Origin of the sequence: Streptacidiphilus sp. EB103A (assembly GCF_041261405.1) — a bacterium.
Taxonomy (GTDB): Bacteria; Actinomycetota; Actinomycetes; order Streptomycetales; family Streptomycetaceae; genus Streptacidiphilus.
The window spans coordinates 341,173-386,242 of sequence record NZ_JBGCAQ010000006.1 but is presented as its reverse complement, the minus strand read 5'-3'; the positions used below and the strand labels follow the sequence as shown (position 1 = coordinate 386,242).

The window sequence follows — 45,070 nt, the reverse complement described above, 5'->3', positions numbered from 1 at the left end:
ACCAGAACCAGGCCCCCGGACCCATCCTGCGCACCTCCACCGACCTCATCCACGCCCTCCAGGACATCGACGCCGCCACCAAGCCCCACACCGACGCCTACACCGCCTACCAACAGGCCTACAGCCCCTGGGACGACGGCAACGCCACCACCCGCGTCGTCGACGCCCTCCTGGAAGACCAGGGCTAGGAACAGAAGGGCTAGGAACAGAACGTCAAGAGGCCGGTGGCCGGAACCCTTCGGGGTTCCGGCCACCGGCCTCTTCCAGTGAGCTGAGTCGCCGTCAGGCGTGCGCCGTGGCGCTCTCGTCCACGTCCGAACGGGCGGCCGACGGCCGCGGCGCGGGGGTGCGCTCGTCCAGCGGGATGAACGGGATGTCGGCCGTCTCCCCCAGGAACACCCGGCGGACCACCCGCTCGGCCGCCCTGCCGTCGTCGAACTGGCAGAACCGCTCCCGGAAGGCGGCCCGCAGCTTCGCGGACTGCTCGCCCTCCCAGGCCCCCGAGCGGAACGCCTCGATCAGGCCCTCGACATCGGTGGCGACCACCCCGGGGGTGTCCCCGGGGCGTCCGGAGACCAGGTCGAGGTAGACCCCGCGGGACTCCTTGTAGACCTCCCAGTCGGGGGCGTGCACCACGATCGGCCGGTCCAGGTTGGCGTAGTCGAACATCACCGAGGAGTAGTCGCCGAGCAGCGCGTCCGAGGCCAGTGCCAGCTTCTCGACCGAGGGGTAGGCGGAGACGTCCCGCAGCACGCCGCGGCGGGTCTGCAGCTGGAGCCGCTTGTTGGCGCCGTAGAAGTAGTGCGCGCGCACCAGCACCACGTACTCGTCGCCCAGACCGGCGCAGAAGGCCTCCAGGTCCAGCGGGGGCACGAAGCCCTTGCGGTAGTCCCGGTGCGTGGGCGCGTACAGGATCGCCTTCTGGCCGGGCTCGATGCCCAGTTCGGCGCGGATCCGGGCGACGTCCTCGGCGGTGGCGTGCTGGTAGACGTCGTTGCGCGGGTAGCCGCTCTCCAGGGTGGTGTAGCTGCTCGGGTAGACCCGTTCCCAGACCTGGGTGGAGTGCCGGTTGGAGCTGAGGCTGACGTCCCACTGGTCGATGCTCTGGAGCATCTCGTTGAAGTTCATCGTGGCCGCGGGGTAGTCGCGCTGGTCCAGGCCCATCTTCTTCAGCGGGGTGCCGTGGTGGGTCTGGATGTACGTCTGCTCGGGGCGCTTGACGATGTCTCCGGACCAGCTGGCGTTGGTGACCAGGAACTCGGCCCTGGCCATCAGCTCCCAGTAGGCACGGGAGCCGGCGACGACGGTCTTCACGCCCTTGGGGGCGAGCGCGACGGCGTCCTTGTTCAGCACCCAGACCCCGCGCATGCCCGGGGCCAGCTCCTTGGCCTTGCGGTAGATCGCCTCGGGGTTGCAGGCGATCTGGCGGTTCCAGTACGCCTGGTAGGCGACCAGTCCCTTCTCGACCGGGCGGCGGAGATTGGCCCGGTAGATCGCCTTGATCGCCTTGCGGGCGGTGTTGTGGCGGCGCAGGCGCAGCTGCTTGCGGCCCTTGACCAGGGTGGTGCCGGCCCGCTCCACGGTACGGAAGCGCAGGTAGGAGCCGGTCTCCAGGGCGGCGGCACGCAGTCCGTCGGCCTCGGCCGGGCGGGTCCAGCCGGCCGGGCGGACCGCCCTGAGCGCCTCGGCCGCGGCGGCCAGGAAGCGGCGGCGGGCGGCGTCGGGCGCCTCCAGGGAGCGCCGCATGGTGGCCAGCGCGACGAGGAACATCTCGTCGTACAGCGCCGAGGCCAGCGCCTTCTGCTCGTCCTCGGTACCGGCCGGCCGGCCCTCCGGTGTGGCGAACGACTCCAGCACCTGCCGGTAGCCCTGCACCGCGAGCAGGCCGTCGCTGATGAGGATCTCCATCCAGCGGCCGACGGTGCGGCGGCGCAGGCGCTGGGTGCAGATCGCGTCGAGCGCGCCGACGCTCCGCGCGGCCAACAGGGTCCGCTCGGCCAGCACCAGGGACGGCAGCGCCGTCGAAGGCGCGAAGGCAGCGGAGTGCTCGACGTAGAAGTCCCGGCGCACGGCCCGGTTCCAGGGCAGCGGGGAGACCCGGACCGCCTGGGGGGCGGCAGCCGTGGCAAACTCGCCGTCACCGATCAGTTCGAGGTCGGCCAGCAGTTCGGCGTCGAGGCTGGGGGTGATCCGCGACAGCCAGTCCCGGCGCTCGTGGTCGAACAGCAGCAGTTCGGGGGAGCCCAGTTCGGTGAGGCGGTCGTCCAGCGCCTCCAGGGCCCCGGGCATCAGCAGCACATCGCTGTCCAGCAGCAGCAGGTAGTCGCCCTCGGCCCGGGCCGCGCCCAGGTCGCGCTCGGCGGAGAGACCGTCGTCCGTCGAGGGGGTCCCCGGGTTCTCGATCCTGATCACCCGGGAATCTGTTTGCGCGTACTCGTCAATCATTGCCGCGGCATCGCCGCCGGGTGCGCTGCCCACCAGAATCAGCTCCAGGTCCTGGAAGACCTGGGTCAGTACGGAGTCGAGGACGTCACGCAGGTAGGTGGCGTCCTCGGTGTGGGGTACTACGATGCTGAAGCGGGGCATGATCATCCATCAGATCGTGGGCATGGAACCGGTCTCAAGAGCTTGGTAAGAGCCAGCGCAGCGCCGCGTACCCCTGCCGGCCCTTGATTCCACACCTGACGTTAATCGATCGTTGTTCTTCACGTCTATTTACGTCTGGTCGCACTCTTAACAACCGTGTTTCGAATCTTCACATCCCGTCATGATTCCGGTCAGACCGTGTTCACCCTTGCCGCGGGTCGAAGCCGAAGCGGCGCAGCGGCCTCCAGACCTCGTCCGACCCGAACCGGTACAGGCTGAACCCCGGGACGGTGAAGTCGGCACGGTAGCCCCGGAGGTCGGCGAGGGCCTTGTCCAGGGCCACGGACCCGACCCCGTGCGCCACCGTCACATGCGGGTGGTAGGGGAAGTTCAGCTCCCGCGCCAGCACACCGGAGCGGACCGAGGCCTCCACCTCCCGGCACTCCCGCACGCCGGCCTCGACCCGGACGAAGACCACCGGGGAGACCGGCCGGAAACTGCCGCTGCCGTGCAGCAGCACCCGGAACGGCCGGTGCCCGGCCGCGGCGGCGGCCAGGTGCTCCTCGACCGCTCCCAGCGAGTCGACGGCCACCTCGGTCGGCGGCAGCAGGGTGATGTGCGTGGGTATCGCCCGGGCCAGCGGGTCTCCGTAGTCGGCGCGGGCGTCCTGGATCTCGGTGGCCCAGGGCTCGGGGACGGCGATCGAGACGCCGATGACCGTCATCCCCGGCCCGGCGGCCGGAATCGGACTGGTGGTCATCTCAGCGCTTCGCCGGAAGGAAGCCGATCCGGTCGTACACCGCGGCCAGCGTCTCCGAAGCCACCGCGCGGGCCTTCTCGGCGCCGCGCGCCAGCACCTCGTCCAGAGTCGCCGGATCGTCCAGGTAAGCCCGGGTGCGCTCCTGGATCGGGGCGACCCACTCGCTGAACGCGTCGGCGAGCTCGGTCTTCAGCGCCCCGTACATTTTGCCGTCGAAGTGATCCACCAATTCGGGCACGGAGCGGCCGCTGATCGCGGAGTAGATGCCGAGCAGGTTGGAGACGCCCGGCTTCTCCTTCTCGTCGAAGGAGACCACGGTGCCGGTGTCGGTGACCGCGCTGCGGAACTTCTTGGCACTTACCTTCGGCTCGTCCAGCAGGTTGACCAGGCCCTTGGCCGAGGAGGCCGACTTGCTCATCTTGGCGGTCGGGTCCTGCAGGTCGAAGACCTTGGCGGTCTCCTTGAGGATGTACGGGCTGGGCACGGTGAAGGTCGGCTCCGGGCCGTAGCGGTGGTTGAAGCGCTCGGCCAGGTCCCGGGTCAGCTCGACGTGCTGCCGCTGGTCCTCGCCCACCGGCACCTGGTTGGCCTGGTACAGCAGGATGTCGGCGACCTGCAGGATCGGATAGGTGAACAGGCCGACCGTGGTGCGGTCGGCGCCGTGCCTGGCGGTCTTGTCCTTGAACTGGGTCATCCGGGCCGCCTCGCCGAAGCCGGCCATGCAGTTCATCACCCAGCCGAGCTGGGCGTGCTCGGGGACGTGCGACTGCACGAACAGGGTGCAGCGCTCCGGGTCGAGCCCCACCCCGAGCAGCTGTGCGACCGACGCCCTGGTGTTCTCCCGCAGCGTCGCCGGGTCCTGCTCCACCGTGATCGCGTGCAGGTCCACGACGGCGTAGAAGGCGTCGTGCGAATCCTGCAGGGCCACCCACTGGCGCACCGCGCCGAGGTAGTTGCCCAGGTGGAACGACCCGGAGGTGGGCTGGATGCCGGAGAGGACGCGGGGGCGATCAGTGACCATGCCGCCCATTCTCTCAGGAAGCCGTACCCACTCCGTGCCGAGGACCGTTGATCGGTTGACCGTCAAAGAGGCGCTGACCGTCAGAGAAGCGGAGCCGCAGCCGTGCCACCAGCCGACGTGACCATCATCACTCCTGTTCACAACACCGGCGGGTATCTGCGGCGCTGGTACGACTCGTTACTGGCGCAGTCCATCGGCACGGACCGCTTCGAGGTCGTCGCCGTGGACGACGGCTCCGACGACGACAGCGTCCGACGGCTGGAGGGGCTGGCGGCCGAGCACCCCGGGCTGCTCATCGTCCTCCGGCTCCCCGACCGCGGCGGCCCGGCCCGGGCCCGCAACCTCGCCCTGGAGCGGGCGGCCGGCCGCTACCTCTACTTCGTCGACTCCGACGACTACCTCGGCCCCGAGGCGCTGGAGCGGGCCGTCGGCTTCGCCGACCGGCACGGCTCCGACGTGGTGCTGGCCCGGATGGTCGGCGAGAACGGCCGCAAGGTCGCCCAGTGGCTCTACCGGGAGACGGTGGTGGACGAGCCGTTCCCCGGCCCGCTGCTGCCCTGGTCGCTCAATGTGACCAAGCTCTACCGGCGCGAGCTGCTGGAGCGCTACCGGCTGCGCTTCCGCGAGGACCTGCCGGTCTACAGCGACCAGCCCTTCGCCCTGAAGGCGTATGCCCGGGCCGGACGGATCTCGGTCTACGCCGACTACCCCTGCTACCACCTGACGCGCCGTGACGACGGCAGCAACATCACCCTCACCGCCGACCCCGAGGACCGGCTGCGCGCCATCGAGGCGATCATGGCCACCACCCTCGCCTACACCGAACCTGGTCCGGGACGGGCCGAGTTCTTCCGGCGGCACCTGCAGTGGGAGCTGCTGCCGCTGGTCGGCCCCGCCGTGCTGGGCCTGGACCCGGCGGTGCGGCGGCGGCTGCTGCGCGGAGCCGGGAGGCTGCTCGCGCAGCACTGCGGGGACTGGACCGCCGACGGCCTGGCGGGCAGTCAGCTGCGCCGGGCCCGGCTGCTCCAGGACGGCCTGGCCGACGACTACCTGGACCTGCTGCGGCACGAGGCGGAGCACGGCACTCCGCCTCCGCCGCTGCGGGTGACCTCCGTCGGCTGGCAGCCACCGGACCGTCCCGGGACCGGACCGTCGCTGACCCTGTCGGCGGTGGGCCGCGGATCGGTGCGGGCCCGCCTCGTGCCCCGGCCCCGGGCCGGGGACCTGAGCGGGGACCGGGCGGTCCCTCCGGTCGAGCGGGCCGCCGTCGGCGCGCCGGCCGGTTCGGCGCCCGAACACACCGTCAGCCTGCCGCTGGCCGCGCTGCTGCCGCGGCGTGGCACCGCGGCGGGCAGCTGGTCGGTGCTGCTGGACACCGAGTACGCGGGACCCCGGGACACCCTGGCCGTCCCCGCGCCGGCCGCGCCGCTGCCCTCGCAGCGGATGTGGCACCGGGGGCTGCCCTACCGGGCCAGCGCCCAGGCCGGACCGGACGGTGCGCTGACGCTGGTGCTGGCGCGGGACCGGATCAGCCTCCGGCGGGCCGCCGGGTGGCGCCTGCATCGGGCCCGGCGTCGGCTCCGGGCGGTACTGCCGACCCGGGAGCCGCGTTCCCGCCCGCTTGAGGAGCCCCGCCCGCCTGTGGAGCCCCGCCCACCTGTGGAGCCTGGGCCGCCGAGTCCGCCTGCGGCGCCGGTGCCGCAGCAGCAGCGACCGCCCGGGTGACCCTGACCCGGTCCACCCGGCGGCCGTCCAGCGCCACGACGGCGAGCCGGTAGCCCGCGCCGACCTCCACCTGTTCGTCCAGCTCCGGCAGATGCCCCAGCTCGGACACGACGAAGCCGGCCACCGTCTCGTACGGCCCCTCCGGCAGCTCGACCCCGGTCTCCTCGGTGAAGTCGGCGAGATTGAGCAGCCCGTCCACCTCGATGCTGCCGCCGGCCAGCCTGCGGGTGGTGCTGAGCTCCTGCGAGTCGTACTCGTCCCTGATCTCGCCGATGACCTCCTCCACCAGGTCCTCCAGCGAGACGATCCCGGCGGTGCCGCCGTACTCGTCCACCACGATGGCCAGGTGGTGACCCTCGTGCCGCATCTCCGACATGGACGGCAGCACGCTCTTGGTCGCCGGCAGCAGCTTCACCGGACGGGCCAGATCGCGCACCGTCTGCGCGCCGCCGGCCTCCTGGTAGAGGTCGCGGACGTGCACGAACCCCACCACCGCGTCGTAGGAGCCGTCCACCACCGGGTAGCGGGAGTGCGGATAGCGGTTGATCTCCTGCCGCACCTCGTCCAGTCGGCGCGAGGCGTCCAGGAAGGTCACCTCGGTACGCGGCACCATCACCTCGCGCAGCTGCCGCTCCCCCGCCGCGAAGACCTCGCCGATCAGCCGTCGCTCGTCGCTGCTCAGCTCGGTGTTGGAGGCGACCAGCCCGCGGAGCTCCTCCGAGCTCATGGCGTTGCGCCCGGCGCCTGGGTCGCCGCCGAGCAGTCGCACCATCAGATTGGTCGAGCGGGACAGCAGCCAGATCACCGGACGCAGCACCACCGAGATGAAGTCCACCAGCGGCGCCGCGAGCAGGGCGATGGACTCGGCCCGCTGCAGCCCGATCCGCTTGGGCGTCAGCTCGCCGAGCACCAGCGACACATAGGAGATCAGCAGGGTCAGCACCACCAGCGACACGGCGTTCGCGACTCCGTCGCTGAGCCCCATCCCGGTGAACAGCGGCGCCACCTTGACGGCGAGCGTGTCCGCACCGAAGGCCGCCGACAGAAACCCCATGCAGGTCACCCCGACCTGCACCGCGGCCAGGAACCGGTTCGGGTCCCCAGCCAGATGCGCCGCCCGCGCCCCACGCTTCGTGCCCTGCTCGGCCAGGGCCTGGATCTGCCCCTCCCGGAGGGAGATCAGCGAGATCTCGGCGACATTGAAGATTCCACCGATGACGATGAAGACCAGGACCAGCCCGGCATCCTGCAGCGTTGCGCTCACGCGCTGCAGTTTATGCGGCGGGCGGAAGGCTCTACGCCGTGCATGGTTCTCGCGCAGTTCCCCGCGCCCCTGGGTGCTGCATGGTGAAGGTCTGCTGCAAGCTCAGCCATGCACAACATAGGGGCGCGGGGAACTGCGCGAACAACCATCTACGAACGTAGAACACTCAACCCCGGGGCCGGATACGCCTGCATCAGTTCAGCGACCTCGGCCCGCACCTTGGTGACGACCTCCTCGTCCCCCGTCACCACCCGATCGATCCACTCCGCCACCTGCGCCATCGCGTCCACCCCGATCCCGCGCGAGGTCAGGGACGGAGTCCCGATGCGGATGCCCGACGGGTCGAACGGCTTCCTGGTGTCATAGGGCACGCTGTTGTAGTTGACGACGATCCCGGCCCGGTCCAGCGCCTTGGCCGCCACCTTGCCGGGCACCCCCTTGCTGCTCAGATCGATCAGCAGCAGGTGGTTGTCGGTCCCGCCGGAGACCAGGTCGAAACCCCTCGCGGCGAGCTCCTCCCCCAGCGCCCGGGCGTTGCTGACGACCTGTCGGGCGTATGCCCGGAACTCCTCGCCGGAGGCCTCCCGCAGGGCGACCGCGATGGCCGCCGTGGTCTGGTTGTGCGGCCCGCCCTGCAGCCCGGGGAAGACCGCCCGGTCCAGCGCCCGCGCATGCTCCTCCGTGGACATCAGCATCGCGCCCCGCGGCCCGCGCAGCGTCTTGTGGGTGGTGGTGGAGATGACGTCCGCGTACCCGACCGGCGAGGGGTGCGCACCGCCCGCGACCAGCCCGGCGATGTGCGCGATGTCCGCGACCAGCACCGCGCCGACCTCGCGGGCGATCTCCGCGAACGCGGGGAAGTCGATGGTGCGCGGCACCGCCGTGCCCCCGCAGAAGATCACCTTCGGCCGCTCATTGAGCGCCAGCTCCCGCACCTGGTCCAGGTCGGTCCGCCCGGTCTCGCGATGCACGCCGTACTGCACGCCGCGGAACCAGGAGCCGGTGGCGGACACGCCCCAGCCGTGGGTGAGGTGACCGCCCATCGGCAGGGCCATGCCGAGCACAGTGTCGCCGGGCTTGAGGAAGGCCAGGTAGACGGCGAGGTTGGCGGGCGAGCCGGAGTACGGCTGGACGTTGGCGTGCTCGACGCCGAACAGCGCCTTGGCCCGCTCGATCGCCAGCGTCTCGATCTGGTCGATGTTCTGCTGGCCCTCGTAGTACCGCTTGCCCGGGTAGCCCTCGGAGTACTTGTTCTGCAGCACCGTGCCGGAGGCTTCCAGCACCGCGGCGGAGACGTAGTTCTCACTGGGGATCAGTCGCAGCGTGTCGGCCTGCAGCCGCTCCTCGGCGGCGACCAGGGCGGCGATCTCGGGGTCTGTGCTCTGCAACGCACTCATACGGCGTCCTCCGGGTCGTCCATCGAATGGTGACCCGGATGCCCAGGCGTACGGCACTCCGGTGGCGGCGCTCCGTCGCTCCCTCGTGGTTGCTTCCACGTTCGCCAGTCGCGACAGCCCCCACCCTAACGGGTGGGGGCTGTCGGTTGCGAAGGAGTTGCGACTAGATCAGCCCGAGCCCCGCCACCGCGTCCCGCTCCTCGATGAGCTCGGCGACCGAGGCATCGATCCGGGCCCGCGAGAAGTCGTTGATGTCCAGGCCCTGGACGATCTCGAACGTGCCGTCCTTCGCGGTGACCGGGAAGGAGGAGATGATGCCCGCGGGCACGCCGTAGGAGCCGTCGGAGACCACACCGGCGGAGGTCCAGTCGCCCTCGGCGGTGCCGTTGGTCCAGGTGAAGACATGGTCGATGGCGGCGTTCGCGGCCGAGGCGGCCGAGGAGGCGCCGCGGGCGTCGATGATGGCGGCGCCACGCTTGGCCACGGTCGGGATGAAGAAGTCCGACAGCCAGGCGTCGTCCGAGATGGCCTTGGCGGCGTTCTCGCCGTTGACCTCGGCGTGGAAGACGTCGGGGTACTGGGTGGCGGAGTGGTTGCCCCAGATCGTCAGCTTCTTGATCTCGGAGACCGAGACGCCGAGCTTCTTGGAGAGCTGGGCCACCGCGCGGTTGTGGTCCAGGCGGGTCATCGCGGTGAAGCGGTCCGCCGGTACGTCCGGGGCGTTGCGCTGGGCGATCAGCGCGTTGGTGTTGGCCGGGTTGCCGACGACCAGGACGCGGATGTCGTCCGCGGCGTTGTCGTTGATGGCCTTGCCCTGCGGGCCGAAGATGCCGCCGTTGGCGGAGAGCAGGTCACCGCGCTCCATGCCGGCGGTGCGCGGGCGGGCGCCCACGAGCAGACCGACGTTGGCGCCCTCGAAGCCCTTGTTCGGGTCGTCGAAGATGTCGATGCCGGCGAGCAGCGGGAAGGCGCAGTCGTCGAGCTCCATCGCGGTGCCCTCGGCGGCCTTGACGCCCTGCGGGATCTCCAGCAGACGCAGCTTCACCGGCACGTCGGGGCCGAGGAGGTGGCCGGAGGCGATGCGGAACAGCAGCGCGTAGCCGATCTGTCCGGCCGCGCCGGTGACGGTGACGTTGACGGGAGTGCTGGTCATGGTTGACGTCTCCTGCTGGTGCCTTTTGGGTGGTCAGGAGCTTCTTTCGAACGTCGGAGCACCTGATCGGTCTCTTGACTTCAAGAGACCGCTTGACAGGCTATCTCAGGAGGGGGACTCCTGGTGACGCCCCGGCGGACCTCCTGGGGCGTCCTTCGTCACGTTTGCCACTCGCCTATGCCGATCCAGCATAATTCCAGATCAAATCAGTATTTTGGGCTGGATTTCTCGATGCTGTCGGGCGCTGGTTCGATCGGGTACAAAGAGGCGTAATGGGCACGTCAGTTCGAGAGCGAAGCCACCCGCAATACCACGGATATGCGGCCCGTGGATCCTGCACGCCGGAATCTGCCGACTTCCGACATTTCCACTGAATCCGGCGCGATGCCGTGGCACGCTGGTTGTCTTGTAAGCAGATGGGGAAGTTTTGAGGGGGGCGCTTTATGTTCATGGCCGAGAGCAATGCGTTGCCGGGCTGGCGCGGCGGCGACGGAAACGCCGCCTATCTCGACAAGACCCTGCTGTTCCAGCCGATCGAGATGGACCTCAACGAGAGCGTGCCCATCAAGTTCCTGTGGCTCCTTCTGCTCCGGAGCTTCCTGGTGTCGTTCCTGCTGTCCCTGGTGGGTTTCCTGTTCGGAATGTTGCTCCTCATCACCGCGAGCCCGACCGCCGGCTCCGCCTGGATGGTCTTCTGCAGCCTCGTCTCCACGGCCGTCTTCTGGGTTGTCCTGCTCTTCTCCCGCACGCCCGAGGACATCGCCGAGTGGCGAGTGCTCCTGGCTGAGCGGTACGGCCGCCGTGACCACGCGTACCTCGGTATCCGTCAGGTGCTGAGCACGCGCGGTTTTCCGGTGGGGGTCGAGGAGAAGGATGGTCGGCTGATCCTCAGGGAGAGCAGCTACGTCGTCTACATCTCTGTCTTCACCTACGGCAGCAGCCTGTACCTCGGCTGGATGATGTGGCGCTCGCGTCGGGGCTACCAGCTCATCGGCCAGTACCTCCGCGACATGATTCAGGGTCTGCAAGGCCGTAACACGATCGAGTTGCAGATCCTGCGGAGCGAGCGCGCCCGTGCCCTGCGCGAGGCCGCGCACATCGCCTGCAGGGAGGGACTGGCCGTGGCGCTCTCCGACAGCGACGGTGGCTGGCCCGATCCGCAGGTGGAGCCACAACCCTCGTACGGCGGTGGGATTCCGGGACCCACCCCTGCAACGTACGAGTCGTACGGGTACGGGCCGGTGGGCGCCCCACCGGTCCCCGTCATGCCGCCGACACCGCCCTATGGAACTCAGGACGGGCAGGGCCAGCCGCGTTGATCACCGCCCAGGACGGATTCATCGATCTGTCGTGGGCGGGGGCGGCGTGGTGCGTCACCGGGGTCCGGCTGGAGCCGGACCCCACCATCGCCCACAATGCCTCGGCCCTCGGCCTGCCGGAGGAGGAGCGCCGCCGTCGCGCCGTCGCACGAGAGCGCGCCTGGCTCGCTGACGCGTGGGCCCCGGACGGCCGCTGCTGGGAACTGCGCTACGGCCCCAGCGGGCGGGGCGACGGTCGCCTCGACTGCGTCCTGCTGGCCCGTGCCTACGGACTCACGCCGGAGGCCGCCCGCACCGCGGCGTACCGGTTGCGCGAGCACCTCGACCGCCTGCCTTCCTCGGTCCGCGCCATCCCGCTCGGCACGCCACGGCTCACCTCCTGGCTGCGGCCCTTCGAGCCGTCCGAGTCGGCCCAGCCGACCGAGATCCGTCCCCGGGTGCATTGGAGCAAGCTCGCCCGCGCGGATGCGGCCTTCCCGTACGGTCTGTACGTGGATGCGCTGACCGCCGAGCCCATCGCCTGGGAGCCGCTGTGGACCGAACTCACCCGGATCGACGGGATGTTCACTCTCGGGATCAGGCTCGAACCGATGCCTTGGCGCCATCAGGACGCGGCGATGCTGGACCGGCTGCTCACCGAGTACTCGGCGCTGGAGCGGCCCGGCCGGTTCAACCCCGCCATCGGCCGACAGGAGGAGGCCCTGCCGTTCGCCCGGCAGGCAGTCGCCGGCTACACCCGACTCCGGCACGTGGCATCGACCGAATACGCGTATCGGCTCCGCACCACCCTGGCCTGCGCGGACCGGGCCACCGATCAGTCCGCTGCCCAGGCTGCGCACCTGCTGGCCGCGACGTTCGGCGGACCCGGCCAGGACGGGTCGCGTGCGGTCGCACGGCCCGTCCAGGACCACGGGGAACGCCGGGCCGCCTGGCATGCGTTCACCCATCTGCACGACGTGTGGCTGCCCCGGACCCGCGAGCAGGAATTCCCCTACGCCTTCGGTGAGTTCGAGCGGATGCTGGCGGACCGGGTCGGCGTCTTCGAAGCCTCGGCCGTCTTCCGGCTGCCCACAGAGACCAGTGGCCACCTGCCGCTGTTCTCCGTCGGCGCGCCCGCCGGAGCCACTGCGACGCCCACCACCCTGCCGCCCTGGACCGCCTCCGAACCCGGACTGCCGCCGCCACCCCCGGGATTCACCGACGGAAGGACCCCGTGACCCACCTCACCCTCACCTTCGACGGATCGAAGGAAGAAGCCGGCGAACTGCACCGGTCCCTCGCCACCTGGCTGAGCATGGACAAACGGCTGGGGCGTGCCACCCGACTGGTCGAGGAGCCACCGCCGCCCGGCGCACTCGGCGGTCTTGCCACCGCCGTCGAGCTGGTCACCGCGAGCACTCCCGTGCTCAGCGCCGCCGTCGGCGCACTCGGCTACTGGCTCGGTCAGCGCATGACCGGCCACCCCATCAGCTTCACCGTCACCCGCGCGGACGGCAGTTCGCGAAGCTTCAGCGCCGACCGCCGCGACCGGGACCTCGTCCTCGCCGAACTCGAACGGTTCGCCCGGCAGGAGCGCGCGGCCCAGCCCGGCGGCCCTGGTGCCACCGCACCGTGACACCTCCCCCAGCCGTTCCGCCCGAGCCGGGCAACGCGCTGGCCGTACTCGTCGGCACGGCCAGCCAGGTGCGTCCCGATGAGCTTCCGGCCGTGCCGCAAGCCGCACAGAGCGTGCGCGCCCTGGCGGACGCGCTCATCGGGCCCCACGGCTGCTTCGACCACCCCGCCGGCGTACGTACGATCATCGACCCTCCCGACGCGAACGCGGTCCTGGAAGCCATCGTTCGCACCAGAGCCGATGCGCCTGCGGACCGTGCACCCGATGTACTGCTCTTCTACTTCGCCGGACACGGATTCGCCGTCGACGACGAGCGGCAACTGCGCCTGGCCCTCCCCGCGACACTGTCCACCCGTCGCGGCGACGGACCGTCGCTGCCCATCGGCGAGGTCTTCGCAGCGATGACCAGGACCGGCGCACGACGGCCCGTCGCGATACTCGACTGCTGCTTTTCCGGACTGGCCCTGCACGCCCCGCAAGCCGCTCGCATCCATCTGCTGACCGCAGCCGGAGAGGGGTACCAAGCAGGCTTCCTGACCGGCCGCCCGGACCTGCCGACCGCTTTCACCGGTGCCCTGGTGGCTCTCCTGCGCCATGGCGTGCCCGACGCGGGACCGCATCTCGATCTCGGCACCCTCTACCGGCAGCTCGCCGTCACCATGCCCGCTGCCGACCCGCCGCGCCCGGAACCCGCCCAACGCGCCGTCGACGACAGCGCCGACTTGGCCCTCGCGGTGAACCCCGCAGACGGCACCACCCGCAGCCGCACGGGACTGCGCCGGCGTCACAGCTTCGCGCTGAACGCCCGGACGGCGGCCCGTCGGGCAGCCGACTTCGACGACCGCAACCGGGCCGTGCGGCATCTGGGCCTGGCCGTCCACGAGATGCGCGCCGTAGCCGCCGATGCGACCAGGGCCCTGGGGCCCAGCGACCCGGAAACCCTCTACTACCAGGAGCTGGCGGCGGTGCTCCTCGGCGAGTCCGGTGGCGTGGATGAGGCACGGACCCTGCTCGGCCGGCTAGCCGCCCAACTCGAGGGTCGCCCGGCCCACGCCGAGCGACTCGCGTCAGTACAGGCAAGCCTGACCCGCTGGGACCCGGCACGGAACTGACGGAACGCGCCGCGCGGGAGCCCTGCCGGATGCCCCACGCCACCACTCAGCGACTTCGCCAACGGAATCAGCCCTGCGCTCGGCCGAAGAAACGCGCGATGTCGTTGACGAACGGCAGTGTGATCACCGGATTGGGTTCCGAGGCCAGTGCCAGCACCACGATCGCCACGCCGAGCACCCCCATGACCAGCACATCGGTGAACCGGCTGCGCACCGCCAGCATCCCCACCTCGGGGAGCGCGATCCGCAGCGCACAGCCGACCAGCAGTGCGACGCCGATCGTGATCACGCCCGGACGGAAGGCGTTGAACGAGGTCACCGCCAGTCCCACGGCGACCAGGGTGAGCACGACCACTATCGGCCACTGCCGGACCGGGACCGGGTGGCTGCGGTCGGCCGCGGCGGCGGAACCCTCGGGCGGGAAGGTCCCGGTGGTGGGGTCGGCGCGGCGCCGGGAGCGCGGCGAGACCGCCGCCGCGGCCGCCGACACAACCTCTGCGGCCTGGTCGGCCGTCGACTCGGACGACTCCGGCGACCCCGACGGCTTCGACGAGTGCTTGGGCCCCGACGGGCGGCCCGGCCCGGACTCAGCCCTCGGCACGCTCGGCCGCCTCGACCACATTGCTCAGCAGCATCGCCCGGGTCATCGGTCCGACCCCGCCCGGGTTGGGTGACAGCCAACCGGCCACCTCCGCCACGCCGGGGTGGACGTCGCCGAGCAGCTTGCCGTTCTCGTCGCGACTGACGCCGACGTCCAGCACGGCCGCGCCGGGGCGCACGTCCTCGGGCTTGACCAGGTGCGTCACGCCGGCGGCGGCGACGATGATGTCGGCGCTGCGCAGGTGCGCGGACAGGTCGCGGGTGCCGGTGTGGGTGAGGGTGACGGTCGCGTTCTCGCTGCGGCGGGTGAGCAGCAGCCCGATCGAGCGGCCCACGGTGATCCCGCGGCCGACCACCACCACATGCGCGCCGTTGGTCTCCACCTTGTGCCGGTGCAGCAGCTCGACGATGCCGTTCGGAGTGCACGGCAGCGGCGCGTCGATGCCCAGGACCAGCCGGCCCAGGCTCATCGGGTGCAGGCCGTCGGCGTCCTTGGCCGGGTCCATCAGCTCCAGCACGCGCTTCTCGTCCAGGCCCCTGGGCAGCGGCAGCTGGACGATGTAGCCGGTGCAGGCCGGATTGGCGTTGAGCTCGCGGACGACCTCCTCGACGTCGCTCTGGGTGGCGTCGGCGGGCAGTTCGCGCTGGATGCTGGCGATGCCGACCTCGGCGCAGTCCCGGTGCTTGCCGCGGACGTAGGAGTGGCTTCCGGGATCGTCGCCGACCAGGACGGTGCCGAGGCCGGGCTGGACGCCCCTGGCCTTCAGGGCTTCGATCCGTACGGCGAGCTCGGACTTGATCGCGGCGGCGGTGGCCTTGCCATCGAGAATCTGGGCGGTCATGGGCCCATTCTCGCGGATCGGGACGGCAGGTCGTTACCGAGGTGGTTTCAAGGTCCGCACCTGGCGGCGTGCGGGCATCCGGTTGCAGATCCGCCCCAAGTACGCACAGGCGTGCGAAGTAGCTGGACAGGATCGCACCAGATTGGAACGATGGGACTAGCAATTTGATACGCCCCAACGGCCTGTCACGAATGACAGGGACGTCTGGAAGCGGTCGGAACTCGGGGGAGACAGTGCGCGGTCATCAGCAGTCGCCAGTGACGTCCCGCCAGTGGACCCAGGCGACTCACACCAGCCGGCGAGGCCCTGCCCAGGCAACCACGGCTCCGGCTTGTACGGGGAGCACCGACCGCACTGTCATGCCCATCCGATAATCGCGCCGCGTTCTCACCGGTACGGCCCATGCCTGCGGTGTCCCGGAGCGTGCACTCGTTCACCTTTCCTGCCCGGAGGCAAACCGTGTCCTATCCTCCCGATCCCAACAACCCCTATGGCCAGCCGCAACAGCCCCCGCAGCAGGCGGGCTACGGCTACCCGCAGCAGGCTCCGCAGGGCGTCCCGCAGCAGCCCGGCTACGGCTACCCACAGGGCCAGCCCCAGCAGCAGCCCCAGTACGGCTACCCGCAGCAGCCCCCGGTCCCGCCGCAGGGCGAGTACGGCTACCAGCAGCCGGGCTACCCGCCGCAGCAGCCCGGCTACGACCCCAACGCCTACGGGTACCAGCCGCAGCCGGTTCCGGGCGTGGCCCAGGGCGCCTCGGGTTATGTGACCATCCCCACCGGGACCTTCCAGATCGCCTCCTACGGCGCGCGCTTCGGCGCCCGGCTGCTGGACAGCATCTTCGTCGGCATCCTGTACGCCATCTTCGCGTTCGGCATTCTCGGCGCCTTGTCCGCCACCACCTCGTCCAGTGACCCGGGCACCGCGGTGGGCGCCGCCTTCGGCGCGATGATTCTCGACTGGTTCATCTTCGCGGTGCTGTTCCTGGGCTGGGACACCGCCTTCGTGGCCTGGAAGGGCGCGACCCCCGGCAAGATGATCCTCGGCCTCCTGGTCGTCGACGAGCGCACCGGCGTCAAGCCGAGCTTCGGCGGCGCGCTGACCCGCTGGGGCTTCCCCGTCGGGCTCAACTTTCTGACCTGCGGCATCGGGCTGATCCTGATCTACATCTCGCCGTTCTTCGACAACACCGGCAAGCTCCGCGGCTGGCACGACAAGGCCGCCAACACCGTGGTGATCAAGCCCTGACAGCACGCGGAGGCCCGCTGTCCCGTTCGCGGGGACAGCGGGCCTCCGTGCGTTCGGCGACTCGATCAGTGGAAGAAGTGCCGGGTGCCCGTCAGGTACATCGTCACCCCGGCGGCCTTGGCCGCCTCGATCACCTGGTCGTCACGGATCGACCCGCCCGGCTGGACGACCGCCTTGACCCCCGCGGCGAGCAGGATCTCCAGCCCGTCGGGGAACGGGAAGAAGGCGTCCGACGCGGCGTAGGACCCGGCCGCGCGCTCACCGGCCCGCTCGACCGCGAGCCTGGCCGAGTCCACCCGGTTGACCTGGCCCATGCCGACGCCGACCGAGGCGCCGTCCGAAGCCAGCAGGATCGCATTGGACTTGACGGCCCGACAGGCGCGCCAGGCGAAGGACAGCTCGGCGAGCTCCTCCGGGGAGAGCGCGTCGCCGGCGGCCAGGGTCCAGGTCGACGGGTCGTCACCGGCGGCGTCGATCCGGTCGGCCTGCTGCAGCAGCACCCCGCCGGTGACCGCGCGGGTCTCGATCGCGGCCGCCGCCGGAGTGCCCCGCAGTACCCGGATGTTCTTCTTCTGCGCCAGCACCTCGACCGCGCCGTCCGCGTAGGAGGGGGCGAAGACGACCTCGGTGAAGATCGGCGCGATCTGCTCCGCCAGCTCCACGGTGACCTCGCGGTTCACCGCGATGACGCCGCCGTAGGCCGAGACCGGGTCGCAGGCGTGCGCCTTGCGGTGCGCCTCGGCCACGTCCGCGCCGACCGCGATGCCGCAGGGGTTGGCGTGCTTGATGATCGCGACGCAGGGCCGGTCCTGGTCGTAGGCGGCACGGACGGCGGCATCGGTGTCGGCGTAGTTGTTGTACGACATCTCCTTGCCGTGCAGCTGCTCCGCCGCGGCGAGGCCGCTCCCGCTGCCGTCCACGTAGAGCGCGGCGGCCTGGTGCGGGTTCTCCCCGTAGCGCAGCACGTTCTCGCGGTCCCAGGTGGCGCCGAGGAAGGCCGGGAACGCCTCCTCGTCGGCGGGGGCGTACTCAGAGGCGAACCAGGAGGCGACGGCCACGTCGTAGGCGGCGGTGTGGGCGAAGGCCTCACCGGCCAGCCGCTTGCGGGTGGCCAGGTCGAAGCCGCCGGCCGAGGCCGCGGCGAGGACGTCGGCGTAGCGGGCCGGGGAGGTGACCACCGCGACCGAGGGGTGGTTCTTGGCGGCGGCGCGGACCATGCTGGGGCCGCCGATGTCGATCTGCTCGACGCACTCGTCCGGGCTCGCGCCGGAGGCGACGGTGGCCTTGAACGGGTAGAGGTTGACCACCACCAGGTCGAACGGCGCGACGCCCAGCTCGTCCAGCTGCTCGCGGTGCGAGGCCAGCCGCAGGTCGGCCAGGATTCCGGCGTGGACGCGCGGGTGCAGCGTCTTGACCCGGCCGTCCAGGCACTCGGGGAAGCCGGTCAGCTCCTCGACCGGGGTGACCGGGACGCCGGCCGCAGCGATCCGCGCGGCGGTGGAACCGGTGGACACCAGCTCGACACCGGCGGCGTGCAGGCCCTGTGCCAGCTCCTCCAGCCCGGTCTTGTCGTAGACGCTGACGAGGGCGCGGCGGAGCGGCCGTTGGTTTTCCGAGGTGGGCGCGGGCTGAGTGCTGCCGGAGCTCATTGCTGGTCCTTCGGTGTGTGGTGGTCCGTCAGAGGAGGTTCAGGAGAGTGGGGGCGGAGCGGGGAGGGGCAGGACGCGGCGCCCGTCGACACGGTGGCCCTCGCGGGCCAGCCGGCCCACGGCCTCGACCAGCAGTCCGCGCTCGACGGCCTTGATGCGCTCGTGCAGTGCCTCGCCGCCGTCCTCGTGGTCGGCGTCGGTCACCTCGACCACGCCCTGGGCGATGATCGGCCCGGTGTCCACGCCCTCATCGACGAGGTGGACGGTGCAGCCGGTCACCTTGACGCCGTAGGCGAGGGCGTCCCGCACCCCGTGCGCGCCGGGGAACGAGGGGAGCAGGGCGGGGTGGGTGTTGACGATGCGGCCCTCGAAGCGGCGCATGAAGCCGCCGCCGAGGATCTTCATGAAGCCCGCGGAGACCACCAGGTCGGGCGTGTACTCCGCGGTGGCCGCGGTCAGCGCCGCGTCCCAGTCGGTGCGCTCCGGGAAGTCCTTCACCCGGAGCACGAAGGTGGGGAGGCCGGCCGCCTCGGCCCGCTGGAGACCGGCGATGCCGTCCCGGTCCGCGCCGACGGCGGTGATCACAGCTCCGTACGCCGGGTCGGCGCAGGCGTCGATCAGGGCCTGCAGGTTGGTCCCGGAACCGGACACCAGGACGACGAGGCGGGCGGGGGCGGCGGGAGCGGGGTAGTCAGAGGCTTGGGCGTCGACGTACGTCAAAGCACGGTCCTCACGTCACGGCACGGCCGTCCCTGAGGCGTACTCGGCCGAACGGCACACTGCGCATCCAGGGCAAACCGGGCTATCCGGATAGAAGGTGCGGCGCGAAGCGCCACGTTGGAAGGGTGGTGGTGGGCAGGGGGTCCCCCCGGCCGGAGGCTGGGGGAGGGTGGGCACGGGGTGTCATCTTGTGACCGGCATCCGTGTCCGCCGAAGGGGCCGACGACGGCGCCGAGGGCCGACCAGGAACCCACAGGGGTCGCCGGTCGTCAGCAACGATACCGGGCCCTGACAGCGGCCTCGCACTCGTGGTCGACGATCATGGGGTGGGGACGCGCCAGAGCGGGGTACGTAGTGAGAGGGTGTCCTCACAAGAGGGACAGCGGGAAAGCAGCCCACAGGCAGGAGTACGGCGAAGACCATGGTCCAGAAATCGGACAGCGGCACACCCCCCGAGGGGCCCCGCGACCCCTTCGCCCCGCCGTCCAAGGACGCGCCGGACCGCCCCTGGCAGCCCCGTCGGCAGCAGCCCCCGCAGGACTCGCAGCATTCGGGTCATCCCCACCATGACCACGACGAGCGCGGCTGGGCGACCGAAACGCCGCCTGAGGAGCAGGGCGAGCAGCCCGAGGACGCCCCGCAGGACGGTCGGCCGCCGCGTCCCGTGGTGCCGCCGCCGCACCCCTGGAGCCCCGGCTACCAGGGCCAGCGGCCGCCGCGCCTGCCGTACAGCCCGGCCCCGCAGGCCCCCCGCTTCGACCCCAGCGACCCGGTCCAGCGACGGGCCCGCTACGCGCTGCTCAGCGGTATGTGGGGGATCTTCTTCCTGATCCTCGGCGTTCCCTACATCACCCTGCTGCTGGCGTCGCTGGCGCTGTACTGGGCGATCAGCGCGCTGCGCGGGACGGCCAAGACACCGACCTCGGCCCTGGACGGGACCGCGACCGCGACCGGTTCGGTCCCCGGTCCACCCCCGGCCCCAGCCCCGCCGGCACCCCCCGCGCCGGGCGCCCCGCCGGCACCGCCCGGGTACGGACTGCCCGCCTACCACCCCGGGTACGTCTCCCCGTACCAGACCCGGCCGCAGGTCCCCGCCGCGATGGGCGGTCTGATCGCCGCCATCGTGGGGCTGGCGATGGTCGCCGCCGTCTTCGGGGTGCAGCTGTACTACAAGAGCTTCTACGACTGCCAGAACAACGCCCTCACCAAGGCTGCCTACGCCAGCTGCGCCACCACGGTGACGCCGAAGCCTCCGCAGTGGCTGGTGCAGATCGGCGGCTGAGCAGCAGCCGTACCAGCAGCGCGCCGGGCACGCCGGCGGCCGCCCAGCACAGCGCGGCCAGGCCGGTCCACCAGGGGGAGGGCCCGACGGCCGCGAGCGCCCGGGTGCCGAGCGACCCGCCGGAGGCCGCCGCGCACAGCGCCGCCAGCGCTGCGGTGCCGATCGCCGCACCGAGGGCGACCCCGGCGGTCGCCATGGCGCGCCACCCGAGCCGCTCCGCCGCCCGGCCCACGCAGCCGGACACGACGGCGCCGACCACCACGGGGACGGTGAGTACCAGCAGCGTCACCAGCCCTCCCCCGGCCGTCGGTAGGGCTGTGAGCAGGGGAAATGCCGGGGGAGCCGACGGCACCGCGTCCGTGAGCGGGGCCAGCCGGCCGCCCAGCGCGAACCCGGGGCCCAGGGCGTAGGCGGCGGCCCAGACCGCGCCGTTCGGCAGCAGTGCGACGCAGAGCAGCAGCAGGGCCAACCGTCCGGCCAGATCGGGCGCGGTCTGGGCGGCGAGGGTGCCGGCGGCGCCGAAGTGCAGCAGCATGGAGGCTGCCAGCAGGGCCGCACCGCCGCCCAGCAGCGCCGCACCGCCGCCGAGGGCGGCCCGCAGGGCGACGGCCGGGCCGCCGGGCGCATGGAGCAGCCTCACGGCGCTCCAGCGGCTCGGGAGGGTGGCCCAGGTGGGCACACGGACCCAAGCCGGCAGCTGGGCCCGCGTGGGGAGGCGTAGCCAGGCCCCCGCACCGCGGTGGACGCCCAGGGCGGCGACGGGCAGGGCCAGCAGCGCCGTGCGGCCGAAGGCGTCGAGCGGGTCGGCCGCACGGAGGCCGCCGGGCGTGTCCGCCGCAGCCGCGACCACGATGACCAGGGTCACCAGGAGATAGCCGGCCACCACGCCCAGCAGCGCCGAACCGGGGTGGCCGGACTCGCGCTCCCCGGGCTCGTCCCCGGGCTCGTCCTCGATGCCCCCGAAGTCGTCGAAGCCGTCGAACTCGTCCCACTCGTCATCGACCGCGGCGACATCCGTCCGAGGTCCGCCCGTCCGCGCCGCGAACCGGTGGAGCGGCAGCAGCACCAGCGCCGTGACCAGAAGCGGGGGCACGGCCAGCGGCGCCCCGTCGGGGCGCAGCAGCTCGGCGCCCTGCGCGAGCAGCCACACACACGCGGCCAGATGCAGCGCCCCGCCCGGGCCGACCTGGACGTACGGGGTGACCACCCACAGCAGGAACAACGGGACCGCCAGCCCGGCGAAGCCCAGCCCAGCCGCTGCGGCACCCGCCAGGAGCCCGGCCCTGGCCGCCGCAGGGTTCGTCCCCGCGCCGATCTGCCGCACCGCGGCCGGGCGCAACCGCTCCATCAAGAAGGCCATGCCCCACCATGCTCCGGGCGCCACCCGTTTTGACCAACGACATGGCAGATATCGATGTTTCGCCGAAGAATTCCTATATGTCTCTAATCGGCTCTGCTGATGAACGGCGCTCGGCCGAATCCTTCGAGGCGCTCCACCGCGACAGCTACCAGCGGCTGACCCGGCAGACCTATCTGCTCGTCGGCCACCGGCACCGTGCGGCCCACTGCGTTCGGAGGGCCTTCCAGCTCGCCTGGAGCGCATGGGACGCGGTGTCCGCCGACCCCTCGCCCGAGGGGTGGATCCGCGCGGCCGCCTTCGACCTCGCTCTGTCCCCCTGGCACCGCAACCCGCTGCGCCATCCGGAGCACAGCGCCCGGCTGACCGAGGACGACCGCCGGCTGCTGACCGCGCTGCTGCACCTGCCCCGGGCCCAGCGCAGGGCCGTCGTGCTGCACGACGCCCTCGGGCTCGACTGGCAGCAGACCGCCGCCGAGATCGAGTCCAGCACCCCCGCCGCCTACGGCAGGGTGGTCCGGGCCAGGCTCGGACTGGCCCGAATGGCTCCCGAGGCCGCCGGCACGGACGGACGGCGGCGCGGCTTCGGCCGCGAGCTGGGCGTACTGCTGCGCGGCGCCGCCGTCCGCGGCTGCCCGCTGCCGCAGCTGCCCTCGCCCGGCCTGGTACGGCAGCGCTCCCGGCTGCACGAGCGCGGGGTGACCGCGGCAGCCGGGGTGCTGGCCCTGGGCATGGCCGGGGCGCTGGTCGCCGGCGCGGTGGTCGGAACGCCCTGGCATCCGCCGACGGTGCCGTTCGTCGCCTACCACCCGGCTAACCGGGTGGCGGCGGACTCGGTGCGGGCAGCGGATCCGGTGGCAGCGCAGAACCCGGTACCGGTCTCGGAGACGCTGCCGCTGCCGGCCACCGTCGCACTGCCGAATCTGGCGCTGTTCACCGCGCGCACGGCGCCGACCGGCCACCTCCCGGTGCGGCTGTTCTCCGCCCCGAGCTCGCGGCGCCGGACCTCGGTCCGTCCGATCTCCGCGGGCCTGCTGCTCCCGCCGGTGCCGACCGGCGCCATCGAGCCGGCACGCTCCAGGACGCACTCCGCTGCGCACCGCTCGATGCACCGTCCATCGCTGCCCGACGCGCTGTGCCGGCTGTTCGCACTGCCCTGCCACCGGCACCACTGACGGCCCGTCATTCGGACAGCAGAGCGCCCCGCACCGGATGATCCGGTACGGGGCGCTCCAGGCCGTCTACTTACTGATGAGCTCGCGGGCCAGGCGGGCGGTCTCGGACGGCGTCTTGCCGACCTTGACCCCGGCGGCCTCAAGGGCCTCCTTCTTCGCCTGCGCCGTGCCGGAGGAGCCCGAGACGATGGCGCCGGCGTGGCCCATGGTCTTGCCCTCGGGCGCGGTGAAGCCGGCCACGTAGCCGACGACCGGCTTGGTGATGTGCTCGGCGATGTAGGCCGCGGCACGCTCCTCGGCGTCGCCGCCGATCTCGCCGATCATCACGATCAGGTCGGTGTCGTCGTCGTCCTGGAAGGCCTGCAGCGCGTCGATGTGCGTGGTCCCGATGATCGGGTCGCCACCGATGCCGACGGCGGAGGAGAAGCCGATGTCCCGCAGCTCGTACATCATCTGGTAGGTCAGGGTGCCCGACTTGGACACCAGACCGATCCGGCCCGGCTTGGTGATGTCGCCGGGGATGATGCCCGCGTTGGACTGGCCGGGGGTGATCAGGCCGGGGCAGTTCGGGCCGATGATCCGGGTCTTGTTGCCCTTCTCGCCGGCGTAGGCCCAGAAGGACGCGGAGTCGTGCACCGCGATGCCCTCGGTGATCACGACGGCCAGCGGGATCTCGGCGTCGATGGCCTCGACCACGGCGGCCTTGGCGAAGGCCGGCGGCACGAAGATGACCGAGACGTCGGCGCCGGTCTTCTCGATCGCCTCGGCGACCGAGCCGAACACCGGAACCTCGGTGCCGTCGAAGTCGACGCTGGTGCCGGCCTTGCGCGGGTTGACACCGCCGACGATGTTGGTGCCGTCGGCGAGCATGAGGCGGGTGTGCTTCATGCCGGTGGCACCGGTCATCCCCTGGACGATGACCTTGCTTTCCTTGGTGAGGAAGATAGCCATGGTTGTGGAGTCCTCGTCCCTTACTTCGCAGCCAGCTCGGCGGCCTTGTCGGCCGCGTCGTCCATGGTGTCCACACGCTGCACCAGCGGGTGGTTGGCGTCAGACAGGATCTTGCGACCCAGCTCCGCGTTGTTGCCGTCCAGACGGACGACCAGGGGCTTGGTGACGGCCTCGCCGCTGGCGGCGAGCAGCTCCAGCGCCTGGACGATGCCGTTGGCGACCTCGTCGCAGGCGGTGATGCCACCGAAGACGTTGACGAACACGGACTTGACGTCCGGGTCGCCCAGAATGATGCCCAGGCCGTTCGCCATCACCTGGGCGGACGCGCCGCCGCCGATGTCGAGGAAGTTGGCGGGCTTGACGTTGCCGTACTTCTCACCCGCGTAGGCGACGACGTCCAGGGTGCTCATGACGAGACCCGCGCCGTTGCCGATGATGCCGACCTCGCCGTCGAGCTTGACGTAGTTGAGGTTCTTGGCCTTGGCCGCGGCCTCGAGGGGGTTGGCCGCGGCGTGGTCGACCAGCGCCTCGTGCTCGGGCTGGCGGAAGTCGGCGTTCTCGTCCAGGGAGACCTTGCCGTCAAGCGCGACGATCTTGCCGTCACCCGTCTTGACCAGCGGGTTGACCTCGACCAGCAGGGCGTCCTCGGCGATGAAGACCTTCCACAGGCTCTTCAGCACCTCGACGATCTGGTCGGCGACGTCGGCCGGGAACTTGGCCGCCTCGACGATCTCGCGGGCCTTGGCGTCGGTGACGCCCTCGTTGGCGTCGACCGCGATCTTGGCGAGCGCGTCGGGGTTCTCGACGGCCACGACCTCGATCTCCACGCCGCCCTCGACCGAGGCCATCGCCAGGAAGGTGCGGTTGGTGCGGTCGAGCAGGAACGAGACGTAGTACTCGTCCTTGATGTCGGCGGTCTGGGCGAGCATCACCTTGTGGACCGTGTGGCCCTTGATGTCCATGCCCAGGATCGCCTCGGCCTTGGCGACCGCGTCAGCCGGGTCGGAGGCCAGCTTCACGCCGCCGGCCTTTCCGCGGCCACCGACCTTGACCTGTGCCTTGACGACCGCGCGGCCGCCCCAACCCTCAGCGATCGCTCGCGCCTCTTCGGCGTTCTCGATGACTGCACCGCCCAGCACCGGTACACCGTGCTTGGCGAAGATGTCCCTCGCCTGGTATTCGAACAGGTCCACGCGCGTCCGTCCTTGTGATCGCGACTTCGGATGTGGTCGGTCACGGGAGGGCCGGCCACTCCTATCTTCCCAGCGTGCCGCCCGAAAGGTCGCCGCTGTGGCCGTCGCGGCGGTCGGTACGCGGAATCCCGGAGGGTTCTCGCGGCCGATGCCATTGCTACGGGGAGCACACGGCCTGGCGTCAGACGGGCAGGCATGTCCGTCTCGCAGGTTATCGCCGTCCGAGGTGCACAAATCGCCGCCGACCGGACTGTGACCGGTGATAACCGTCACAACGGGGGCGCACGACCCCACCACGCTCCCGCACACAGCACTCCTCCGGGGCGAATCCGTCGAAGTTCATTGCTTTTGCCTCCCGACTCCAGGAACGTGTTCTGGTAACGGTGCACGCACAGACCGTAGCGACGACCGTCCAAGAAGCGGATGCTCGATGCACAGCGCACGTCACCGCGTCCAGAACCCGGACGCGCCGCACGACGGGGCGACCGCCCCACTCGCCTCCCCTGCCCCCACCGCCCTCGCCGTCGAGATCCCCCAGCTCGGTACGGCTCGCAACACCTGGGAGATGGACCGCCAGGCGGCGGCCACCCTGCCCGGGACGCCTTCCTCGGTGGCCATGGCCCGCCGCTTCGTGCGGATCACCGCCGCGATGTGGCAGCTCCCCCTCGAGACCCTGACCGATGCCGAGCTCTGCATGTCCGAGCTGGTGTGCAACGCGGTCACCCACACCGGCAGCAGCCGGGTCCACTGCAGGCTCTGGAGCGCCCGGGGGGTGCTCTTCCTGGAGGTGGACGACGAGGACCACAGCGACCTCCCGGAGCTCGGTCCGGCCGACGCGGACGACGAGCACGGGCGCGGGATGCTGCTGATCGACAGTTTCGCCACGGCCTGGGGCGCGGTCCCGCGGCCCGGGACGGCGGGCAAGACCGTCTGGGCGGCGTTGGCCCTTTCGGGGGACTGAGGACTTCTCTTCCAGTCCTCTCTAGTCCTCGGGTACCGGCAGCGGGAGTTTCTGGATGGCGGCCGCCATCACGTCCGGGAAGAGATCCGGGGTGCAGGCGAACGCCGGGGCTCCGAGGGCGGCCAGCGCGGCGGCGTGCGAGCGGTCGTAGGCCGGAGCGCCGTCGTCGGAGAGCGCCAGCAGTGCGATGAACTGCACGCCGGAGGCCTTCATGGCGGCCACCCGCTTGAGCATCTCGTCCCGGATGCCGCCCTCGTAGAGATCGCTGATGAGCACCACGATGGTGTCGGCCGGACGGGTGATCTTCGACTGGCAGTAAGCCAGGGCCCGGTTGATGTCGGTGCCGCCGCCGAGCTGGACCCCGAAGAGCACGTCCACCGGGTCGGAGAGCTGCTCGGTGAGGTCGACCACCGAGGTGTCGAACACCACCAGCCGGGTGCTCAGCGAGGGCATCGACGCGAGGACCGCGCCGAAGACCGAGGAGTGGACCACCGAGGCGGCCATCGACCCGGACTGGTCGATGCAGAGGACGACCTCCTTCTTCACCGCGTTCCGGGCCCGGGCGTAGCCGATCAGCCGTTCGGGGACGACGGTGCCGTGGTCGCGTTCCTGAGTGGGCTCGATGTAGTTCTTGAGGTTGGCGCGGATGGTGCGGTCCCAGTCGATGTCCCGGTGCCGGGGCCGCTTCACCCGTGCGCTGCGGTCCAGGGCGCCGCCGAGCACCGATCGGGTACGGGTGGCGATCCGGCGCTCCAACTGCTCGACGACCTTGCGGACCACCGCGCGGGCGGTCTCCCGGGTGGTCTCCGGCAGCGCGCGGCCCAGCGAGATCAGCGTGCCCACCAGGTGGACGTCGGGCTCCACCGCCTCCAGCATCTCGGGCTCCATCAGCAGCTGGGCCAGGCCGAGGCGTTCGATGGCGTCCTGCTGCATCAGCTGCACCACGCTGGTGGGGAAGTACTCGCGGATGTCGCCGAGCCAGCGGGCCACCTGCGGGGCGGAGCCGCCGAGGCCCGCGGCGCGGTCGCCTGCGGCGTGGCCGTAGAGGGCGGAGAGGGCGCGGTCCATGGCGGCGTCACGCCCTGCCAGGCGAGCAGTTGAGGCGGCGTCGGCGTCGGTGCCCAGGGCCAGGCGCCACCTTCTGAGGCGTTCATCCGTGGTCATGATCGGACCTCCGTGAGTGCACGGTTGGCAGCGCAGTTCCCCGCGCCCCCAGGTGGTGCGTGGCTGGGGCCGAGGAGAAGTGCGGCTGTTGTGCGGGCTTGGGTGGCTCGTTCCAGGTCCAGTTCCTGGGCGAAGCCGGGGCGGTCGTTTGGCTGGGGGTCGGCGGTGCCGGTGCGGATGCGGTCGGCGATGGTGCGGCGGACGCCGGGTTCGAAGCCGGAGAAGGTGCGGCGGAGCAGGGGGAGGACGTCCGGGAAGGCGGCATCGGGGACCGAGGTGAGCCAGTCGTCGACCAGGCCGAGCAGGCGGGTGTCGTGGACCAGCAGCATCCCGCCGCCGGCCAGGAAGCCTTCGATCCAGCCTGCGGCCTCGGCCGGGGGCGTGGCGGGGCTGAGGGTGAGCCGCATCTGCCGGGCGGCCTCGGCGGCGTCCCACTGGTTGTCGTCCAGCAGCAGCCGGGCCGCCCGGCCGCGCAGCAGGCCGGCGATGGTGTCGCGTTCGGCGAGCGTGCGCAGCGTCGCCGACCAGCGCTGCTGCAGTTCCTCGGCGTCGGTCAGCAGGGCCACCGCCGCGTGGGTCGAGCCGAGGTGGCCCGCCATCGCCCCCGCGCCCTCGGCGTCCAGGCTGTTGCAGGCGGGGGGCAGGCCGATGCAGATCCGCACCGCGAGACCCTCGGCCAGCTCGCGCAGCGCGGCGGCGTCGGTGCCGCGGACGTCGCCGTAGCGCAGCGAGCGGACCAGGGCGGGCAGCGCCTCGGCGAGATGGGCCACGTCGGCGTCCAGGGCGGCCCGGTCGGCCAGCGCCTGCAGCACGGTCGGCAGCGCCTCCGGGAGGTCGGCCAGCAGGCACGCCTCGGCGAGTGCGGTGACCTCGCCCAGCGCTCCGGAGTGGGCGGCCAGGTCGCGGGCCCGGGCGGTGGCCGCGGACTCGACGGTGGTGCCCCAGATCCCCGCCTCGGCGACCTTGATGGCGAGTTCGGGCTCCCAGACCAGCCGCCAGCTCTCCCGGAACGTCCCGGTCGTGCCGGTGCGGGAGACCGCGGCACGGCCCCAGGGGATGTCGAGCAGGGTGAGCCGATGCAGCAGCCGGCTGCGGGCCGCGTCGGTGTCCTTGCGCAGATCGAGGTCGAGCTCGCGTTCGCCCGGTTCGGCCTTCAGCCGCAGGCTTCGCTGAAGCCGGGTCAGATCGCGCTGCAGTGGCACGGTCGGCGCCTCGTCGGGCACCTGGCCCATCCGGTCGCCGACGACCATCCGGTCCTGCACCAGCGCCAGCGGGACGTCCGATCCCTCGCACATCACCGCCCGTACCGCGTCGGTGCTCTCGACCAACCCGGGCAACGGGCGGCCGCGCATGGCGGCGAGGGTCTCGGCGAGCCGGACCGCCTCGATGACATGGGCGGAGGAGACGGAGTGGTCCTCGGCCCGCAGCAGCGCGGCGACCTTGGTCATCCAGCGGACCGTGCCGCGGTCGGTGGACTCGAAGAGGTGCTGGTACCAGCCGGGCGAGGCGATGCCGGCGCCGTAACCGGTGTGCTGGGAGAGCCTGCGGTGGGTCCAGGGCACCCAGGTCAGCTCGACCTTGGCCTTGGGCAGTCCCTTCAGCAGGGCGTCGTCGGCCGCGACCGGCGGTCTCGCCGCCAGCGCGGGAACGTGCCAGGCGCCGCAGACGACGGCGACGCGCCGGTGCCCGGCCCGCTGCGCGGCTCTGATCTGCCGTCGCATGAAGGCCTCCCGCCGGGCCTCGTGGCAGCCGGCCGGCTCCGAACCCGGGGGCCGCAGTTCGGCCATGGCCTCGGCGATGGTGCGGAACGGACCCAGCGCGTCCCCGTCGTCCTGCCGTCGGTGCTCGACCGCGTCGTCCCACCACTGCTCGGGGTCGTCATGCCCGGCCGCTCGGGCCAGTTCGCCGATCGGGTCGATCCCGGGGCCGTCCGACTCCTCCTCCTCGCGGTTCCGGACGAAGCTGTGCGCGGCGGGCAGGTCGATGAACCGCACCGGTACGCCGCGGTCCAGGGCGTGGCGCAGGGCGACCCATTCCGGCGAGAAGGCGGCGAAGGGCCAGAACGCTGCCTGGGCCGGGTTGTCCACCACATGCGCGAGCAGGGCCACCGGCGGGGCCATGTCCTGGTGCGCCGCCAGCGCCAGCAGGGCGTCCGCCTCGGGCGGCCCCTCGATCAGCACAGTGTCGGGCGCGTACTGCGCCAGCGCCGCCGCGACCGCGCGGGCCGACCCGGGTCCGTGGTGGCGTACGCCCAGCAGGGCCACGTCCTCGATCCGATGCTGCGTCACTCTGTCGCACCCCTTCTGCTGTCCCGATGATCGACGTCAGCGCTGTGCGGCCTCGCGGCAGCTGCGGTAGAAGTCCTTCCAGTCGTCGCGCTCGCGCACCACGCTCTCCAGGTACTCCTGCCAGACCAGGCGGTCCGCGGCCGGATCCCTGACGACGGCGCCGAGCAGCCCCGAGGCGACGTCGGCCGGCCGCAGCACGCCGTCGCCGAAATGCGCGGCGAGGGCGAGCCCGCTGGTGACGACCGAGATGGCCTCGGCCGTGGAGAGGCTGCCGGAAGGGGACTTGACCTTGGTACGGCCGTCGGCGGTGACGCCGTCCCGCAGCTCCCGGAAGACGGTGACCACCCGTCGGATCTCGGCCGACCCGCTCGGCACGGCGGGGAGGTCCAGCGAGCGGCCCAGCTCGCCGACCCGCCGGGAGACGATGTCCACCTCCTCCTCCAACGAGGCGGGCAGCGGCAGCACCACGGTGTTGAAACGACGGCGCAGCGCGCTGGAGAGCTCGTTGACGCCCCGGTCGCGGTCGTTGGCCGTGGCGATGAGGTTGAAGCCGCGGACCGCCTGCACCTCCTCCCCCAGTTCGGGTATCGGCAGGGTCTTCTCGGAGAGGATGGTGATCAGGCTGTCCTGCACGTCGGCGGGTATCCGGGTGAGCTCCTCGACCCGCGCGGTGCGGCCCTCGGCCATGGCCCGCATCACCGGGCTGGGCACCAGCGCGCCCCGGCTCGGCCCCTCGGCCAGCAGCCGCGCGTAGTTCCAGCCGTAGCGGATGGCCTCCTCGGGCGTGCCCGCGGTGCCCTGCACCAACAAGGTGGAGTCGCCGCTGACGGCGGCCGCCAGATGTTCGGACACCCAGGTCTTGGCTGTGCCCGGCACGCCCAGCAGCAGCAGCGCGCGATCGGTGGCGAGCGTGGTGACGGCCACCTCCACGATCCGGCGCGGGCCGACGTACTTGGGGGTGACGACCGTGCCGTCCGGCAGCGTGCCGCCGAGCAGGTAGGTGGCCACCGCCCAGGGCGACAGCTGCCAGCGCGCGGGGCGCGGCCGGTCGTCGGCCGCGGCGAGAGCGGCGAGTTCGGCGGCGTACACGGTCTCGGCGTGCGGGCGCAGGACCTCCTCGGCGGGGGTCTGGGCCGGTGTCTGTTCGGGAATCTCGGCAGCGGGCACAGCGGATACGGACATGCGGACTCCGTAGTGTCGTTGAGAAGGTGGGCCAAGCGCGGAAGCAGCGGGACGCCGGCTGCGGAACCCACTCTGCACCCACCCACTGACAATCCGGCATTGTCAGACCCTCCCTCTACCGTCGTCGTCATGGAGGATCGGTGGACACCCGAGTACGTTCTCTCGCTCGCCCCTGACGCAACGTCATACAAGGCCGCGGGCAAGCTCACCGCGCCCGCGCCCTGGTCGGCGGAGGGCTCGGACAGCACTGCTCTCCGGGCGGCGGTCTGGGGCGAGTGCAAGGGCAGCGGAAGCACTCCCTACCGGACGGTGGTGGACCTCTCCGGACCTGCCTTCCACTGCAGTTGCCCCAGCCGCAAGTTCCCCTGCAAACACGCCCTCGCGCTGCTGCTGCGCTGGTCGCAGGGGGCCGCCGGGCAGGTGGCGGACGCCTCGGAGGTACCGGGGTGGGCCGAGGCCTGGCTGACGGCCCGACAGCTGAAGTCGGAGAAGCAGCAGCAGGAGCGGGAGTCACCGGACGAGCCGGACGACACCGCCCGGGCCGCCGCCGAACGGCGGCTGGCCCGCCGTGCGGCGCGGGTCGCCGCGGGCGCGTCCGAGCTGGAGGCGAGGCTGGCCGACCGGATCCGCTCCGGTCTGGCCGACGCCCCCGGCCAGGGCTATGCCGCCTGGGGCGATGTCGCGGCCCGGATGGTCGACGCTCAGGCACCGGGACTCGCCTCCCGGGCAAGGGAACTGGGCGCGGTCCCGGGGTCGGGCGCCGGCTGGCCGGCCCGGCTGCTGGAGGAGTACGGGCTGCTGCACCTGCTCGCGGCCGGCTACCGGCAGGTGGACCTGCTGCCGGCGCCGCTGGCGGCCACGGTCCGCTCCCGGGTGGGTTTCACCGTGGACGCCGCCGAGCTGCTGCGCGGCCCGCTGCTGCGGGACCGGTGGCTGGTCCTCGGCAGCCGGGACAGCACCGACGACCGGCTGACCACCCGTCGGATCTGGCTGCGCGGTCTCAGCACCGGCCGGGACGCGCTGCTGCTCGCCTTCGGACGCCCCGGATCGGCCCCGGACCTCGCCCTCCCCACCGGCCTGCCGCTCGACGCCGAGCTGGCCTTCCATCCCGGCGCACGCCCGCTGCGCGCCACCCTGGGCACCCGCTACGCGGTTCCCGAGCCGCCGGGTACGAGTACGGCGACCGAGGTTCCGGAGGGACTGGACCTGACCGCGGCGCTGGACGCCTACGGCCGAGCGCTGAGCGACGACCCCTGGCTGGAGTCCTGGCCCGTGGTGCTGCGCCAGGTCGTCCCCGCGCCGACCGCCCTCGGCTGGGAGCTGGCCGAGCCGGCCAGCGAGCAGTCCATACCCGTGGACCGGCGCTCGGTCCCCGACTCCGGCCTGTGGCGCCTGCTGGCCGTGTCCGGGGGCCGTCCGCTGACGCTCTTCGGCGAGTGCGGCCACCGGGGCTTCACCCCGGTCACCGCCTGGTACCGGGACGGCGGGTCGATCCGTACCCTCGCAGTCGCCCAGTTCGGAGGCCGGCCATGACCACATCCACCGAGGTGACGAGCTGGTCCGAGCTGGTCACCACCGCCCTGCTCGGAACCGACCGCCGCCCGCTCCCGGGCACGGCGGACGCCGACCCGGCCACCGCGCTGCTCGACCAGGCCGCGCTGGACACCGTGGGCCGCCGCGCGGGCCTGCTCCCCGGACGGGCGGCACCAGCGACGTCACCCGCCCCGGCGGACCCCAGGCCCGCGCTGCCCGAGGCCGCGTCGCAGCGCCTGGTGATGCTGCTGCCCGCGCCCGGGAGCAGCAGCGGCTCGGGCAGCCTCGCCAATGTCAACGAACTCCTGCCGCAGTACCTCGCCGCCGCCAACAGCCACGGCTACCGGGTCCCCGCCGCCCTGGTGCCGCCGCTGCTGGACGCCGCCCGCGCCCGCAGCGAACTGCGCGGCGACGCGGTGGAGCTCGCCGGTCCGCTGGGCCGCTGGCTCGCCGACCGCAACCCGGACTGGCGGTATCTGCTGCGCACTCCGGTCCGCGGCGACGGAGACGGCGAGGACGACGGCCAACGGCTGTGGCAGGAGGGGCTGTTCGCCGAGCGGGTGACCCATCTCACCCGGCTCCGCCGCCGCGACCCCGCCGCGGCCCGAGAGCTGCTGACCGGCAGCTGGGCCACCGAGCGGGCCGAGGACCGGCTGCTGTTCCTGGACGCCCTCCAGGAGAACCTCTCCGCCGACGACGAGCCCTTCCTGGAGTCCGCGCTCAGCGACCGCTCCAAGAACGTCCGGCTGACCGCAGCCGAACTGCTCTCCACCCTCCCCGGCTCCGCGCTGGGTCGTCGGATGGCCGAACGCGCCCGCGCCGCGGTGCGGCTCACCGCCGACGGGGCTCGCATCACCGTGCACGCGCCGACCGGCTGCGACGCCGCCATGCAGCGGGACGGGATACCCGCGACCTCCCCCACCGGACGCTCCGAACGGGCGTTCTGGCTGGGCGAGATCGTCGCGGCGACGCCACTGGGCATCTGGTGCGAGGACGTGGGCGCCCCGGCGGAGGTGCTCGCGCTGCCCGTCTCCGAGGAGTGGGCCACGGACCTGCACGACGCCTGGGCGCGGGCGGCGGTCCGCCAGAACGACGCCGCCTGGGCCCGCGCCCTGCTGACCGGCATCGGCCCGGGGCCCGGCACGGCGGCCAAGCTCCTGGCGGTACTGCCGCCGGAGGAACGGGCGCGCTGGACGGCGGACTTCCTGGCCGGGTCGCCGGGGTTGGGCGACGTGTTCCAACTCCTGGTCGCCTGTCCGGCCCCCTGGCCGCAACCGCTGGCCGACGCCGTGATCCAGGCCCTGACCCGGGTCGCCGCCGGCGGGGGCTACCCCTGGAGCCACAGCGGGGTGCTCGGCGTCGCCGAGCGAGCGCTGCCGCCCGAGGCGGCGGACCGGCTCGACGCCCTGGCGGCCGACGCGGACTCGGCCTGGTCCGAGATGTTCACCCGCCTCGCCGCAACCCTCCGCCTACGCGCCACCATGCTCTCCGAGCTCAGCCCATAAGGGGCGCGGGGAACTGCGCTGCCAGCCCACTACGGAGGTGCCTGGTTGGCAGCGCGCGTAGTTGACCCAGCAGAGCCCCGCGCCCCTAGGTTCGTGCATGGCTAAGCAGCTGCTGTTGACCGGAGGTTCGCGGTTACCCACGCCACGATCTCTGTGGTGGTGGCGCCAGGGGTGAAGATTCCGTTGATGCCGAGCTCCGCGAGGAGGGGGATGTCGTCGTCGGGGATGATGCCGCCGACGAAGACGGTGATGTCCTCCGCCTCCCGCTCCTTCAGCAGCGCGACCACGCGTCCGCAGAGGGTCATGTGCGCACCGGACAGGATCGACAGGCCGATGCCGTCGGCGTCCTCCTGGATCGCGGTGTCGACGATCTGTTCGGGCGTCTGGTGCAGGCCGGTGTAGACCACCTCCATGCCCGCGTCGCGCAGCGCGCGGGCGATCACCTTCGCGCCCCGGTCGTGGCCGTCCAGGCCCGGCTTGGCCACCACCACGCGGAGAGGTCCGGACACGCCCATCGTTGCCTCCTTGAGTTCGCTGCTGCTGCCTGCCATCGCATGTTAACGATCGTTCCCATCCGATGGGCGAACGCTACCCCCCGCACCACCCGGGTGCCGTTTCGCCGGCATGGGCGAGGGGAGAATCCCTGAGAACAGACGTTCACTGCGTATTGGGCCCGGAGCCGACCTGCCGACACCCCACCGTGTCATCCGCGTCACCCTCCGAAGGACCGCGACGGGGAGGCGGAGGCCATGGGCATCCCGTTCTGCCGTGCCTTGACGATCGCACGAGCCGCAGGCCAGGAGGCCTCCGCGCTGGCCGGCCATGTGCTGCTCTACCCCAGCGGGATGTCCCCCGAGCGCTGGCCGTTGCCCGCCCCCGACTGCGACCACAGCGCCGACGCCGCCCCGCACACCCCGGTCCTGCTGCTGCACGGGCTGTTCGACAACCGCGCCGTGTTCAGCCGGATGCGCCGCTCACTGAACTCCCACGGCTGGGAGCATGTGCACGCACTCAACTACAACCCGGTCACCGTCGACCTGCGCGAGGCCGCCGAGCTCTTCGGCAGGCATGTGCTGCACACTCGCGAGGTCTACGGCGGCGAACGGGTGGCCGTGATCGGCCACAGCCTCGGCGGCCTGATCGCGCGCTACTACGTGCAGCGCCTCGGCGGGGACGAGCATGTGCACACCGCGGTGACCCTGGCCACCCCGCACGAGGGCACCCTCAGCGCCCGCCTGATCCACCCGCTGCCGATATCCCGTCAGCTGCTGCCCGGCAGCAGCGTGTTCCGGGAGCTGAGCGCCCCCGCCCCTGGCTGCACCACCCGGTTCGTGGTGTTCCGCGGCGAGCACGACCCGCTGATCCTCCCCCAGCGCAGCGCCGCGCTCCGGCATCCGGACCTGTGGGCGGAGAACGTCCTGGTCCTGGGCTCCGGCCATGTCACCCTGCCGGTCCACCGAACCGTCATCACCCAGGTGCGGGAGGTGCTGACGGGGCCACAGCTGGGCACGATGGATGGACCGATACAACTCACTGCCTGACAATTCCCCCCATAAGTGGATTCCTTTCCCTGGAGATTGTGGCCGTCCCGTTACGCGGGATACAGTCACGCTCACTTTCCTTCGGCTCGTGGATTGGGACTCCCAGTGGTGGACGACGACGCTCCGCATCGTGCTGGGGGGCGCGCGTGACCGCCGACACCGGTTGGTACGACCACACGCAACTGCAGGAGCCGTACTACCCTCAGGCACCGCAACAGCAGTACTACTACGAGCAGCAGCAACCGCCGCAGTACTACTACACCCCCGCTCATGAGCCGTATCCACAGCAGTACTCCCAGCAGCACTACACCCAGCCGTACGAGCAGCAGTACGCACAGCCGTACGAGTACCAGCCGTACCAGGCGACCGCCACCATGACCGGTGTCCTCGACGAGCTGACCCCCCAGGACCTGGAGTACCTCCAGTACCAGGACCATGCGGTCGCCGAAGAGCCCTTCCGGTACCAGGAAGAGCCGGCGGACCTGCTGGCGGAGCCCGAGGACTACGACGAGCCCGAGGAGCCCGACGCCACCGCGTCGGAGGCGCGGCCCGGCGGCCGGGCGGCGGCACGCGCGGCGCAGAAGCGCACCACACGGCGCCGTTCCGCCGTCCTGACCATCGCCGTCCCCACCGTGGCCGTTCTCGGCATCGCCGGGGCCGCGGCGGCCACCCTCGCACCGCGCAGCGGCGCCGGGAGCCACTCCGCCGCCACCGCCAGCGACGCCAACTCGACGCTGACCGCGGCCGACGAGAAGGCCCAGGCGCTCGCCTCGCAGGAGGCCAAGGCCTCGGCCGAGCAGGCCAGCCGGGACCAGGCCCGGCAGGCGCTCGCGCTCCGCACCGCGGCGGCCAAGAAGAAGGCCGCCGAGACTCCGACGGTCGTGCTGCCGATCACCCAGCACGTGGGGCTCAGCGCCCTCTTCGGGCAGGCCGGCACGCACTGGATGTCCCTGCACACCGGCATCGACTTCCCGGTCAGCACCGGGACCGACGTGCACGCGGTGACCGGCGGCACCGTCTCCACCAAGTGGAACTCGTACTACGGCAACATGCTGATACTGACGGCGCCCGACGGCACCCAGACCTGGTACTGCCACCTCAGCGCCTACAAGGTGCGCAGCGGAACGGTGAAGGCCGGCGACGTCATCGCCTACTCGGGCGACACCGGCAACTCCACCGGACCGCACCTGCACTTCGAGGTGCATCCCAACGGCGGCGCGGCCATAGACCCGCTGCCCTGGCTGCTGGCCCACGGCCTCGACCCGCGCTGACGCCGCCGACAGCCCGTCCCGAGGATCAGAGCTTCTCCACCGGGGCGTAGCGCAACAGCAGCTGCTTGGTCCCCTCCGCTCCGAAGTCGATCGTCGCCTTGGCGTCGTCCGCCGGACCGCCCACGGCCACGACCGTGCCGAGGCCGAAGCGGTCGTGCGTCACCCGGTCGCCGACGGCCAGTGACAACGCCGCCCGCTCCTTGATCCGCCCCGCGCCGCGCCCCCAACCCGCGGGCGCCGATGACTTCTTGCCGCCGCCACCGCCACCGCCGCTGCCCCCGAAGGAGCCGCGCGCGGACGGAGCCGCCGCCGAGGACCGCTTCTCGTCCACCAGCGTCGTCGGGATCTCCTCCAGGAAGCGCGACGCCGGGTTGTACGAGGGCTGCCCCCAGGCACTGCGCAGCACCGCCCGTGACAGATACAGCCGTTCCCGCGCCCTGGTCAGCCCCACATAGGCCAGTCGGCGCTCCTCCTCCAGCTCCTTCGCCTGGCCGAAGGTCCGCATGTGCGGGAAGATCCCGTCCTCCATCCCGGTCAGGAACACCACCGGGAACTCCAGCCCCTTGGCCGTGTGCAGCGTCATCAGCGTGATGACGCCCTTGCTCTCACCGTCATCGTCATCCGGGCTTCCTCCTGATGTCCCGGACTGCTGCGCATCCGGGATCTGATCCGAGTCGGCCACCAGCGCCACCCGCTCCAGGAACGCGGCGAGACCGGTCGCGACCGGCTCCGCGTCGGGGTCAGCAGGCTCCGCCGCGGCCTCCTCCTGCTCGAACTCCAGGGCCACGGCCGCGAGTTCCTGCAGGTTCTCCACCCGGGTCTCGTCCTGGGGATCGGTCGACGCCTGGAGCTCCGCCAGGTAGCCGGTCTCCGCCAGGATGGCCTCCAGCACCGTCGCCGGTCCTGCTCCCGACTCTACGACCGAGCGCAGCTTCGCCAGCAGTTCATTGAACTTCTTCACCGCATTGAGCGAGCGCGCGGCCATCCCGTACGCCTCGTCGGCCCGCAGCAGCGCCTGTGCGAAGGAGATCCGCTCGCGCGAGGCCAGCGCCTCGACCATCGCCTCGGCCCGGTCCCCGATCCCGCGCTTGGGGACGTTGAGGATCCGCCGCAGCGGCACCGTGTCCTCGGGGTTGGCGAGCACCCGCAGATAGGCCAGCACGTCCCTGACCTCCTTGCGCTCGTAGAAGCGCACCCCGCCGACCACCTTGTAGGGCAGTCCGACCCGGATGAACACCTCCTCGAACACCCGGGACTGGGCGTTGGTGCGGTAGAACACCGCGACATCGCCCGGACGGGCCGCGCCGGAGTCGGTCAGCCGGTCGACCTCGTCGGCGACGAACTGCGCCTCGCCGTGCTCGTCGTCGGCGACATAGGCGGTGATCAGCTCGCCGTCGGCGCCGGCCGTCCACAGGTTCTTGGCACGGCGGTTGGTGTTGCGCTCGATCACCGCGTTGGCGGCGCTGAGGATGGTCTGGGTGGAGCGGTAGTTCTGCTCCAGCAGGATGGTGGTGGCGCTGGGGTAGTCCTCCTCGAAGTCGAGGATGTTGCGGATGGTCGCGCCGCGGAAGGCGTAGATCGACTGGTCCGCGTCACCGACCACGCACAGCTCGGCCGGGGGCACCGTGGCCAGCCCGGCCGCCGCCGGATTGACGAACTCGCCGTCCACCGTCTTCTTCGGCGCCGATCCGGCCGCACCCCCGGACAGCTCCCTGACCAGCATGTACTGGGCGTGGTTGGTGTCCTGGTACTCGTCCACCAGGATGTGCCGGAAGCGGCGGCGGTAGTACTCGGCGACGTCGGGGAACGCCTGGAGCAGGTGCACCGTGGTCATGATGATGTCGTCGAAGTCCAGAGCGTTGGCCTCGCGCAGCCGCGCCTGGTAGAGCCGGTACGCCTCCGCGAGCTTGCGCTCCATCGGGTTGGCGGCCTGACCGGCGTAGGTCTCCTCGTCGACGAGCTCGTTCTTGAGGTTGGAGACCTTCGCGGTGAACGCCTTCGGCGGGAACTGCTTGGGGTCCAGGTCGAGGTCCCGGCAGACCAGCGCCATCAGCCGCTGCGAGTCGGCGGAGTCGTAGATCGAGAAGCTGGAGGTGAAGCCCAGCTTCTTGCTCTCCCGGCGCAGGATCCGGACGCAGGCGCTGTGGAAGGTCGACACCCACATCGCCTTGGCCCGCGGCCCGACCAGGGCCTCGACCCGCTCGCGCATCTCGCCGGCGGCCTTGTTGGTGAAGGTGATCGCCAGGATCTCGCCCGGCTGCACCCCGCGCGCACCCAGCAGATAGGCGATCCGGTGGGTCAGCACCCGGGTCTTGCCGGACCCGGCGCCGGCCACGATGAGCAGCGGCGACCCCGCGTGCACCACGGCCTCGCGCTGCTGCGGGTTCATCCCGTCGAGCAGTACGGCCGGGTCGGTGACCGGACGCGGGGCGCCGTCGCGGTAGTACCCGTCGCGCTGCGGCGGGGGCGCGTCGAAACTGCCCGCGAACAGGTCGGCGGGCAGGTCCTCCTCGTAGGGGAGGTCGTCGTGCTCATGGTCCGCCGGCGGCTCCGCGGCGGAACCCTCCAGGCCCGGGAGGGGAATGTCATCAAAGAGGCTGCTCATCACCGACGAGTCTAGGCCGCCGCACCGACACTCCAGGCCGGTATGGGCGGACCGCCCTGCGGCAGGCACGGTCAGATGATCCGATTGATCGGCTTTCTGCACACCTATGAGCGGAACCAGTTCCCAAACCGTCGGAAAACTTCCCAACGGAACGATCAGTTCCGTATAACTTCGGCCAGCCTCGAACTCCACCCCTCGCCACCGGCTCCCGCCGGACTAGCGTCCCGGCCCATGGCGTCGCACCGAAAGCCAAGACCCAACCCGCTGGCCGCCGTCACCACCCGGGCCACCACCCGCACGGCGGTCACCCTGGCCACAGCCGCCGCCGCATCGGTCACCGTGTTCGCCCACCCCGGGCACGCCGACCCCAGGCCCACCGCCGCAGGCGTGAAGGAACAGGTCGACCAGCTCTACCAGCAGGCCGAGGCGGCGACCCAGGACTACGACGGCGCGGTGGCGAGGACCGCCGCCCTGGAGCAGCAGGCCGCACAGCTCCAGCAGCAGTCAGCCCGCACCCGCTCCGCCATGAGCACCCTGCAGACCCGCCTGGGGGCGGTCGCCGCCGCACAGTACCGGGGCGGCGGGGTCGACCCGGTGATCCAGCTGCTCACCAGTGCCCACCCGGACGACTTCCTGCAACGCGCCGGATCGCTGAGCCGGCTCAACTCCTCCGAGCAGCAACTGCTCGCCCAGTACGGAGTCCAGCAGCGCACCCTGGATCAGCAGCAGTCGGCCACCACCGCGCAGCTGGTCCAGCTCAAGGCCGCCCAGCAGCGCATCTCCGCCGCCCGTGCCCAGGTCCAGGCGAAGCTCGCCGCCGCCCGTCAGCTGCTCGGCACCCTCAGTCAGGCCCAGCAGGCCGGCCTGCACCAGGTCGGCGGCGGCACCGATCCGTCGGCGCAGACCGCCGAGGTCCCGGCCTCCGGCCGCGCCGCGTCCGCCGTCGCCTTCGCCCGCGCCCAGATCGGCAGGCCCTACGTCTGGGGTGCGGCCGGGCCCGACGCCTTCGACTGCTCAGGGCTGATCCAGGCCGCCTGGGCCGCCGCCGGGGTCTCCCTGCCGCGCACCACCTACGACCAGATCAACGCCGGGCAGCGGATCCCGGTCGGTCAACTCCAACCCGGCGACCTGGTCTTCTACTACTCCGGTATCAGCCATGTCGGCATGTACGTCGGCAACCACCAGATCATCCACGCCCCGCACCCCGGCGCGTCGGTGGAGTACGCGCCGGTCGACGAGATGCCCATCAGCGGAGCGGTCCGGCCCGGGTAGGGGCAGCGTTGTCGGGTGCGGCTCGCGCGTAGCTTGTCGCGCAGTTCCCCGCGCCCCTATGGGGCTGCAACTGAACCGACGTGGGCAAGTCGCACTATCAGGGGCGCGGGGAACTGCGCCCAACCGTGCAGACGCCGCACCCGACAGAGTCAGACCAGCCGGCGCGCCGTCGCCCAGCGGGTCAGCTCATGACGGTTGCTCAGCTGGAGCTTGCGCAGCACCGCCGAGACATGGCTCTCCACCGTCTTCACCGAGATGAACAGCTGCTTGGCGATCTCCTTGTAGGCGTACCCGCGGGCGATCAGCCGCAGCACCTCGCGTTCGCGCTGGGTCAGCCGGTCCAGGTCCTCGTCCACCGGCGGGGTGTCGGTGGCGGCGAAGGCGTCCAGCACGAACCCGGCCAGCCGCGGCGAGAACACCGCGTCGCCGTCGGCGACCCGGAAGATCGCGTCGACCAGATCGGTGCCGGTGATGGTCTTGGTGACATAGCCGCGGGCACCGCCCCGGATCACGCCGATGACGTCCTCGGCCGCGTCGGAGACCGACAGGGCCAGGAACCGCACCGCCTCCGCGCCCTCCGGCGAGGTCGCCGGCGCGGTGCCGCCGGGCATCAGCGGGGCGCAGCGCCGCAGCACCTCCACCCCGCCGCCGCCCGGCAGATGGACGTCGAGCAGCACCACGTCGGGCCTGGTCGCGGTCACCACCGCGACGGCCTGCTCCACATCGGCGGCCTCACCGACGACGTCCACGCCGGTGCGCTCGGTCTGCCCGATCTCGGCGCGCACGCCGGTACGGAACATCCGGTGGTCGTCCACCAGCACCACCCGCGCCCTGCGCTCGGTACCGCCGTCGCCCTCGGTCCCGGCAGCCATCTCGTCCCCGCCCGTCGTCATTGCTCGCCCGCCCTCTCCATCTCAAGTTCGACCTCGGTACCGCCGGCGGGAGCCGGACGCACCCGCGCATGCCCGCCGTTGCGCTGCATCCGACCGATGATCGATCCGCGCACGCCCATCCTGTCCTCCGGCACAGAGTCCAGGTCGAAACCGGGGCCGCGGTCGCGGACGAACACCCAGACGGTGTTCCCCTCGACCTCGGCGTACATCGAGACCGGCTCGCCGCCACCGTACTTGGCCGCGTTGACCAGCGCCTCCCTGGCGGCCTGCAACTGCACCACCAGTCCCTCGTCCATCGGGCAGTCGCCGACGACGATCACCTCGACCGGCACCCCGTGCAGGTCCTCGACCTCGGCGGCGACCTTGCGGGCGCACTCGGCGAGGGTGTCCGCCGCCGCCTCGGCCTCGTCGGCGCCGGACGGCCGGCGGTAGAGCCACTGCCGCAGGTCGCGTTCCTGGGCCCGGGCCAGCCGGGTCACCTCCTTGGGGTCCTCGGCGTTGCGCATGATCAGGGTGAGCGTGTGCAGCACGGAGTCGTGCAGATGGGCGGCCACCTCCGCGCGTTCCTGCGCCCTGATCCGCTCGCCGCGCTCGGTGCCCAGGTCCTGCCACATCCGCAGCAGATAGGGGCCGCCCAGCAGCAGCGCCCCGGCCAGGACGGCGAGGACGGCCTGCGCGACCTTGGCGAAGTCGGAGAGCGTCCCGGAGACGAACAGGAAGCCGACCACCCCGGCGGCGACCAGCAGCACCCCGGCCAGGGTCCGCAGCAGGGTGGTGCTGCGCTTGCTCTCGCCGAGCGAGAACCAGCGCGCCCAGCGCGCGTCGTCGGCCTGCCGCCACACCACGGCGACGCCGAGACCGGCCAGCAGTATCGGCCAGATGTAGGGCGAAGTCGCCTGCTTGGTCACGGTGTTGAGGAACACCAGCAGCCCGGCGACGACGGCGATCAGCGCCAGCAGCGGGCCCCGGTGCTCCTCGTCCTCCGCCGATCCCGGCCCCGTCGCCGGACGGGTCGAGCCCGCGCCCGGGGCGCTCCGCCCGTCCACGGTCGGCTCGCCCTGGAGGGTCTGCTGCAGCAGCTGCCGGACCCGCCGCAGCCCGCGCTGCTGCTTCTCCAGCGAGTACGGGCCGATGTTCCCGACCTGCCAGGTCGTCGCGGGCGGCGCCCCGGCGCGCAGCCCCATCGGCACCGCGAACCAGAAGGCCGCGTACAGCAGCGCACCCAGCCCGTTGCCCAGCAGCAGCACCACGAACGCCACCCGGACCCAGAACCGGCCGACGCCGAGGTGTGCGGCGAGCCCGTTGGCCACCCCGCCGAGCATCCGCCCGTCGGGGATCCGGTACAGCTTGCGCACCGGTGCGGGTCCCGGCGGGAGCTCCGGCGCGGGAGCGGGTCCGGGCGCAGGTCCGGGCGCGGGCACGGAGGCCGGCGCCTGCGCGGGGTCGGGGTTGAAGTCGGTGGCTGCCACACCACGATCGTCACACGTCCGGAGCGCTCCGGGTATCTGCCGAGGGGGTATCTCAGGGTCCGCTCAGGGAGATGCCTGATGGGCTCCGGGCCCCGTTGGCAGCAGGATGGGGTTATGAAGGACGACACGCCTCCACCGCAGGCACCACCTCCGGCCGGCCCGCAACCGGCCCGCGCCGCGCGGCCCCCGCTGGAGCGCAGCCGCGACCGCCGCGTGGTGGCCGGGGTCTGCGGCGGTCTGGGGCGACACCTGGACATCGACCCGGTGGTGTTCCGGGTGGTGATCGCCGTGCTCTGCCTGTCCGGCGGCGTCGGCCTGTTCATCTACGGCCTGGCCTGGCTGATCGTCCCGGTCGAGCAGACCAGGCGGAACGAGCTGCAGCGGCTGCTGTCAGGCCGGGTGGACGGCCAGTCGCTGGGCGCGGTGCTGGTGACCGTGCTGGGCACCGGCATCTTCTTCTCCTACATGGGCAGCACCGGCCACATCTTCCCGCTGACCCTGATCGCTCTGCTGGCCTTCGCCGCGCTGCGCTACGACCCGGCCAAGCACCCGCGCCGCTGGGAGCAGCCGGTCACCGGTGCGGCCGAGGAGGCCGAGTCGGCCGGGGGCGGCGTGGAGGGCTCGGTCTTCGGTCTGAAGTTCCGCACCAGCCCGCCGTCGGCGCCGCCGGAGCAGCCCACCGTCCCGGTTCCGCCGCCGGCCCCGGCCTGGTGGCAGCGCGCCGACCCGATGGCCAAGCACTCCGCGGAGGAGGACGGCGCCACCGACACGCTGCCGCAGGACGGCCTGCCTGAAGACGGCATGGCCAAAGACGGCACACCCACCGATGCCGTCCCGAGCGACAACCCCCCGTACTCCCCGCCCTCGCCCCCGCCACCCCCACCGGCCCCTGCCTTCGCGCCGGTTCCGGCCCCCCGGCGGACCCGTCAGCGCTCCTTCCTCGGCTCGGCCTTCTTCTTCCTCGCCGTCATCACCGGCAGCGCCGTCTGGTGGGTCGCCGCCAAGGACAACCGCCCGGTCAACGTCCTGGCCGTGCTCGCCGCCGCGCTGCTGGTGCTGGGGCTGGGCATGGTCGTCTGCTCCCTCTGGGGCCGGGGCCGCAGCCTGGCGGTGTGGGCGACGCTGCTCACCCTCGCCGTCGCCGCCGTCGGCGCGGGGCCGGTCCACCTGCGCACCGCGTACCAGCACCAGACCTGGATCCCGGTCACCGCGGCCGCGGTGCAGCCGGGCTACCAACTGGACGGCGGCGACGCCACCCTCGACCTCAGCGGCGCCGCGCCGACCGCCGGGCAGACCGTGAGCACCAGGGTCCACCTCGGCTTCGGCAAGCTCACCGTGATCGTGCCGCCGGGAACCGAGCTCAAGATCGACGCCCATGTCGGCATCGGCAGCATCCGGCTCCCGGACGACAGCGGCGCCGGAGGCGTCTCGACCAACCGCACCACGGACATCGCCCCCGAGGCCGCCGCCAAGCACGGCACCGTCAGCCTCGATCTGAACGTCGGGGTCGGAGACCTGGAGGTCACCCAGTGAAGCGTCATCAGCTCGATCTGTTCTCGCTGATCGCGGGACTGGCCTTCGTCGCCATCGCCGTGCTCTACCTGCTGGACGCCGCCGGGCAGCTGAGTGTGAACGGCCGGCTGGTGATCCCGCTGCTGCTGATCGCCCTGGGCGTGGCCGGGCTGGCCGGGGCCGTCCACCGGATGGCCCGCGGCCAGCGGGACCGCTACGAGGACCTCTCCACCGACCGTGACTCGCTCGGGCTGCTCGACGACGAGTCCGAACGCACGCCCTGAGCCCCCGCCGACCGGCGCCGCCGGGACGCCAGCCACCCGTCCAGGGACAGGTACGGCATCCCGGCCAGCAGCAGCGGCACCCACGCCATCAGATAGATCAGGTCATTGCCCAGGTAGTAGGGCTGCACCTGCCAACTCACAGTCAGGAAGAAGCTGAGGTTCAGCAGCACCCCGCCCAGCGCCGCCACCCGCCCCAGCAGCCCGAACAGCGCCCCGAGGCCCACGGCCAGCTCGCCTATCGCGATGGCCAGGGCGAAGGCGGTGGGCGCCTTCAGCGCCAGGTCCAGCAGCGGCCCGATGGGGCTGCCGGACTTGACCCCCTGGGTCATCGACGCGAAGGAGGTCGGATCGCTCAGCCCGGCCAGATAGTGCGAGTCGGTGAGCTTGTCCAGCCCGGCATAGATGAAGGTCACCCCCAGGAACAGCCGGAGCGGCAGCAGCGCATACCGTGTCGCCTTCTCTGACAGATCCATGCTCTATCTCCGCCTCTCCGAGCCCGCCTTGCGTACACCAGAGCACTACGCAAGGAGAGGGCGCGAAGTTCAATCAGCGCGCCCCCTTCGTTCCGGTACCGCCGCGCGGCTACTCGAACGCGCCGACCAGCGCGTCCTCGTGTCCGGC

The 45,070-nt window shown here is 71.7% G+C and carries 38 protein-coding genes, 1 pseudogene and 1 riboswitch (1 of these 40 cut by a window edge); of the genes and pseudogenes, 17 read left to right on the top strand and 22 right to left on the bottom strand.

The window, feature by feature from the left end; translation table 11 throughout:
• The coding region (locus tag ABH941_RS12815) for a CDP-glycerol glycerophosphotransferase family protein (protein WP_370129045.1) at positions 1–188 on the top strand (188 nt) is incomplete at its 5' end.
• A 94-nt stretch (positions 189–282) separates the two neighbouring features.
• On the opposite strand, the gene ABH941_RS12810 is transcribed toward ABH941_RS12815, so the two are convergent.
• The 3 genes from ABH941_RS12810 to trpS all read right to left on the bottom strand — a co-directional run bounded on the left by ABH941_RS12810 (position 283) and on the right by trpS (position 4,367).
• Entirely contained in the window at positions 283–2,592 is a 2,310-nt protein-coding gene (locus tag ABH941_RS12810; protein WP_370129044.1) for a CDP-glycerol glycerophosphotransferase family protein, read from the bottom strand.
• A 196-nt stretch (positions 2,593–2,788) separates the two neighbouring features.
• Entirely contained in the window at positions 2,789–3,346 is a 558-nt protein-coding gene (locus ABH941_RS12805; RefSeq protein WP_370129043.1) for a 2'-5' RNA ligase family protein, read from the bottom strand.
• A gap of 1 nt (position 3,347) precedes the next feature.
• A complete protein-coding gene (gene trpS, locus ABH941_RS12800) occupies positions 3,348–4,367 on the bottom strand; it encodes a tryptophan--tRNA ligase (protein ID WP_370129042.1) in 1,020 nt (339 codons plus the stop codon).
• Positions 4,368–4,469: 102 nt separating this feature from the next.
• Here trpS and ABH941_RS12795 point away from each other — a divergent pair.
• Positions 4,470–4,967 (top strand): annotated as a pseudogene (locus ABH941_RS12795) (glycosyltransferase family 2 protein); the annotation flags it as partial.
• Between the two features lie 928 nt (positions 4,968–5,895).
• Here ABH941_RS12795 and ABH941_RS12790 read toward each other — a convergent pair.
• The 3 genes from ABH941_RS12790 to ABH941_RS12780 form a co-directional block, all read right to left on the bottom strand.
• The gene (locus tag ABH941_RS12790; RefSeq protein WP_370129041.1) at positions 5,896–7,356 is read right to left on the bottom strand and encodes a hemolysin family protein; all 1,461 of its coding nucleotides are present in this window, start codon (positions 7,354–7,356) and stop codon (positions 5,896–5,898) included.
• 149 nt (positions 7,357–7,505) lie between these two features.
• Positions 7,506–8,753 carry a serine hydroxymethyltransferase gene (gene glyA, locus ABH941_RS12785; RefSeq protein ID WP_370129040.1) on the bottom strand — a complete coding sequence of 416 codons (1,248 nt, stop codon included), beginning with the start codon at positions 8,751–8,753 and terminating at the stop codon, positions 7,506–7,508.
• Positions 8,754–8,786: 33 nt separating this feature from the next.
• A riboswitch (ZMP/ZTP riboswitch) is annotated at positions 8,787–8,875 on the bottom strand.
• Between the two features lie 41 nt (positions 8,876–8,916).
• A complete protein-coding gene (locus ABH941_RS12780; protein WP_370129039.1) occupies positions 8,917–9,906 on the bottom strand; it encodes a malate dehydrogenase in 990 nt (329 codons plus the stop codon).
• 443 nt (positions 9,907–10,349) lie between these two features.
• On the opposite strand from ABH941_RS12780, the gene ABH941_RS12775 reads away from it, so the two are divergent.
• The 4 genes from ABH941_RS12775 to ABH941_RS12760 are packed head-to-tail and all read left to right on the top strand — an operon-like array spanning position 10,350 to position 13,952.
• Complete coding sequence (locus ABH941_RS12775) at positions 10,350–11,225, top strand: hypothetical protein (RefSeq protein ID WP_370129038.1); 876 nt, start codon at positions 10,350–10,352, stop codon at positions 11,223–11,225.
• Positions 11,222–12,442 (top strand): hypothetical protein, encoded by a 1,221-nt coding sequence (locus ABH941_RS12770; RefSeq protein ID WP_370129037.1) that lies wholly within the window; start codon positions 11,222–11,224, stop codon positions 12,440–12,442. Before ABH941_RS12775 ends, ABH941_RS12770 begins: the two co-directional genes overlap by 4 nt.
• Entirely contained in the window at positions 12,439–12,840 is a 402-nt protein-coding gene (locus ABH941_RS12765) for a hypothetical protein (RefSeq protein WP_370129036.1), read from the top strand. The genes ABH941_RS12770 and ABH941_RS12765 overlap by 4 nt, the downstream gene beginning before the upstream one ends.
• Complete coding sequence (locus ABH941_RS12760; RefSeq protein WP_370129034.1) at positions 12,837–13,952, top strand: hypothetical protein; 1,116 nt, start codon at positions 12,837–12,839, stop codon at positions 13,950–13,952. Before ABH941_RS12765 ends, ABH941_RS12760 begins: the two co-directional genes overlap by 4 nt.
• A 67-nt stretch (positions 13,953–14,019) precedes the next feature.
• Here ABH941_RS12760 and ABH941_RS12755 read toward each other — a convergent pair whose 3' ends face one another.
• On the bottom strand, positions 14,020–14,553 hold the full coding sequence (locus tag ABH941_RS12755; RefSeq protein WP_370129033.1) for a DUF3017 domain-containing protein: 534 nt from the start codon (positions 14,551–14,553) through the stop codon (positions 14,020–14,022).
• Positions 14,540–15,394, bottom strand: coding sequence for a bifunctional methylenetetrahydrofolate dehydrogenase/methenyltetrahydrofolate cyclohydrolase (locus tag ABH941_RS12750; RefSeq protein WP_370129032.1), 855 nt, complete (start codon positions 15,392–15,394; stop codon positions 14,540–14,542). Before ABH941_RS12750 ends, ABH941_RS12755 begins: the two co-directional genes overlap by 14 nt.
• Before the next feature lie 459 nt (positions 15,395–15,853).
• Here ABH941_RS12750 and ABH941_RS12745 point away from each other — a divergent pair, with 459 nt between their 5' ends.
• Positions 15,854–16,642, top strand: a complete 789-nt coding sequence (locus ABH941_RS12745; RefSeq protein WP_370129030.1) for an RDD family protein — start codon at positions 15,854–15,856, stop codon at positions 16,640–16,642.
• A gap of 65 nt (positions 16,643–16,707) precedes the next feature.
• Here the strand turns inward: ABH941_RS12745 and purH are convergent, their stop codons facing one another.
• Together purH and purN are read right to left on the bottom strand one after the other, a co-directional pair.
• Positions 16,708–18,291, bottom strand: coding sequence for a bifunctional phosphoribosylaminoimidazolecarboxamide formyltransferase/IMP cyclohydrolase (gene purH, locus ABH941_RS12740; RefSeq protein WP_370129029.1), 1,584 nt, complete (start codon positions 18,289–18,291; stop codon positions 16,708–16,710).
• Between the two features lie 39 nt (positions 18,292–18,330).
• Complete coding sequence (purN, locus tag ABH941_RS12735) at positions 18,331–19,011, bottom strand: phosphoribosylglycinamide formyltransferase (protein ID WP_370129028.1); 681 nt, start codon at positions 19,009–19,011, stop codon at positions 18,331–18,333.
• Positions 19,012–19,432: 421 nt separating this feature from the next.
• Between purN and ABH941_RS12730 the strand changes: the two genes are divergently transcribed.
• A complete protein-coding gene (locus ABH941_RS12730) occupies positions 19,433–20,293 on the top strand; it encodes a hypothetical protein (protein ID WP_370129027.1) in 861 nt (286 codons plus the stop codon).
• On the opposite strand, the gene ABH941_RS12725 is transcribed toward ABH941_RS12730, so the two are convergent.
• Positions 20,214–21,653, bottom strand: a complete 1,440-nt coding sequence (locus ABH941_RS12725) for a DUF6350 family protein (RefSeq protein ID WP_370129026.1) — start codon at positions 21,651–21,653, stop codon at positions 20,214–20,216. The genes ABH941_RS12730 and ABH941_RS12725 overlap by 80 nt on opposite strands.
• A 77-nt stretch (positions 21,654–21,730) precedes the next feature.
• Between ABH941_RS12725 and ABH941_RS12720 the strand changes: the two genes are divergently transcribed.
• Positions 21,731–22,825 carry an RNA polymerase sigma factor gene (locus tag ABH941_RS12720; RefSeq protein WP_370129025.1) on the top strand — a complete coding sequence of 365 codons (1,095 nt, stop codon included), beginning with the start codon at positions 21,731–21,733 and terminating at the stop codon, positions 22,823–22,825.
• Positions 22,826–22,891: 66 nt separating this feature from the next.
• On the opposite strand, the gene sucD is transcribed toward ABH941_RS12720, so the two are convergent.
• Complete coding sequence (sucD, locus tag ABH941_RS12715; protein WP_134004087.1) at positions 22,892–23,776, bottom strand: succinate--CoA ligase subunit alpha; 885 nt, start codon at positions 23,774–23,776, stop codon at positions 22,892–22,894.
• Between the two features lie 20 nt (positions 23,777–23,796).
• Positions 23,797–24,969 carry an ADP-forming succinate--CoA ligase subunit beta gene (gene sucC, locus ABH941_RS12710; RefSeq protein WP_370129024.1) on the bottom strand — a complete coding sequence of 391 codons (1,173 nt, stop codon included), beginning with the start codon at positions 24,967–24,969 and terminating at the stop codon, positions 23,797–23,799.
• A 430-nt stretch (positions 24,970–25,399) separates the two neighbouring features.
• On the opposite strand from sucC, the gene ABH941_RS12705 reads away from it, so the two are divergent.
• The gene (locus tag ABH941_RS12705; protein ID WP_370129023.1) at positions 25,400–25,930 is read left to right on the top strand and encodes an ATP-binding protein; all 531 of its coding nucleotides are present in this window, start codon (positions 25,400–25,402) and stop codon (positions 25,928–25,930) included.
• 21 nt (positions 25,931–25,951) lie between these two features.
• Here ABH941_RS12705 and ABH941_RS12700 read toward each other — a convergent pair whose 3' ends face one another.
• From ABH941_RS12700 to ABH941_RS12690, 3 genes are read right to left on the bottom strand one after another with little or no spacing between them, the layout of a single operon-like run.
• Positions 25,952–27,094: a VWA domain-containing protein gene (locus tag ABH941_RS12700; protein WP_370129022.1), complete on the bottom strand. Its 1,143-nt coding sequence runs from the start codon at positions 27,092–27,094 to the stop codon at positions 25,952–25,954.
• Entirely contained in the window at positions 27,091–29,382 is a 2,292-nt protein-coding gene (locus ABH941_RS12695; RefSeq protein WP_370129021.1) for a DUF5682 family protein, read from the bottom strand. Before ABH941_RS12695 ends, ABH941_RS12700 begins: the two co-directional genes overlap by 4 nt.
• Positions 29,383–29,418: 36 nt before the next feature.
• Positions 29,419–30,564: an AAA family ATPase gene (locus ABH941_RS12690; protein WP_370129020.1), complete on the bottom strand. Its 1,146-nt coding sequence runs from the start codon at positions 30,562–30,564 to the stop codon at positions 29,419–29,421.
• A 129-nt stretch (positions 30,565–30,693) separates the two neighbouring features.
• Here ABH941_RS12690 and ABH941_RS12685 point away from each other — a divergent pair, with 129 nt between their 5' ends.
• Together ABH941_RS12685 and ABH941_RS12680 are read left to right on the top strand one after the other, a co-directional pair.
• Entirely contained in the window at positions 30,694–32,097 is a 1,404-nt protein-coding gene (locus ABH941_RS12685; protein ID WP_370129019.1) for an SWIM zinc finger family protein, read from the top strand.
• The gene (locus ABH941_RS12680; RefSeq protein WP_370129018.1) at positions 32,094–33,602 is read left to right on the top strand and encodes a DUF5691 domain-containing protein; all 1,509 of its coding nucleotides are present in this window, start codon (positions 32,094–32,096) and stop codon (positions 33,600–33,602) included. The genes ABH941_RS12685 and ABH941_RS12680 overlap by 4 nt, the downstream gene beginning before the upstream one ends.
• 101 nt (positions 33,603–33,703) lie before the next feature.
• On the opposite strand, the gene ABH941_RS12675 is transcribed toward ABH941_RS12680, so the two are convergent.
• Entirely contained in the window at positions 33,704–34,117 is a 414-nt protein-coding gene (locus ABH941_RS12675) for a cobalamin B12-binding domain-containing protein (RefSeq protein ID WP_370129063.1), read from the bottom strand.
• Between the two features lie 234 nt (positions 34,118–34,351).
• Here ABH941_RS12675 and ABH941_RS12670 point away from each other — a divergent pair, with 234 nt between their 5' ends.
• Together ABH941_RS12670 and ABH941_RS12665 are read left to right on the top strand one after the other, a co-directional pair.
• Positions 34,352–35,143, top strand: a complete 792-nt coding sequence (locus ABH941_RS12670; RefSeq protein ID WP_370129017.1) for an esterase/lipase family protein — start codon at positions 34,352–34,354, stop codon at positions 35,141–35,143.
• A gap of 146 nt (positions 35,144–35,289) precedes the next feature.
• Complete coding sequence (locus tag ABH941_RS12665; protein ID WP_370129016.1) at positions 35,290–36,414, top strand: M23 family metallopeptidase; 1,125 nt, start codon at positions 35,290–35,292, stop codon at positions 36,412–36,414.
• A gap of 25 nt (positions 36,415–36,439) precedes the next feature.
• On the opposite strand, the gene pcrA is transcribed toward ABH941_RS12665, so the two are convergent.
• Positions 36,440–39,019, bottom strand: a complete 2,580-nt coding sequence (pcrA, locus tag ABH941_RS12660) for a DNA helicase PcrA (protein ID WP_370129015.1) — start codon at positions 39,017–39,019, stop codon at positions 36,440–36,442.
• A gap of 231 nt (positions 39,020–39,250) precedes the next feature.
• On the opposite strand from pcrA, the gene ABH941_RS12655 reads away from it, so the two are divergent.
• Complete coding sequence (locus tag ABH941_RS12655) at positions 39,251–40,291, top strand: NlpC/P60 family protein (protein WP_370129014.1); 1,041 nt, start codon at positions 39,251–39,253, stop codon at positions 40,289–40,291.
• A 149-nt stretch (positions 40,292–40,440) separates the two neighbouring features.
• Here ABH941_RS12655 and ABH941_RS12650 read toward each other — a convergent pair whose 3' ends face one another.
• Positions 40,441–41,184 (bottom strand): LuxR C-terminal-related transcriptional regulator, encoded by a 744-nt coding sequence (locus tag ABH941_RS12650; protein WP_370129012.1) that lies wholly within the window; start codon positions 41,182–41,184, stop codon positions 40,441–40,443.
• Positions 41,181–42,539 (bottom strand): PspC domain-containing protein, encoded by a 1,359-nt coding sequence (locus ABH941_RS12645; protein WP_370129062.1) that lies wholly within the window; start codon positions 42,537–42,539, stop codon positions 41,181–41,183. The genes ABH941_RS12650 and ABH941_RS12645 overlap by 4 nt, the downstream gene beginning before the upstream one ends.
• A 228-nt stretch (positions 42,540–42,767) precedes the next feature.
• On the opposite strand from ABH941_RS12645, the gene ABH941_RS12640 reads away from it, so the two are divergent.
• Together ABH941_RS12640 and ABH941_RS12635 are read left to right on the top strand one after the other, a co-directional pair.
• Positions 42,768–44,186, top strand: coding sequence for a PspC domain-containing protein (locus ABH941_RS12640; RefSeq protein ID WP_370129011.1), 1,419 nt, complete (start codon positions 42,768–42,770; stop codon positions 44,184–44,186).
• Positions 44,183–44,449: a hypothetical protein gene (locus ABH941_RS12635; protein ID WP_370129009.1), complete on the top strand. Its 267-nt coding sequence runs from the start codon at positions 44,183–44,185 to the stop codon at positions 44,447–44,449. Before ABH941_RS12640 ends, ABH941_RS12635 begins: the two co-directional genes overlap by 4 nt.
• Here ABH941_RS12635 and ABH941_RS12630 read toward each other — a convergent pair.
• Both ABH941_RS12630 and ABH941_RS12625 read right to left on the bottom strand, forming a co-directional pair.
• Entirely contained in the window at positions 44,380–44,922 is a 543-nt protein-coding gene (locus ABH941_RS12630; RefSeq protein ID WP_370129008.1) for a DoxX family membrane protein, read from the bottom strand. The genes ABH941_RS12635 and ABH941_RS12630 overlap by 70 nt on opposite strands.
• Positions 44,923–45,031: 109 nt before the next feature.
• Positions 45,032–45,070 carry the 3' portion of a class II aldolase/adducin family protein gene (locus ABH941_RS12625; protein WP_370129006.1) on the bottom strand. The gene runs 753 nt beyond the window's last position, so the window shows 39 of its 792 coding nt (coding positions 754–792); the start codon falls outside the window, past its right edge — the gene reads right to left on this strand; it ends in the stop codon at positions 45,032–45,034.

Excerpts from the sequence above, each read along its gene's own strand:
- ABH941_RS12685 (WP_370129019.1), top strand. The coding sequence starts at position 30,694 with ATGGAGGATCGGTGGACACCCGAGTACGTTCTCTCGCTCGCCCCTGAC.
- ABH941_RS12700 (WP_370129022.1), bottom strand. The coding sequence starts at position 27,094 with ATGACCACGGATGAACGCCTCAGAAGGTGGCGCCTGGCCCTGGGCACC.
- pcrA (WP_370129015.1), bottom strand. The coding sequence starts at position 39,019 with ATGAGCAGCCTCTTTGATGACATTCCCCTCCCGGGCCTGGAGGGTTCC.
- ABH941_RS12780 (WP_370129039.1), bottom strand. The coding sequence starts at position 9,906 with ATGACCAGCACTCCCGTCAACGTCACCGTCACCGGCGCGGCCGGACAG.
- ABH941_RS12720 (WP_370129025.1), top strand. The coding sequence starts at position 21,731 with ATGTCTCTAATCGGCTCTGCTGATGAACGGCGCTCGGCCGAATCCTTC.
- ABH941_RS12805 (WP_370129043.1), bottom strand. The coding sequence starts at position 3,346 with ATGACCACCAGTCCGATTCCGGCCGCCGGGCCGGGGATGACGGTCATC.
- purH (WP_370129029.1), bottom strand. The coding sequence starts at position 18,291 with ATGAGCTCCGGCAGCACTCAGCCCGCGCCCACCTCGGAAAACCAACGG.
- ABH941_RS12670 (WP_370129017.1), top strand. The coding sequence starts at position 34,352 with ATGGGCATCCCGTTCTGCCGTGCCTTGACGATCGCACGAGCCGCAGGC.
- glyA (WP_370129040.1), bottom strand. The coding sequence starts at position 8,753 with ATGAGTGCGTTGCAGAGCACAGACCCCGAGATCGCCGCCCTGGTCGCC.
- ABH941_RS12675 (WP_370129063.1), bottom strand. The coding sequence starts at position 34,117 with ATGGGCGTGTCCGGACCTCTCCGCGTGGTGGTGGCCAAGCCGGGCCTG.
- ABH941_RS12640 (WP_370129011.1), top strand. The coding sequence starts at position 42,768 with ATGAAGGACGACACGCCTCCACCGCAGGCACCACCTCCGGCCGGCCCG.
- trpS (WP_370129042.1), bottom strand. The coding sequence starts at position 4,367 with ATGGTCACTGATCGCCCCCGCGTCCTCTCCGGCATCCAGCCCACCTCC.
- ABH941_RS12810 (WP_370129044.1), bottom strand. The coding sequence starts at position 2,592 with ATGATCATGCCCCGCTTCAGCATCGTAGTACCCCACACCGAGGACGCC.
- ABH941_RS12690 (WP_370129020.1), bottom strand. The coding sequence starts at position 30,564 with ATGTCCGTATCCGCTGTGCCCGCTGCCGAGATTCCCGAACAGACACCG.
- ABH941_RS12775 (WP_370129038.1), top strand. The coding sequence starts at position 10,350 with ATGTTCATGGCCGAGAGCAATGCGTTGCCGGGCTGGCGCGGCGGCGAC.
- ABH941_RS12725 (WP_370129026.1), bottom strand. The coding sequence starts at position 21,653 with ATGGCCTTCTTGATGGAGCGGTTGCGCCCGGCCGCGGTGCGGCAGATC.
- ABH941_RS12680 (WP_370129018.1), top strand. The coding sequence starts at position 32,094 with ATGACCACATCCACCGAGGTGACGAGCTGGTCCGAGCTGGTCACCACC.
- sucD (WP_134004087.1), bottom strand. The coding sequence starts at position 23,776 with ATGGCTATCTTCCTCACCAAGGAAAGCAAGGTCATCGTCCAGGGGATG.
- ABH941_RS12655 (WP_370129014.1), top strand. The coding sequence starts at position 39,251 with ATGGCGTCGCACCGAAAGCCAAGACCCAACCCGCTGGCCGCCGTCACC.
- ABH941_RS12705 (WP_370129023.1), top strand. The coding sequence starts at position 25,400 with ATGCACAGCGCACGTCACCGCGTCCAGAACCCGGACGCGCCGCACGAC.
- ABH941_RS12650 (WP_370129012.1), bottom strand. The coding sequence starts at position 41,184 with ATGACGACGGGCGGGGACGAGATGGCTGCCGGGACCGAGGGCGACGGC.
- ABH941_RS12630 (WP_370129008.1), bottom strand. The coding sequence starts at position 44,922 with ATGGATCTGTCAGAGAAGGCGACACGGTATGCGCTGCTGCCGCTCCGG.
- ABH941_RS12730 (WP_370129027.1), top strand. The coding sequence starts at position 19,433 with ATGGTCCAGAAATCGGACAGCGGCACACCCCCCGAGGGGCCCCGCGAC.
- ABH941_RS12750 (WP_370129032.1), bottom strand. The coding sequence starts at position 15,394 with ATGACCGCCCAGATTCTCGATGGCAAGGCCACCGCCGCCGCGATCAAG.